The 57,671-nt window shown below is 34.3% G+C and carries 45 protein-coding genes, 3 tRNA genes and 3 pseudogenes (1 of these 51 cut by a window edge); 22 read left to right on the top strand and 29 right to left on the bottom strand.

The annotated features are described in order from the left end of the window. Positions 1–186 precede the first annotated feature (186 nt). Together hflX and hfq are read right to left on the bottom strand one after the other, a co-directional pair. The gene (gene hflX / locus B11cv2_RS02625) at positions 187–1,533 is read right to left on the bottom strand and encodes a GTPase HflX (protein WP_100693187.1); all 1,347 of its coding nucleotides are present in this window, start codon (positions 1,531–1,533) and stop codon (positions 187–189) included. A 47-nt stretch (positions 1,534–1,580) separates the two neighbouring features. After that, the gene (gene hfq / locus B11cv2_RS02620) at positions 1,581–1,820 is read right to left on the bottom strand and encodes an RNA chaperone Hfq (protein WP_100693186.1); all 240 of its coding nucleotides are present in this window, start codon (positions 1,818–1,820) and stop codon (positions 1,581–1,583) included. A gap of 825 nt (positions 1,821–2,645) precedes the next feature. Between hfq and B11cv2_RS02615 the strand changes: the two genes are divergently transcribed. The 8 genes from B11cv2_RS02615 (at position 2,646) to mazG (ending at position 15,717) form a co-directional block, all read left to right on the top strand. Beyond that, on the top strand, positions 2,646–7,235 hold the full coding sequence (locus B11cv2_RS02615; RefSeq protein WP_100693185.1) for a hypothetical protein: 4,590 nt from the start codon (positions 2,646–2,648) through the stop codon (positions 7,233–7,235). Between the two features lie 328 nt (positions 7,236–7,563). Continuing rightward, positions 7,564–9,918: an NADP-dependent malic enzyme gene (locus tag B11cv2_RS02610; RefSeq protein WP_100693184.1), complete on the top strand. Its 2,355-nt coding sequence runs from the start codon at positions 7,564–7,566 to the stop codon at positions 9,916–9,918. Positions 9,919–10,092: 174 nt separating this feature from the next. After that, positions 10,093–10,377: an acyl carrier protein gene (locus B11cv2_RS02605; protein ID WP_035005956.1), complete on the top strand. Its 285-nt coding sequence runs from the start codon at positions 10,093–10,095 to the stop codon at positions 10,375–10,377. Between the two features lie 9 nt (positions 10,378–10,386). Then, complete coding sequence (locus tag B11cv2_RS02600) at positions 10,387–11,562, top strand: beta-ketoacyl-ACP synthase (protein WP_100693183.1); 1,176 nt, start codon at positions 10,387–10,389, stop codon at positions 11,560–11,562. A gap of 15 nt (positions 11,563–11,577) precedes the next feature. Beyond that, the gene (locus B11cv2_RS02595) at positions 11,578–12,852 is read left to right on the top strand and encodes a beta-ketoacyl-ACP synthase (protein WP_100693938.1); all 1,275 of its coding nucleotides are present in this window, start codon (positions 11,578–11,580) and stop codon (positions 12,850–12,852) included. A gap of 56 nt (positions 12,853–12,908) precedes the next feature. Further along, positions 12,909–13,937: a zinc-binding dehydrogenase gene (locus B11cv2_RS02590; protein WP_100693182.1), complete on the top strand. Its 1,029-nt coding sequence runs from the start codon at positions 12,909–12,911 to the stop codon at positions 13,935–13,937. Positions 13,938–13,939: 2 nt separating this feature from the next. Next, a complete protein-coding gene (locus B11cv2_RS02585) occupies positions 13,940–14,872 on the top strand; it encodes a lipid A biosynthesis lauroyl acyltransferase (RefSeq protein WP_245406992.1) in 933 nt (310 codons plus the stop codon). Between the two features lie 23 nt (positions 14,873–14,895). Further along, positions 14,896–15,717 carry a nucleoside triphosphate pyrophosphohydrolase gene (mazG, locus tag B11cv2_RS02580; protein WP_100693181.1) on the top strand — a complete coding sequence of 274 codons (822 nt, stop codon included), beginning with the start codon at positions 14,896–14,898 and terminating at the stop codon, positions 15,715–15,717. A gap of 64 nt (positions 15,718–15,781) precedes the next feature. Here mazG and B11cv2_RS02575 read toward each other — a convergent pair whose 3' ends face one another. Next, positions 15,782–16,159 (bottom strand): iron-sulfur cluster assembly accessory protein, encoded by a 378-nt coding sequence (locus tag B11cv2_RS02575; protein ID WP_035005961.1) that lies wholly within the window; start codon positions 16,157–16,159, stop codon positions 15,782–15,784. A gap of 549 nt (positions 16,160–16,708) precedes the next feature. Here B11cv2_RS02575 and B11cv2_RS02570 point away from each other — a divergent pair. After that, positions 16,709–16,785 (top strand) — tRNA-Pro (locus B11cv2_RS02570). 188 nt (positions 16,786–16,973) lie between these two features. On the opposite strand, the gene B11cv2_RS02565 is transcribed toward B11cv2_RS02570, so the two are convergent. Then, on the bottom strand, positions 16,974–17,480 hold the full coding sequence (locus B11cv2_RS02565; protein ID WP_100693180.1) for an Hsp20 family protein: 507 nt from the start codon (positions 17,478–17,480) through the stop codon (positions 16,974–16,976). A gap of 261 nt (positions 17,481–17,741) precedes the next feature. On the opposite strand from B11cv2_RS02565, the gene B11cv2_RS02560 reads away from it, so the two are divergent. From B11cv2_RS02560 to B11cv2_RS02550, 3 genes are all read left to right on the top strand, one after another. After that, positions 17,742–18,650 (top strand): serine aminopeptidase domain-containing protein, encoded by a 909-nt coding sequence (locus B11cv2_RS02560; protein ID WP_245406991.1) that lies wholly within the window; start codon positions 17,742–17,744, stop codon positions 18,648–18,650. A gap of 397 nt (positions 18,651–19,047) precedes the next feature. Next, positions 19,048–19,410, top strand: coding sequence for a cell cycle two-component system response regulator CpdR (cpdR, locus tag B11cv2_RS02555; protein ID WP_035006684.1), 363 nt, complete (start codon positions 19,048–19,050; stop codon positions 19,408–19,410). A gap of 95 nt (positions 19,411–19,505) precedes the next feature. Beyond that, a tRNA-Val gene (locus B11cv2_RS02550) sits at positions 19,506–19,580 on the top strand. A 357-nt stretch (positions 19,581–19,937) separates the two neighbouring features. On the opposite strand, the gene B11cv2_RS07130 is transcribed toward B11cv2_RS02550, so the two are convergent. Continuing rightward, the gene (locus B11cv2_RS07130; RefSeq protein ID WP_158521541.1) at positions 19,938–20,102 is read right to left on the bottom strand and encodes a hypothetical protein; all 165 of its coding nucleotides are present in this window, start codon (positions 20,100–20,102) and stop codon (positions 19,938–19,940) included. A 92-nt stretch (positions 20,103–20,194) separates the two neighbouring features. Beyond that, positions 20,195–20,332, bottom strand: coding sequence for a hypothetical protein (locus tag B11cv2_RS07605; RefSeq protein WP_371410319.1), 138 nt, complete (start codon positions 20,330–20,332; stop codon positions 20,195–20,197). Between the two features lie 580 nt (positions 20,333–20,912). Between B11cv2_RS07605 and B11cv2_RS02530 the strand changes: the two genes are divergently transcribed. After that, positions 20,913–22,103 carry a multidrug effflux MFS transporter gene (locus B11cv2_RS02530; RefSeq protein ID WP_100693178.1) on the top strand — a complete coding sequence of 397 codons (1,191 nt, stop codon included), beginning with the start codon at positions 20,913–20,915 and terminating at the stop codon, positions 22,101–22,103. 245 nt (positions 22,104–22,348) lie between these two features. Here the strand turns inward: B11cv2_RS02530 and B11cv2_RS02525 are convergent, their stop codons facing one another. The 3 genes and pseudogenes from B11cv2_RS02525 to B11cv2_RS02515 all read right to left on the bottom strand — a co-directional run bounded on the left by B11cv2_RS02525 (position 22,349) and on the right by B11cv2_RS02515 (position 24,944). Then, positions 22,349–23,740 (bottom strand): amino acid permease, encoded by a 1,392-nt coding sequence (locus tag B11cv2_RS02525; RefSeq protein ID WP_100693177.1) that lies wholly within the window; start codon positions 23,738–23,740, stop codon positions 22,349–22,351. A 509-nt stretch (positions 23,741–24,249) separates the two neighbouring features. After that, positions 24,250–24,819, bottom strand: a pseudogene (locus B11cv2_RS02520) (aromatic amino acid lyase); the annotation flags it as partial. 48 nt (positions 24,820–24,867) lie between these two features. Next, positions 24,868–24,944, bottom strand: a tRNA-Arg gene (locus B11cv2_RS02515). Between the two features lie 262 nt (positions 24,945–25,206). Here B11cv2_RS02515 and B11cv2_RS02510 point away from each other — a divergent pair. Beyond that, positions 25,207–25,980, top strand: coding sequence for an NAD kinase (locus B11cv2_RS02510; RefSeq protein WP_100693176.1), 774 nt, complete (start codon positions 25,207–25,209; stop codon positions 25,978–25,980). A gap of 150 nt (positions 25,981–26,130) precedes the next feature. Beyond that, positions 26,131–27,540, top strand: coding sequence for a DEAD/DEAH box helicase (locus tag B11cv2_RS02505; RefSeq protein ID WP_100693175.1), 1,410 nt, complete (start codon positions 26,131–26,133; stop codon positions 27,538–27,540). A gap of 39 nt (positions 27,541–27,579) precedes the next feature. On the opposite strand, the gene gltX (B11cv2_RS02500) is transcribed toward B11cv2_RS02505, so the two are convergent. The 7 genes from gltX (B11cv2_RS02500) to rpiA form a co-directional block, all read right to left on the bottom strand. Next, a complete protein-coding gene (gene gltX, locus B11cv2_RS02500; RefSeq protein ID WP_100693174.1) occupies positions 27,580–28,968 on the bottom strand; it encodes a glutamate--tRNA ligase in 1,389 nt (462 codons plus the stop codon). 11 nt (positions 28,969–28,979) lie between these two features. After that, positions 28,980–30,656 (bottom strand): NAD+ synthase, encoded by a 1,677-nt coding sequence (locus tag B11cv2_RS02495; protein ID WP_100693173.1) that lies wholly within the window; start codon positions 30,654–30,656, stop codon positions 28,980–28,982. A 635-nt stretch (positions 30,657–31,291) separates the two neighbouring features. Further along, positions 31,292–31,477: a 3-deoxy-7-phosphoheptulonate synthase gene (locus B11cv2_RS07495; RefSeq protein ID WP_245406990.1), complete on the bottom strand. Its 186-nt coding sequence runs from the start codon at positions 31,475–31,477 to the stop codon at positions 31,292–31,294. 13 nt (positions 31,478–31,490) lie between these two features. After that, entirely contained in the window at positions 31,491–31,793 is a 303-nt protein-coding gene (locus tag B11cv2_RS07490; protein ID WP_245406989.1) for a 3-deoxy-7-phosphoheptulonate synthase, read from the bottom strand. A 330-nt stretch (positions 31,794–32,123) separates the two neighbouring features. Beyond that, positions 32,124–33,506, bottom strand: a complete 1,383-nt coding sequence (gene gorA, locus B11cv2_RS02485) for a glutathione-disulfide reductase (RefSeq protein WP_199570352.1) — start codon at positions 33,504–33,506, stop codon at positions 32,124–32,126. Positions 33,507–33,693: 187 nt separating this feature from the next. After that, complete coding sequence (locus B11cv2_RS02480; protein ID WP_100693171.1) at positions 33,694–34,251, bottom strand: DUF2059 domain-containing protein; 558 nt, start codon at positions 34,249–34,251, stop codon at positions 33,694–33,696. 64 nt (positions 34,252–34,315) lie between these two features. Next, positions 34,316–35,020 (bottom strand): ribose-5-phosphate isomerase RpiA, encoded by a 705-nt coding sequence (rpiA, locus tag B11cv2_RS02475; protein WP_100693170.1) that lies wholly within the window; start codon positions 35,018–35,020, stop codon positions 34,316–34,318. 480 nt (positions 35,021–35,500) lie between these two features. On the opposite strand from rpiA, the gene bfr reads away from it, so the two are divergent. Beyond that, positions 35,501–35,986, top strand: coding sequence for a bacterioferritin (gene bfr / locus B11cv2_RS02470; protein WP_100693169.1), 486 nt, complete (start codon positions 35,501–35,503; stop codon positions 35,984–35,986). 71 nt (positions 35,987–36,057) lie between these two features. On the opposite strand, the gene B11cv2_RS02465 is transcribed toward bfr, so the two are convergent. Next, a complete protein-coding gene (locus B11cv2_RS02465; RefSeq protein WP_100693168.1) occupies positions 36,058–38,322 on the bottom strand; it encodes a ComEC/Rec2 family competence protein in 2,265 nt (754 codons plus the stop codon). A 113-nt stretch (positions 38,323–38,435) separates the two neighbouring features. On the opposite strand from B11cv2_RS02465, the gene gltX (B11cv2_RS02460) reads away from it, so the two are divergent. The 6 genes and pseudogenes from gltX (B11cv2_RS02460) to B11cv2_RS02435 all read left to right on the top strand — a co-directional run bounded on the left by gltX (B11cv2_RS02460) (position 38,436) and on the right by B11cv2_RS02435 (position 45,250). Then, positions 38,436–39,851: a glutamate--tRNA ligase gene (gene gltX, locus B11cv2_RS02460; protein WP_100693935.1), complete on the top strand. Its 1,416-nt coding sequence runs from the start codon at positions 38,436–38,438 to the stop codon at positions 39,849–39,851. Positions 39,852–40,113: 262 nt separating this feature from the next. Next, complete coding sequence (gene gltA / locus B11cv2_RS02455) at positions 40,114–41,418, top strand: citrate synthase (RefSeq protein ID WP_100693167.1); 1,305 nt, start codon at positions 40,114–40,116, stop codon at positions 41,416–41,418. Between the two features lie 713 nt (positions 41,419–42,131). Continuing rightward, entirely contained in the window at positions 42,132–42,884 is a 753-nt protein-coding gene (locus tag B11cv2_RS02450) for a transporter substrate-binding domain-containing protein (RefSeq protein ID WP_100693166.1), read from the top strand. A gap of 79 nt (positions 42,885–42,963) precedes the next feature. Continuing rightward, a pseudogene (locus tag B11cv2_RS02445) lies at positions 42,964–43,678 on the top strand (ABC transporter permease). A gap of 4 nt (positions 43,679–43,682) precedes the next feature. Then, positions 43,683–44,390 (top strand): ABC transporter permease, encoded by a 708-nt coding sequence (locus B11cv2_RS02440; RefSeq protein ID WP_100693164.1) that lies wholly within the window; start codon positions 43,683–43,685, stop codon positions 44,388–44,390. 80 nt (positions 44,391–44,470) lie between these two features. Beyond that, entirely contained in the window at positions 44,471–45,250 is a 780-nt protein-coding gene (locus B11cv2_RS02435; RefSeq protein ID WP_100693163.1) for an amino acid ABC transporter ATP-binding protein, read from the top strand. A 9-nt stretch (positions 45,251–45,259) separates the two neighbouring features. On the opposite strand, the gene lpxB is transcribed toward B11cv2_RS02435, so the two are convergent. The 12 genes and pseudogenes from lpxB to rpsB form a co-directional block, all read right to left on the bottom strand. Continuing rightward, positions 45,260–46,453: a lipid-A-disaccharide synthase gene (gene lpxB, locus B11cv2_RS02430; protein WP_100693162.1), complete on the bottom strand. Its 1,194-nt coding sequence runs from the start codon at positions 46,451–46,453 to the stop codon at positions 45,260–45,262. Next, on the bottom strand, positions 46,446–47,318 hold the full coding sequence (locus B11cv2_RS02425; protein ID WP_100693161.1) for an LpxI family protein: 873 nt from the start codon (positions 47,316–47,318) through the stop codon (positions 46,446–46,448). The genes lpxB and B11cv2_RS02425 overlap by 8 nt, the downstream gene beginning before the upstream one ends. Positions 47,319–47,327: 9 nt before the next feature. Beyond that, positions 47,328–48,143: an acyl-ACP--UDP-N-acetylglucosamine O-acyltransferase gene (lpxA, locus tag B11cv2_RS02420; RefSeq protein WP_100693160.1), complete on the bottom strand. Its 816-nt coding sequence runs from the start codon at positions 48,141–48,143 to the stop codon at positions 47,328–47,330. A gap of 22 nt (positions 48,144–48,165) precedes the next feature. Next, on the bottom strand, positions 48,166–48,633 hold the full coding sequence (gene fabZ / locus B11cv2_RS02415) for a 3-hydroxyacyl-ACP dehydratase FabZ (protein WP_100693159.1): 468 nt from the start codon (positions 48,631–48,633) through the stop codon (positions 48,166–48,168). Between the two features lies 1 nt (position 48,634). After that, positions 48,635–49,681, bottom strand: a complete 1,047-nt coding sequence (gene lpxD / locus B11cv2_RS02410; RefSeq protein WP_100693158.1) for a UDP-3-O-(3-hydroxymyristoyl)glucosamine N-acyltransferase — start codon at positions 49,679–49,681, stop codon at positions 48,635–48,637. Between the two features lie 67 nt (positions 49,682–49,748). After that, positions 49,749–52,145, bottom strand: coding sequence for an outer membrane protein assembly factor BamA (gene bamA / locus B11cv2_RS02405; protein WP_100693157.1), 2,397 nt, complete (start codon positions 52,143–52,145; stop codon positions 49,749–49,751). A gap of 207 nt (positions 52,146–52,352) precedes the next feature. After that, positions 52,353–53,470 (bottom strand): annotated as a pseudogene (locus tag B11cv2_RS02400) (RIP metalloprotease). A 38-nt stretch (positions 53,471–53,508) separates the two neighbouring features. Next, entirely contained in the window at positions 53,509–54,318 is an 810-nt protein-coding gene (locus B11cv2_RS02395) for a phosphatidate cytidylyltransferase (protein ID WP_100693934.1), read from the bottom strand. A gap of 462 nt (positions 54,319–54,780) precedes the next feature. Next, positions 54,781–55,341 (bottom strand): ribosome recycling factor, encoded by a 561-nt coding sequence (frr, locus tag B11cv2_RS02390; protein WP_100693156.1) that lies wholly within the window; start codon positions 55,339–55,341, stop codon positions 54,781–54,783. Positions 55,342–55,380: 39 nt separating this feature from the next. Beyond that, complete coding sequence (pyrH, locus tag B11cv2_RS02385; protein WP_100693155.1) at positions 55,381–56,100, bottom strand: UMP kinase; 720 nt, start codon at positions 56,098–56,100, stop codon at positions 55,381–55,383. Between the two features lie 145 nt (positions 56,101–56,245). After that, on the bottom strand, positions 56,246–57,169 hold the full coding sequence (tsf, locus tag B11cv2_RS02380; protein WP_100693154.1) for a translation elongation factor Ts: 924 nt from the start codon (positions 57,167–57,169) through the stop codon (positions 56,246–56,248). Between the two features lie 103 nt (positions 57,170–57,272). Beyond that, on the bottom strand, positions 57,273–57,671 hold the end of the coding sequence (rpsB, locus tag B11cv2_RS02375; RefSeq protein ID WP_035005998.1) for a 30S ribosomal protein S2. It continues 402 nt past the right edge of the window; the window shows 399 of its 801 coding nt (coding positions 403–801); the start codon falls outside the window, past its right edge — the gene reads right to left on this strand; it ends in the stop codon at positions 57,273–57,275.

The raw sequence follows: 57,671 nt of genomic DNA, 5'->3' as shown, positions 1-57,671 counted from the left end.
AGCAATGAGAGTTTTTCGCTACATTATGCGTACTAACTTTTTATCGTATTTAAAGATTCATTTTTATTTTAACCAGAAAAATATATTACTCTCTTTTATTTAAGAGATAATAGGAACACTCCTCTTAACTACAGCTTATATTCATTAAAGATAAGAAAATATAAAAACTTTTTATTTACGATAACTTTAGTACATATTTTGTTTTATATAATTCAATCGTTTTCTTGCCTCAGCAGTAAGCATTGCTTTAATAGTAATAGAGCCATCATCGTTGCTTTTTTTTTCTATTTGACCAGAGTTCTTATAGAGCCAATCAATAATCCTCATTTCATCAGGCTTTAAAATCAACTCAACACTCTGTATATCCCCAAAAATCTTCTTTTCAATAAGTGCTAATAATTGACTTAAACCTTTACCAGTAAGGGCTGATATCATCAGTGCAGAATTTAACATTTTTTTTGAATTTGTCTGCAAAACGCCCAATGCGTGTTGATCCAACGTATCAATTTTATTCCAAATTTCCACGATATGATCCGTGTCATTAATATCAACACCAAGATCTGAAAGTATTTCAAAAACATCTTGAGCGTGAGCGTAATGATCAGGATCGGATACATCTCTTACATGAAGAATTAAATCAGCTTCTATCACTTCTTCAAGGGTTGCTCTAAAAGCTGCAATTAAATGTGTTGGTAAATTAGATATAAAACCCACAGTATCGGATAAAAGAACTGTTTGCCCATGAGGTAGAACAATTTTACGTAAAGTGGGATCAAGAGTTGCAAATAGCATATCCTCTGCCAATACATTAGAATCACTTAAACGGTTAAAAAGTGTTGACTTCCCCGCATTTGTGTATCCTACCAAAGCAATAACAGGATGAGGTATCCTTTTTCTTTTAGCTCTGTGAAGAGCACGTGTTTTAACAACAGTTTCTAATTCGCGACGAATACTAATAATTTTATTTTGCAAAAGACGTCTATCTGCTTCAATTTGAGTTTCACCAGGCCCCCCCAAAAAGCCAGTACCACCACGTTGCCTCTCCAAATGTGTCCAACTACGAACAAGCCTACTTTTTTGATAAGATAAATGAGCCAATTCTACTTGTAGAACCCCTTCCTTTGTTCGTGCCCGATCACCAAAAATTTCAAGAATCAAAGCTGTTCTATCGATAACCTTACAATTCCATAATTTTTCCAAATTACGCTGCTGCACTGGTGTTAGAAAATGATCAACAATCGAAAGCATAATATGATGCTCATTTATATAATGAGCAAATTCATTCGCCTTACCTATCCTAAAAAAAGTTGAAGAACATGGCTTAGCAATATTGATAATTTCATAATGAACAACATTCAATTTAATAGCACGTGCTAACCCTAATGCTTCTCTTACTCGAGAATCTACTGAGTGTTCATTGAAAGTCTTTTTCTGCTTGTATCCATCAGAACAGATCGGTACAAAAATAACAACACGCATCTGCTGCTCAATCTGTGAAATAAACTTCCCAGATTTCTTATTTTTACATATCATGACAACTTAAAAATTATAAAAAGGATAAAAGATATACTATAGGCTGTTTACTGATCATCTTCATTTTCGAACAGCTGTACAGATTGCCCAGGCATAATTGTAGAAATAGCATGTTTATAGACTAACTGCACATGCCCATCACGGCGTAGAAGGATACAAAAGCTGTCAAATGATGCAACAATACCTGTCAGCTTAACACCATTTACAAGAAAAATTGTAAGAGAAATTTTTTGCTTACAAACTGTATCTAAAAAAATATCTTGCAGGTGTTGTGATCGTTCTGCCATTATTTTTACACCTTGTGTTGTGAAATGCATAAATATTTATCACAGTTTTTTTAATATATATTGACTGAAAGTACTAACTTGTCAATGTATCCGTACTAAAAATTTTATAAGATATTATCTTATATTAAATTGAATATAATATTTATGAATTATGAGCATAAAAATTAGCAAATTCAGATACAAAGTATGATAACTTTTTAGCGTTTACTTGGCGTTAATAAATATTATTTAAAGATTCACTTTACTATTTTTCAATAAAATTTTCAGTAAAAATACGATATTTTTTAACTGAAAGAATAATAATCATATTTATTTTATAAGGAATAAATGATTAGAGTATCTAATTTAGAAATATAGTACTTTGATAAAGTAAACTTGTATTCAAACGCAATTTTTAATATTATGTCTTCTTATTATAAAAGAAATTAATGTGACACAGCAATTTATCCTCAAGACAAATATCGCATTGTAATATTATTTTTTGTATATCGACATACTCATTACATTTTGCAATAATCTCTAGAGCATTATTTTAAATATAATTTCTATTAAATTTCTTCCATTAAATGCACTAAATTCATAATATTTTCTATCAATTTGAGTTATCTATAGATAATTCCATTATAGTTATAATTTTATATGATATTGTTTTTAATATGTTTTTTATTGTTTTTGATCGTAAAACAAAAGTTGCGTTAACTTTATCTTGATAAGTTTTTAAATTTTTCCTTAAACATATTCCTTTCTAAACAATTAACAGTTAATATATAGAAATATCTGGATAAGGGCGTATTCCTTTTCCATCTGTAAGAGTATGAGGCGAGTATGGCACGCAGAACCAAATTGCAAACATTTGAAATCGAAGTCGAAGAAGCTCTCGAAAAAGCAATGAACTTTGACTTTGATAACGCAGAGATTGAAGAAATAATATCAAGTGACTCTGAAAATCTAATTAATGTAGATGATTTGATTCAAAAAATTGCAACTTCAGAAGAAGAAATTCTTTCTGAAAATGAAACTTCAGTTCTCACCTCATCTAATATTCATGATAATGCTGTTGTTGATGAATCAGTTGCTGAATTACTTTTTGGTCAAAAACCAATTCATGAACTTTCAGGTGGAACTGTACGTGATACACTATTACCTACACAACCTCTCCCTGCTAATGATGATATAACAGTACCTTTCAATTTCAAATCATTAAAACAAAATGGTGCTTCTCGGATTTATTGGAGCACGACAGCTCTCAGTGCTCTATGGGCAACAGGTGGTGCTTTTATTGCTCATAAACTAGCTCCTTCTGGACTAAGCTCTTTAGCAAATATAATTACTTTTGTTACATCTCCCCTCGGATTAGCTGTAGCGGCAGGAACTACAATTCCTATCCTTATGTCTTGGGGAGTTACCCAACTTATAAAACGTTCAAATGAATTGCGTAATATTGCCATTCTTATGACCAATGCTGCACAACGACTTAGCGAACCACAGAACATTTCTGAAAAGCAAGCAATTGCTATAGGTCAAACTCTTCGTAAAGAAGTAGCTGCAATGAATGAAGGAATCGAACGCACCCTCGGCCGTGCTGTTGAACTCGAAGCTATCATTCAAAGCGAAGTTCATAATCTTGAACGAGCCTATTCTGAAAATGAATCACGTATTTATACCTTAATTAAGGAGTTAAATAATGAACGTACAGCAATCTTGAATCATGCTGATCGCGTACAAACAGTAATCAAAGGAACACAAGAGCAACTGAGTGATGAATTTGACTTAGCTACTTCCAAAATTGCAACCAATGTTGAGAAACTTGCGCAAACTCTTACCCAAACCTTACAACAACAAGGGGAAGATCTTGTTAAAAAGCTTTCTTACGCAGGTGATGGTGTAACAAATCAACTCTTTGAACAATTTAATGAAACAACATTACAAGTTCAGCAGAAAAATACAGAACTTTTTCATGTATTAGGAAAAACTTTTGATACTTTTGCAGAACGTTTTGACAATAATGAAAAACAATTAGAAAAAACTTTCGATGAAACCGCCGCTAAAGCTGAATTGCATATTGCTAAGCTTGCAACACGTATACAAGATGCAACCAACCAAACTTTATATAGTGTTGATGAGAAATTTAAAACATTAGATGAAGCGATTATTGACCGTAATAACCAATCATTACAAGATTTCGACGAAAAAATTAAGCAGCTTGATCAACAAGCATATAAACTCTCTTCTAAATTTGATAATATCACCTCAGAGGCAATTGAAGCGTTTGAAAATCGTTTAGTAAACGTTGACTTATCTCTTAAAGAACACAGCGATACCATTATCGAGTCCTTTGTTGCGCGTAGTAAAGAATTAGAAAACAACGCTGAAAAGCTTGGTAACTTTCTGGAAGCTCATGCCTCTCAAATCAGCGTAAATCTTAAAGAAATAACTACTGATATTAGTAATGTATTTACAAGCGGACATGATCAGATTTTTTCTGCAGTTGATGCAAGTAAAAAAGTTTTACAAGAAGAAATCAAAAATGTTGATAATGCAATTATAGACATAATAAATGAGCGCTCGCAAGACTTCAAAATACAAATCGCTAATCAAAGAGATGTCATGGCGAGCATGTTGGACAGCGAAAACAATAAAATTGCTGACACATTAAAAGATCAAATTGATGTATTGGCCCAAAATGTTTCAGATGTTGAAAAGATGTTGAGTCAGAATATTCAAATTGTTGATGAACATGCTAAAGATCACGCTAATAACATAATTCAGTGTACAGAAAAACTACAAGAATCCATTACACAAAGCTGTGATACAACTAAAAATGCTTTAGAAGAACAAATCAAAAATATTGATATACGTGCCGATGCTCTTCGTGATTCCTTAGCTATCAATAGTTTTGCTCTTAATGAAGTCCTTGCAGATCAAGCGCGCACACTTGAGCAGCGTATGGAAACAATTCATAATATCATCGCTAAAAGCGATATACATGTTGATATGGCATTAAAGCAACAAACAGACTTAGTCGAAAATGCAATTATTAATAATAATAAAATCGTTACAGAAACTTTTCAAAATCATATAAAAAATCTTGAAGGACATACTGATCTTCTTAAGAACACTCTTTCTCAATCAAATGATGTATTTCTTGATACCCTTCAGACACGCATAGGATTATTCGACGAAAATTTGGAAGGCCGTGCACGTCAAGTTTTTGAACGTGCTGCTACATTGGAAGAAACGTTATCCGAAAAACTTGAGAAAGTATGTGAAACCATTGATATGCAAACATCCACTTTTGAAGAACGATCTGATAATCTAAAAAAATCTATTGTCCTTAATAATGAACATAATCAAGTAATCCAGAAAGCACTGGAAGAAAGCGCAGATAACATACGTATCTCATTAGAAAATTCTGTTGATACAGCTGCAAACAACGTACAAGAAAAGTTGACCAATATTTCTGAAAAATTAGTATCAATAATAGCTAATGAAACAGAAAAATCTGAGGCTTCTCTTACCGCTGCTGGTAGTCAATTTATTTCATCTTTCGCTGATATTGCTATCAAAGCAACAAATATTATCTCAGAGTCTAGTAACCGTATTGCATTGAATGTTGAACAAACAGTCAACGAAACTAGTGAGAAAGTCATTTCTGCCCTAACTGAACAGACAGCTCATACTGCAAATGCCTTTACAACAGTAAGCAATAACGCGCAAGCATTGATTAATGAAACAATTCATGCTTCAGCAGAAGCAGTTAATCAATTACTCAATGAACGTTCTAATGTTCTTCATCAATCGATGTTAGATTTTCAAAATAATTTAAGTCATCAATTAGCTAATGTAAACAGTCGCTTAGAAGAGGCAAGAAATGAAACATCTGCAAAAATTTCAGGACATATGGAACAATTAACAGAATTAACAGATTATTTGAATCAAGCAGTATACAATACAACTGAAACGGTTAGTAATTTAACCCAGCAAATTGGTGAACAGCTCTCGCTTTCAACACAAGAAGTTGAACAAAGAATTTATGCACAAAATGAATCCTTAGTGAGTACTCTTACACAAAAAAATTCCGAAACTATTCAAACTATGGCTACTGTGCAAGAAGATCTTATTAAGAATGTTTCAGGAGTCCTCGAGCAATTGAACCAATCCATTTATAATATTCATGAAAACAGTAACATTTTGATCTCAACGGTTCAAAGCCTTGATGGTCAATTGAATGAAACTGCTAATAATTTCTTCCATAATAGCAATCAAGTAACACAATACTTATCAACATCAAATCAAGAGCTCAATAGCAACGTAGAGACTTTACAAGGACTTTCTCAAAATACATTTGAACAAATTAGTCATATAACAAACAATTTTGGCGAGCATGCTAAAACGCTGTCTGAAGCTATTCGCGTTCTTGAACAATCAGAAAACACACTTAATGTCACACTCAAAGAAAAGCAAAACGCACTTTCCATATTAAGCAATGCTCTTGTTTCGAAGTCTGATGAGGTTAATCAGCTTATAAAACATTACGAAAATGTTCTTAGTTTAACATTTGAACGTGCTGATGAAAATACACGTAACTCGACACATTTAATGCAACGAACACTTCATGAATTGATCAATGAAGCTTCAACACGTTTTTCAGACGCTGCAGAAAACATACGCTTTTCAGCCAATGAAATTCGTTCAGAACTTTCAAAAATTAATAATGATTTTGATGAAAGTATTCAAAAATTACCAGAAAAGGCAAAAGAAACAACACAAACAATTCGACATGCCTTAAGTGAACAAATTGTAGCACTAAAAAACTTAACGAATATTGTGCAAAATACTGAAAAAGACCAATCAACACCAACAATGTCCCCATTATTAATGTCAAATAATGCAACTCCTGAAATCAATAAAAAAATAGTACCACCACAACCTATTGTACAATCAGGACAAAACAAAACAAAACAAAACAAATGGGTATCAGATCTTTTAGAAAGAGTCTCACGTGAAGAAATATTATACTCAGAAAAAGATAACGACTTCTCTTCTTCACCAAAACAAGAAAAGTCTGATTCTATGAATGAATCCCTTAACTCATTAGTAAATAGTATTGTTCAAACCATTAATCATAATGCTGCTGTTGAGTTATGGAATCGTTATAAACGTGGACAAAAAAATATCATAGCTGAACATCTTTATACACCAAATGGAAAAATAATATTTGAAACAATTAGAAAAAAATATCTAAATGATATAGATTTTAAAGATTCAGTTAATCAATATATTTCAGAGTTTGAAAAATTATTACGTGATATATCTCGCAATTCTGGAAATACCCATTTAGCCCGCCAATATTTGACATCAGATACTGGAAAAGTTTATACTATGCTTGCTCATGTAAGTGGACGCATTCAATAAATAAAAAGAAAGGTGAAAAAGTTTCTCTTTTTCACCTTTTTTCTTTTTAATTTTATCTATTATATATAATTATATTATACTTTTACTGAAAGAATAATCCATTTAAACTTATAAAAATTATAGAAATTCTGTCAGAATGACAAAATAATACTACTAATATTAGTGAACCTATTAATTAATATACTCTCAGAAAGTGGTTTCGTAATCTGGAAAAATTAACCTACCCTTACCTTGATATAAAAAGAAATCAGAACCTGTAATAGATAAAACTGATTATAAATAGCAACGCTTCTATAAATATATATATACTAACTCGGATATTATCAAAATGTCTAAAAAACAAAATAGCAATACTCGTCTGCAACAAACTGAACTTGAAAGCGCAGCGCTTTTTTATCATCAACATACGAAACCTGGAAAACTAGAGATACAAGCAACAAAACCTTTAGATAATCAACGTGATCTAGCACTTGCTTATTCTCCAGGTGTTGCTGCGCCATGTCTTGCGATTTACGATGATCCAAAACTTGCATCTCAATACACTTCTCGTTCTAACTTAGTCGCTGTTATAACAAATGGAACTGCCGTGCTTGGCTTAGGAAATATTGGTCCACTCGCTTCTAAACCGGTTATGGAAGGAAAAGCTGTTTTATTTAAAAAATTTGCAAATATTGATGTTTTTGATATCGAACTTGATGCACCCGATATCACAAAAATGATAGAAACTGTATCTGCATTAGAACCGACATTTGGTGGAATCAATCTTGAAGATATTAAAGCTCCAGAATGCTTTGAAATTGAAGAGCAACTTCGTGCTAGAATGAATATTCCGGTTTTCCATGATGATCAACATGGAACTGCTATTATTGTTTGTGCAGCGGTATTAAACGCTTTAAGTCTTGCTAACAAAAAAATTGAAAATGCAAAAATAGTTTCCTCAGGTGCAGGCGCAGCTGCCTTGGCTTGTATTAATCTTTTAGTCCGTCTTGGAGCAAAAGTAGAAAATATTTGGCTTAGTGATTTAGATGGTGTCGTGTACAAGGGGCGCAAAACACTTATGGATCGTTGGAAAATTAACTACGCACAAAAAACTGATGCGAGAACTCTAGCCGACATCATCGAGAATGCAGATATTTTTTTAGGGCTTTCAGCAGCCGGAGTTTTGAAACCTGAATATTTAAAAAAGATGGCTTCAAATCCTTTAATTCTAGCACTTGCCAACCCAACACCGGAAATTATGCCAGAAGAAGCAAGTGCAGTACGATCTGATGCAATGATCTGTACAGGACGTTCTGACTATCCTAATCAGGTTAATAATGTTCTTTGTTTTCCTTATATTTTCCGTGGTGCATTAGATGTTGGTGCAACTGCAATCAATGAAGAAATGAAAATGGCCGCAGTTCATGCGATTGCTGCCCTCGCCCGTGAAGAATCTTCAGACGTTGCAGCATGTGCATATTCAAAAAAACCACCTAGTTTTGGACCAGAATACCTCATTCCTTCGCCTTTCGATCCGCGTTTAATACTACGCATTGCCCCTGCTGTTGCCAAAGCAGCAATGGAATCAGGTGTAGCAGTACGGCCGATTGAAAACATGGAGGCCTATAATGATACCCTTAATCGTTTTGTATTCCGTTCTGGCCTTATAATGAAGCCTGTTTTTGCAGCAGCCAAAACAGCAAAATGTAAACGTGTAATTTATGCTGATGGTGAAGATGAACGTGTTCTTCGTGCGGCACAAATTGTTCTTGAAGAACAAACAGCTATTCCTCTTCTTATTGGTCGTCCACATGTGGTAGAGACAAGATTAAAACGCTTTGGTTTAAAAATTCGTCCCGGCATAGATTTTGAAATCACAAACCCAGAAAATGATCCACGTTTTCGTGACTATGTTAATTTATTTCTACATTATACAGGCAGATGTGGAGTTTCACCTGAAGTTGCAAAAACAATCGTAAGAACATCAACTACAGCTATTGCAGCTCTTGCAGTTATGCGTGGTGAAGCTGATGCAATGATTTGCGGCCTAGAAGGACGTTTCGAACGTAATCTTGAATTAATTGAACAAATCATTGGGCTTAATCCAAATGTTAATCATTTTTCTGCCGTTAGTCTCCTTATCTCTACACATGGTACTCTTTTTCTAACGGATACTTACGTTAATGAAAATCCTTCTGCGGAAGAAGTAGCAGAAATGACAATCCTAGCAGCACAAGAAATTGAAGCATTTGGTATAAAACCAAAAGCAGCTTTATTATCACATTCAAATTTTGGTTCCAAAAATACAGCAAGCGCACGCAAAATGCGTCGTGCTACCGAAATCCTTGCTGAATTATATCCAAATTTGGAAGCAGATGGGGAAATGCATGGTGATTCCGCACTTTCCAAAATTCTTCGTGACCGTGTTTTCCCTGCTTCACGCCTTACAAGCGAAGCTAATTTGCTAGTTTTTCCAACACTTGATGCAGCTAATATCACTCTTAATATCGCAAAAAATTTAACAAATGCACTGCATGTAGGCCCTATTTTGATTGGAGCTGCACGTCCCGCACACATTCTAACACCTTCAGTAACTTCACGGGGTGTTGTCAACATGACAGCTCTAGCAGTCCTTGCTGCAAATAGAAAAAATCTCACAATAAAACAAATGAAAATAAAAGATTCTCATATAGATAAAACTTAAAAGCCTCCTATAGAAACACTTTAGAAACCAAGCTAAATTTATTATAAATTCATTTTCAATATTGAAAAGACAATTCTATTTTGGATTAAGCCTTTTTTTTTAAGATAAAAAAGGCTAGATAGAATCGTAATTGAAGTCTTTTATAAAGCTACTAACATAATAAGGAATCATACATTGTCTTATACTTTTGACAAAGTCGCTGATATTATTGCAGAAATCAGTGAAATTGATCGGAGCACGATTACACCCGAAAGCCATACGATTGATGATTTAGGAATTGATAGTCTTGATTTTCTTGATATTGTTTTTGCCATTGATAAAGCCTTCGGAATTAAAATCCCATTAGAACAGTGGACACAAGAAATCAATGAAGGTTCAGTCGCAACTGAAGAGTACTTTGTTCTTAAAAATCTTTGCACAAAAATTGATGAACTCATTGCTTTAAAACAAGCTAACTAATTTTTTGCTATGCAGAATCATGCTGTATTCATTACTGGTATAGGAATTATAAGCTCTTTAGGCGAAGGAGCTGTTCATCATTGGAATCAATTAAATAACCCCGAAATTAAACCGAACCTTGATTGTACAACTTTCGCCCCCTATGCTGTTCATCAATTGACAAAAGTTGATTGGAATCTGCAAATCCCAAAGCGAAGTGACCAACGACAAATGGGAATATGGCAACGCCTTGGTACCTATGCAGCTGGTCTTGCTCTTGATGATGCAGATATGAAAAATAATCAACAGTTAACATCAACAATGGATATGATCGTTGCAGCGAGTGGAGGAGAACGTGACATTGCTGTTGATACGCAAATTCTTGCAAAAGCCCGTACAATCACTCATTATGAGCATATGTTAAATTTAGCCCTTTCGACTGAGCTTCGGCCAACTTTATTTTTATCGCAGCTATCAAATCTTCTAGCTGGAAATATTTCGATTGTTCATAAAATAACCGGTTCTTCTCGTACTTTTATGGGTGAAGAAGGAAGTGGACTTTCTGCTATTCAAATTGCTGCTGCACGTATTCGCTCAGGACAAAGCACACACGTACTGGTAGGTGGCTCTTATAATGCACAAAGCCACGATATGCTGTTAGCTCATGAGCTTGGAGGACTTTTAACACGTGGTGAATGGACACCAGTTTGGTCCCGTAAAAAATGCCCTGGTGGTGGATTAATTACTGGCTCTGGTGGTGTTTTTCTTGTTCTTGAAAATGGTGAACAAGCTCAAAAACGCAATGCGCGTGTTTATGCTGAAATTAGTCAAATTATTACGAATCAAACAAATAGAACAAAAAATTCCCTTAAAGATACAATTACGTCAATGTTAAAAACAGTAAAGGCTGAAGCTTCATTTACAATTTCAGCAGCCTCAGGTTGTCATAATGCCACAAGAGCAGAACAAAGCGCTCTTGACGATGCTAATATATTTTACCGTGGTATTACGACATTATTTGGCTATATGCGAGAAGCGCAATTTCCTTTAGCGCTTGCATTAGCTGCTATTGCTGTTAGGAAAAAACGTAGCTTTCCCTCTTTGAGTTCTCATGAAAAGCTGTTTTCTGAAGAAATACGTGAAGCATTTATTACAACTATTGGTATAAAAAGAGCTGAAGGAATAGTGCACCTTACCGCTGTCTAAAAGAAAGTTTCTATGATGAAATATAATGATCATCTTGGACGTCCACTTGTAGCAATCACTGGAGCAGGAGTTGTAACATCACTAGGACAAGGAAAACAGAAAAATTGGAACAAATTAATTAATGGTGTTAGTGGCATTCATAAAATCACGCGCTTTCCTGTTGAAGGATTAAATACACATATTGCAGGAACGATTGATTTTCTTGAAGAAAGTACAATCGGTGCTGCAGCTCTTTCCGAAAGATTAGCGCATCTTGCTGCAGAAGAGGCTTTAGAACAAGCAAATCTTGACAAAGAAGATTTTAATGGACCATTGTTTTTAGCTGCTCCTCCAGTTGAACTTGAATGGAAAGCACGCTTCGCTCTTGATAAAGAAGTAATATCCAGTCATGAACCTACTTATGCACACCTTCTTGAAGTTTGTAGTAAAAAACCTCATCATGCGCTTTTTGAAGCTACTCAATTTGGAACAATTGCAGAAAAAATTCAAGAAAAATTTGGAACAAAAGGGCTTCCCATTACCCTTTCAACCGCTTGTGCATCGGGTGCAACAGCTATCCAGTTAGGTGTTGAAGCAATTCGACGAGGTGAAACAGATCGTTCTCTCACAATCGCCACGGATGGTTCGGTTTCAGCAGAATCCCTTATCCGTTTTTCACTATTATCTGCTCTTTCCACCAAAAATGATCCAGCAGAAAAAGCAGCAAAACCGTTTAGCCGCGATCGAGATGGTTTTGTGATGGCCGAAGGATCAGGCGCTCTTGTCCTTGAGTCTGTTCAAAGTGCTTTAGCTCGTAAAGTGAAAATTTTAGGAATTTTGGCAGGCTGTGGAGAAACAGCCGATGATTTTCATCGTACCCGTTCAAAGCCCGATGCATCACCTGCAATTGAAGCAGTGCGTAAAGCCTTAGCGGATGCAAAAATCACTATCAATGAAATTGATTATATCAACGCGCATGGAACCTCTACACCTGAAAATGAAAAGATGGAATATCTAGCATTATCAACAGTTTTTGGTGATATTTTAGAGCACATCCCAGTCTCTTCTAATAAATCAATGATTGGCCATACATTAACTGCTGCAGGTGCCATAGAAGCTGTTTTTTCGCTTCTAACCATTCAAACAGGAATACTTCCTCCTACAATTAATTACGATGATCCCGATCCTACAATTCCTTTAGATGTTGTTCCTAATCATAAGCGTAAAGCCTGCATAAATGCAGTTTTATCAAACTCATTTGGTTTTGGAGGTCAAAATACTAGCCTTGTTATTACAGCGTATAAAGGATAATCATTTAAATTAATCTGAAAACTATCAATCTTTATAGAGATCCAAAGAGAATAACGATGCGTGCACTGCAACTAATCAATGAGCGCCAACTTAAAATTACTAATACTCCACCACCACCGCCACCAAATCCCGGTGAAGTCACAGTACGTATAAAGGCTGTTGCTCTCAATCATATTGATGTATGGGGATGGCGCGGTATGGCCTTCGCGAAAAGAAAAATGCCACTTATTATAGGTGCAGAAGCTTCTGGTGAAATTTCTCAATTAGGAGATGGCATTGAAAATTTTCAAGTTGGGCAACTCGTTTCAATTTATGGAGCGCATACTTGTGGTCTATGCCAAGCCTGCTGCGAAGGACGTGATAATCTTTGCGATCAAGTAAAAGGTGTATATGGTTTTCATCTTGATGGATTTGCTTGTGAACTTGTCAATCTTCCAGCACATCTACTAGTGCCAGCGCCTTTAAAATGTGATGAAATAAAAGCAGCTGTGGCCCCTATTACCTTTGGAACCGTAGAGCATATGCTGTTTGATAATGCAAAATTACAAGTTGGAGAAACAATTCTAATACATGCTGGTGGTTCTGGTATTGGATCAGCAGCTATTCAAATTGCAAAAAACATGGGATGTACAGTTATCACTACAGTGGGTTCAGACAGCAAAATTGAAAAAGCACAATCTCTTGGAGCAGATCATGTTATTAATTACCGTAAAGAACGTTTCGAAGGTATTGTTCGTAAATTAACGCAAAAAAAAGGTGTTGATGTTGTTTTTGAGCATGTAGGAGCTGATACATGGGCAGGTTCTATGCTGAGTATGAAACGCGGAGCACGTTTGGTAACTTGTGGTTCTACTTCTGGTATTGCAACATCTATGAATTTAATGCAATTATTTCAGCAACAACTAAAAATATTTGGTTCATTTGGTTGTCGTATGGAAAATATGGCAAATGCTATGGAGAAAATGGCGCAAGGAATTATATATCCTGTCATTGATACAATTATTAACTTTGATCAAATTGATATAGCTTTAAAACGCATGGAAAGTCGTGATGTTTTCGGAAAAATCATCCTGAAGATCAATTAATTATGTTAAAGTATTATATTAAAATTTTTATGTATCGTATTAAAATTAATATAAAAAATTATTTTAATTTTCTATGGGCAAACTTATTAATCGGTTTTTTAGCCATTCTACGATATCTTCCTGCTAATATTGGTTTTTCTTTTTTTTCCTGGTTAGCAAAAACATTCGGTCCTCTTGTACCTCGTCATAAAATTGCACTTTCTAATCTTAAAGCTGCATATCCAGAAAAAACAGAACAAGAATTGCGTAAAATTGCAATAAAAATGTGGGAAAATATGGGGCGACTTCTAGCCGAATATATTTTTCTTGATAAAATTTTTGACTTCGATCCTAATGCTGATAAGCGAGGATTGGTTGAAGTCAACGGTATTGAAATATTTCAACGATTAAAGAACGAAAAAAAACCACATATTTTTTTCACAGCCCATACTGGAAATTTTGAACTTCTTCCTATATGCGCTCAAAGTTTTGATCTTAACGTCACAGTATTATTTAGGCCACCCAACAATCCCTATATTGCAAAAAAAGTTCTTAAAGCGCGCAAAACTTCTATGGGACATCTTGTACCATCCAAAGCCGGTGCAGTCTGGATACTAGCTGCTAAACTAGCAAAAGGTGAAAATACAGGCGTTCTTGTCGATCAAAAGTTCCGTCGAGGTATTCCTGGAACATTTTTTAACCGACCAGTTAAAACAAATCCCTTAATTATAAAACTCGCTCGGCAATATAATTGTGATATTTATCCAGCACGTTGTATCCGATTAACTGGAGGACGTTACCGTCTAGATTTATATGAACGTGTAGACCTACCACTTGATGAAAAAAATGAAATTAACATACCTGCTGCCACACAAAAACTAAATGATATTGTTGAATCTTGGGTACGTGAATATCCTGAACAATGGATGTGGTTTCATAGACGCTGGGACCTATAATTATATTATATTAAGAGACATTAATGCTAGCATCAAAAGATATCAATGACCTTATTTCAATTGTAGCAGCATTACGAAACCGTGAGAGTGGTTGCACTTGGAACATAAAACAAACTTTTGAGTCCATTATACCTTATATGCTTGAAGAAGCTTACGAAGTTATTGACGCCATTGAACGAGGTAATCGAACAGATCTTTGTGAAGAACTCGGTGATCTTCTTTTACAGGTAGTATATCACGCTATGATTGCTACAGAAGAAAGAAGCTTTACTTTTGAAGATGTTGTTTATGCAATTACGGCAAAAATGATTCGCCGTCATCCTCATATTTTTGGAAATGCCGAGCAAAAAAGCCGTGGTTTTGTAGAAGGAATGTGGGAGCATATCAAGAAAATAGAAAAAGCCGAACAGAAAAAACAATATGAAGAAATAAGTGTACCAGATAATGAATTAGCAAGTTATCTTATCCAAGTAAAATCAGCTCAACCAACAGATAAAGAAGCACTCGCATTACAAAAAACAGCTGCAGAAGTTGGTTTTGAGTCGTATGATAGTGATAAAATTTTTGCAAAAATCAAAGAAGAGCTCAATACACTCAAAGAAGCAATAAAAATTAAAAAAAAATCCGATATAGAAATAGAATTCGGCGATCTTTATTTCACTCTATTGAATCTCGCTCGTCACTTGAATATTGATCCACAAAAAGCACTTAAAAAAACTAATATAAAATTTCGAAATCGCTTTGCGAATATTGAAGAAAATCTGCTAGCTCAATCTAAAATGCTAACCGATGTCTCTTCAAAAGAAATGAAAGATCTTTGGAAGAAAGCCAAAAATGCAGAATAAAAAAAATTATTTTTACATCTTAATAGATATAATTAGAAAAATTATATAAAAATTTGTTATTTAACTAAATTTTCTTGTATATTTCATTTATCTTATTTTGCGAAACAGGACGAATCTCTACCGATTCACCGCATCCACAAGATGAAATTTGGTTAGGATTATTGAATATAAAACCTGAGCGTAATGTTGTTACCTCATAATCCATCTGCGTTCCTAATAAAAATAATACTGCATCGCGTGCGACAAAAACACGAGCACCGTTAACTTCAACAACATCAGCATCGTGCATTTCTTCTGTTACAAGAGTTATGGTATATTCCATACCTGCACAACCACCTTTCTTGATACCAACAAGAATACCATATGCATTTTTTGTCTTCATAATAGTTTTAACGCGATCTATGGCAGCTTCTGTCAAATTTATTACTGAAAAACGGCTCATCGTTTATTATTCTTTCACTGAACAAAGATTTTAGCTGCAATAATGTCATTTTTGATATTAAAACAAGCATCGGATTAAGCAAATAAAATTATGTATACATTTCTTTAGATTTTAATTCCTCTTACAATCTCTTTAAAGTAATTTAAGAGTTCTTTTCGTTTTATTTAATCTATCATTATGTTAATATAATTGATTTATCCTCAAAACAGATTTTCAATATACACGGAAATATGAAAGAGATATCCTTGCTTTTCCACTAATGCTGCAATTAAAAATAAATTTATTTAAAATCATAAAAACTATTCACTTTCTTCATCATCATACTATTAATAATCCTTAAGCTCTGCATACAGCAGCTGCTAAAAATTAGTAAATAAAAAACTTAGTGATCAGATTACTTATCGCAAATAAATTATAAATACTGGACTACAAAATCTTTCTTTCATCATCTTAGTGGTTCTTTCTTGTCACAAAAGAATACTCTGATAGATTTTATGTTGTTTTTCTCTTGCCTTTAAAGAAACAGTTGTTTAGTCGTGCTAAATAGTTCGGAGCGTAGCGCAGCCTGGTAGCGCACTTGACTGGGGGTCAAGGGGTCGTGGGTTCAAATCCCGCCGCTCCGACCATCCTTCAAAATTAAGAAAAAAGGATGCTTTCCTAAAGAGAAAATTTCTTCATATATAATTTCAAACATCTATTCTGCTTTTTCAATTATTTATAGCTATTTTTATACAAAGAATCTTTAGACTTTCTCTTCAAGACAATATAAAAAACACGGGACTTTTATCCCGTGCTATTCAAATAACTTAGAAAATTATAATTGTTCTTTTGCCTTAAGTTTTAAATTTTCTGTAGATGTATTATGATTATTGCTATTTTTAGTAGCAGACGTCGCTGCTTGCACAGCTATTTTTCTTGGTTTCAATTCAGCTGGCGTTTCTCTTTGAAGTTGAATATGAAGAAGACCATCACTTAGTTCAGCTCCAATAACTTTAACATGATCAGCTAAATGGAAACGACGCTCAAAAGCACGTGAAGCAATTCCTCGATAAAGAAACTCACGCCCTGCACCGTCATTTTCTGGCATTTTCTCACCCTTAATGGTTAGCTGATTACAATGTATTTCAATATCTATTTCATTTTGCGAAAAGCCAGCAACAGCCATAGAAATTCTATAAGAATCCTCACTTAAACGCTCAATATTATACGGTGGATAAGAAGAAGAAATATCATCTAATTGTGTCCTAGAATCAAACCAGTTAAGAAGATGGTCAAAACCTACTGTTGAACGATAAAATGGTGAAAAGTCTACTTGACGCATAAATTTGCCCTCCTTTAGAGCGACTATAATTGATCCTTCAAGTCTCCAAATGGCAGATATATTTGCAGACCAACAGTCCCAGTACGGCAACTGTAATATTTATTTGGGAACAAATCTTTTTTATTTCAACTCCTTTGTATTTTAATTTACAAAAATACATATAAATAAAATAAATGTTTTTTAACTTTCCATCAGCATTACAAGTAACAGATTTTTTTATCTTACACCAACTTGTGCACGTACATCAACAAAGGATGCCAATTGAAAACACCTCTTTATTCTCCGGGCCATAATTCTTCTTTTTCTAATATGCATAGTAGCTATTTCAAAACAGCTAACAACCATGAGATTCGTTTTGCAATAACAAATTCTGAAATAAAAAAAATTAAAGGAACGGTTGTTATTCTCAAAAACTATACAGATACTCTAGAAGAATATTTTTTACCAATGAATGAAATCTCTCAACGCGGTTTTTATACCACAATATTTGATTGGTTTGGTCAAGAAGGGAACCAACCGAACAAACAAAAATGGTATCGACATAATTATTTTAATATTAATAATTATATCAATTACTTATCTGAATTTCTTAAAATAATTGTTTATACTGATTGCCCTCCACCTTATTACATGCTTACTTATGGTATGGGAGGACTAATAGCACTTAACGGGCTAAGCCTTATCACTCATCAATTTAACAGAATGCTTTGCGTTTCTCCTCTTTTTGCTCCACTAGGTAATAAAACAAACAGTTTTCAACATAAGTTAACACAATTTTTTTCCGATATAGGCCTTGGCTTTTTACCTGTTAAAGATAGAAAAAAATTAAAACAGAAAAACACACAATCTAATTTTTCTAATTTTTCTTTTAATCCAATAACGGCCCAGTGGCTATCCTCAACGCTCAATGCAATCGATGCAATGAAAACAAATATACTTCATGGGAATTTACAAATCCCAACACTGTTTATCCTTGCTAATCAAAATAATATTGCGAATAATATTGAAGCGCGACAATTATGTCGATTAACACATTTGACAGACAGTATTACAATTATAGGAGCTGATCTTGATACGATTATGCGTGAAAAATACTTTTATAAACAATTTTGGTCTGCATTTGACTGCTTTATTTCTAACAACCATCAAAAACACAAAATTGTTCAATAAATAGGTTTTCTATGATCAAAGGCATTCCCTGATTATATAAACTTTCGATATAAAAAATAATTAATAATCTTCTAATTTTTCAATATTAGCAACTCCTAAAACTGATATAATCATAAAATGTATATAATCAATCTGATAAGAATCAGCAAAAGTGAAAAAATAGAATCTGCAATTAAGTGAGCTAAAACCTTCAAAATATCGGATTCTTAACCCAAATTTATGTACGTAACGAATTCAAAAAGTAAAAATAATAATGTGAATTCTGGATAACAGCTAAGAAATTAACCATTTCGCCATTCATTTTCATTATAAATGTTTTATAGCTTTTTCTATAAACGCTCTACAATGTATAAATCAATATGATAAATTCTGATAAATAAAGCAACTGGACATAATGATGAAACGAATCTTGCTTGCAGAAGATGATAATGATATGCGCCGCTTTTTAGCAAAAGCACTCGAACGTGCAGGCTATGAAGTTACTGATTTTGATAACGGTGTGAGCGCATATGAATGTTTACAAGAAGAGCCATTTTCTCTTCTACTTACTGATATTGTAATGCCAGAAATGGATGGAATCGAATTAGCACGACGTGCAACTGAAATTGATCCTGATTTACGAGTAATGTTTATTACAGGCTTTGCAGCAGTCGCATTAAATTCAAATCATGATGCTCCTCCTGATGCTAAAGTGCTTTCTAAGCCATTTCATTTACGTGAATTGGTTAGTGAAATCGAAAAAATACTTATAGCTGCTTGAAAAAGATATTTTTTTTAATTATTCGTATTTTATTATAAAAATTCAATCAAACATTAACGTTTATAGTTTTATACGTGATGCTACTATTATATAATGGGCGTGTAGCTCAGCGGGAGAGCACTACGTTGACATCGTAGGGGTCACAGGTTCAATCCCTGTCACGCCCACCAAGCGTTTTATACATAAATATAACTTATCGTTTTTATTTATCTTTTTTAAAGGTGAGTGATACCAAAGTAAAAGTGAGGGAACAGGATTTTAGATTTTTCTCTAAAATCTATGACAAATTAATCTCGTTTTTTGGTCTCTTTATCTTTGTGTTTTAACTTTTTTGACCTGTTTCCATCCACACAACTGTTCACCATATTTGTTATGCTTCAAGATTTGTTTGGACAAGTTGATACTGATGACAGTGAGATCTTTCTGATCTAAATACAGGGGAGACTAACCGATACAAGAAAAGCTTCTACTTCCGCACCCACTGAGAAAGATCAGAACGCACATTGGCATCACTTTGCTTATTAACTTCATTGTCTATTTCCAGTTTGGTTATGGCTCTCTTGATCAGCGTCTCTGTTTATTGTTGCCGTTTTACAACCATGACCGCCCCACGTACTATGGCCACCATGACCAACTTTACCATTGGAATAACTACCGCCACCGCCGCCGCCAACATAAACACTTATCTCCATCTTTATCCCCTTTACCATCTTCGACACCTATTTTTCAGAGCTTCCAGACGTTCATCGGTTGCTTTTTGGTGTTCCTTAAAGCGCTTAAAAAATCATGCTGAACATCCTTTTTGATCAAAACGATGATCTCTTTTTAAAGGCGCATGAACCATTCTATGACTCGCATAAAAAAGAACGCGAATTTGCTCCGCATCAGCAATATCATCAATAGCAGATGGATTATTGAGCATTGTAAAACTTTATGATTTTATGGTGTAAACGACCGTTGCATTCACAGGACGGGTTTCTGTTTCACCGGTTGAAGAAAGATTGATATTATGGGTATGGAACCAGATGAGTTTATTGTTCCTACTTTATAGGGTTGCTTCTGCTAAAACTGCATTTTTTACCTTTTGGGCATTTTTTCGTTAACATATTTATAAACAAACACAGTATTTTACTTCACTCGATTATCTTTAGCTGTTCATACTAAAGCTCTCAGTCCAGTCACTAATATCTTTGCATGGATAGTGCTGTCCTGTACTTAATTAGTTTCTGTTACTGTAACTGTTTTCTCTTATTGCTATGAAAAATATTTTAAATTTTATTGCTTCTTTTCTAGAAGCTCTACTCTTGCTCATTTTAATTAAATATTTATATAAAATTTTTTACAAATATAAAAATATAAACCTCTAAATAAATCTATTTTGTAGTAGTAAAAAATAAATAATTATAAAAAATATGCACATGTTTTGTTGGATATAATATAATTATACTTGTAAAAGTTCCAATTATATTTATTATATCTATTGTGTTAAAGGGGGAGAAGATATGTATTATAAACATACACCATTGTTTATGGTAATTATAATATGTTTATCAGTAGGAGGTTTAATTTCTACTGATATTTTCTTACCGGCGCTTGGAGATATGCGCCAATACTACCAAGTTACAGAATCGCAAATTCAACATGCAGTGGCAATTTTTTTATCTGCAGTAGCTATTGGACAACTCATTTACGGACCACTTAGTGATAATTTTGGGCGTAAAAAAACACTTCTTTTTGGCTTGTTTTTATGGCTGTTTGCAACATTAGGTATTATTTATACAATCAATATCCAAGCCTTTTTAACACTACGCTTTTTACAAGGCCTTGGAGCCTGTTCAGGGATTGTTTTAAGTCGCGCTATTATTAACGATTTAATGGACAAAGAAGCTGCAGGAAAATTTTATTTGGTTATTTTCCCTTTTGTCGGAACATCACCAGCACTTGCACCGTTAATTGGCCAACTTTTATTACAATTTTTTAATTGGCAATCCATTTTTATCTTTTTAAGCCTTTTTATACTTTTATCCATTTTCCTTTGTCTCTTTGTATTAACAGAAACTCTCCCTCTTACAAAACGTCAATCTTTTACTCCTGTAGGAATTATTAAGAACAGCTTGGAAGTTCTTAGAAATAAACAGTTTATTTTTTACGCATTGATTCCATGTTTTGCCTATGCAGCCTACTTTGCTTATATCGTAGAATCTCCTTTTTTTCTTACAAACTTAGGTTTATCAACTCTATACATTGGTTATAGCTACATTGGTGTTTCTTTAACCTATGTCTTGGGGAATTTGGTAGCGCGAAGCTTTCTTAAGCGAGAGTCTATGGAACGTACTATTCAACGTGGATATGTTATTTTTGTTATGGGTGGCATATTATTTGCTATACAAATGTATGTAAGTCCGTGGCCGCTTCTAACGAGTTTAATAGCCATTTCTATTCTTACTTTTGGCAATGGTTTTTTGTTGCCATTAGGAACAGCATTGGCTATTTCATCACACCCAAAAGCCGCTGGAGCAGCATCTGGAGTTATGGGAGCATTACAATTAGGGAGTGCTGCATTCAGTGCAATAATGATTGGAACAATATCTAGACATAATCCATGGTTTTTTGCCATTTTATTGGCACTATGCTGCATAGTAGGTTTTGTAATTTATAGTCGAAAAGCAAATTATTTTATGACTTTGAAGTAAATTAAATAATCAATTAGGGAGGGAATTATGCTTAAAAATCTTGATGTTACTTTGCGAGATGGGGGTTATAGAAATCAATTTTCTTTTTCACTAAATAAAGCAATATAAGTATAAAAATCTTAAAAAAGACTACCCTCTCTTCTTAAAATAGCGACGTTATCTTAAAATCATATCGCTCAATCATTTTTTTACATTCCAAAGCCCCCTTAAATATAGATAATTATATAAATTACACTTTTTTGATTTTAAATCTTTTTCTCTTCTTGATAGACTTTTCTTTTCTTTAAATTATAAAGTTTAAGTGCATAAAAACAAACAACAAGAAAAGAAAGCCAAACAACACCTATCATCAACACCGATCTCGTATTATCAAAAAACCATAACAAAACAAAAATAAAGATCATAAATAAAGTAGCAAAAATGGATCCTATTGGCCAAAATGGTATTGGAAACTTTAGATCACGGAGTTCTTCTGTAGACATTTTAAGCCGCATAAAAATTTGCGAAAGCAAAATCATTACCCACACAAAAACTGTAGCGAATGTCGCCATTGCTGCAATAAGAAAAAAAAGCTGATTATGATAATAATAATTAAGAATAACACCAAAAATAAAGATGCTAAATACGAGTAAAATAACAAAAATCGGTATACCGTTTTTTGATAAATATTGGAATTTTTTAAATGCATAACCTTCCTGCGACAAACCATGGATCATGCGAACCGCACCATACATTTCACTATTAATCGCAGAAACCACAGCTGTAATAACAACAATATTAAGAATATGAGCTGCTGATGAAATACCAAATTTTTCAAAAATTGTAACAAAAGGACTACTAATAAGGCGAATTTCATTCCAAGGATAAAGCGACATTAAAACTGCTAAAGTCATAACATAAAAGAGCACAATTCGAATTGGAATAGAATTAATTGCTCTTGAAATTGTCTTATCAGGATCCTGTACTTCCATTGCAGCCATTCCAATAATCTCTACTCCTCCAAAAGCAAAAACAACAACACTAAAGCAAGCTAAAAAACCAAATAAACCATTTGGAAATACTCCACCATTTTGCCATAAATTATGAATCCCAATGGTAGAAAATGTATTTGTATTCCAATTAAAAAAAATAATTGCTATTCCTAAAATAATCATAGCGATAATGGCAATAATTTTTACGGAAGAAAGCCAAAATTCTAGCTCACCATACACTTTCACTGCTGCTAGGTTAATACCAGTAATGATAAGAGTAATACTCAATGTCCATATCCAAGAAGGAACATCAGGATACCAAAAACTCATATAAGTTGCAAAAACTGTAATATCAGCTAAACCAACAAGCACTACTTCAAAAACATATGTCCATCCTGTTAAAAAACCAGCTAATGGTGATATATAATTTGTAGCATAACGTGCAAAAGAACCAGACAGTGGATTATGAATAATCATCTCTCCTAAAGCACGCATAACTATAAAAATAGCTAAACCTGCAATACAATAGGCAATTAAAACACTTGGACCAGCAAGATTAATCGCCTGTGCCGATCCATAAAAAAGCCCTGTTCCAATAGCAGAACCAAGAGCTAAAAATATAACCTGACGCTGATTTATACCTCGTTTAAGTTCATTTGTTGTCATTTCTATCCTTCTTCAAACATCATCCTAACTTTTACAGAAGCAAAATTGGCAGATTAATAAGAACCGAAACCGATTGAAATGTAAAAAACTCTAAAAGATCTGAAGGGCTTGAATTTTTATTTTCTATATTTTCATACAAGAATACAATTTACAACGGCTAAGATGCATAATTTCATTTTATATGGTGATGCGACATATACCGTTTACAACAAAAAAACTGCATTCTTCCTTTCCCTTCAGCTTTAAGGAAATGTAGATAATAGGGTAATTGTATTATGACAACACGCACTACTCTTTCACTTAAACTAAGTAGCTCTCCAATTTATCAAAAAAAAATCTGATGGGCAAGCATCATAAAAAAACGAGTCTCTAGACTCTTTCTTTATAATGTTCTGATCGTAGTTTAAAATTAATTTACTTATGGCTACAATAGAAGTCCACCATACAGTGCATACATAATAACCATGGAAAAAAACTGCAAGAACGAGTGCGGTTGATGTTTGAATCTATTGATCATAGGCTAACCCTTCTTTTGCCTCTAAAATAATGGCAGATAATCCTGATTTTTCTAGTGCAACCTTCTCACTCATACAAAATTTTGAAAAAACGCTTCCCCTTCTCCTATCATCATAGAAGCTATATGTGCAAGCGGAACAAGATTACCTAATGCACCTACTGAGCCTTTTTCAGGAAAAACAGAAATAACTCTACTTGCAAGCATATTCTCTAGTAAATACAATAATTCCAAACCAACACTTAAAGTCCATCGTCCCAAACGAGAAATAAGATTCAAAGTCATCATCAATCATAAAACACTTTCAGGTGAAGACATTCCTATTCTACAATTAATGTGATAAAATAAGATTTCTTTATAAAATGGATAAATTATCTATATCAGTTTTAATCGAGGCTAATTTGCCAAATCCAATATTAATTCTATGAACTTATTCATTGCCAGCAGCAATACACATTGCTTCTCTTTTAATAGCCAAATGTGTGTCATGATGAAGCTTGCTCGTTTTACCATCCCAATAAACAGATTCAAGTTCATTCAAAGTAGCTTTATCTAGATTTAATATTTAAAACAGTTTTTATAAGATAAGAAATATACAGCAAAGTGGAAAATTTGGTGCACCCGACAGAATTCGAATCTGTGACCTCTGCCTTCGGAGGGCAGCGCTCTATCCAGCTGAGCTACGGGTGCTTAAATGATGATTAAAACTGCTATACTTCTTTAGCTGATCATGCTCCCAGCTTCAATGAGGAATCACTCCTTTTAAAAACTTAATAAAGAATATATGCTTATTCTTGGTAAAATTATATTATTTTTTAATGCTATTTTGCATACATATTCCTTTGTTTTAATAAATTACTTTTCATACAAAATTCTTTCTTTTATCAAAACAATCCTTATATAAAGTTTTTAAATTCTAAAAAATAAGTCGTGAATATCAGGACAATTTTTAATGACTACACTACCAAGCCGCTTTCATTTCATTTCTGCAGAAACTGAAGAAGCTATCAAGGCCACCAATAAATTAATATCTATTTATGGTCACTCTTCTCTTGAAGAAGCCGATATCATTGTTGCACTTGGTGGAGATGGAACAATGTTGCAAACAGTACGGGATGTCATGAATACTGGTAAACCTATTTATGGTATGAATCGAGGCTCAGTAGGTTTTCTAATGAATGAGTTTCATGAAAAAAAATTACCAGCTCGTATTGCTGCTGCACATAAAAAAGAAATTCATCCCTTACGCATGATCGCAAATGCACAAACTCAAGGACATATTGAAGCACTCGCAATCAATGAAGTATCCTTATTTCGTCAATCATATCAGGCTGCTAAAATTCGTATCAGTATTGATAACCAAGTTCGCATGGAAGAATTAATTTGCGATGGTATTCTTGTTGCTACACCAGCGGGATCTACTGCATATAACTTATCAGCCCAAGGACCTATTCTACCTCTCATGGCGCCCCTTATGATCCTTACTCCCGTTAGCCCTTTTCGTCCTCGAGCTTGGCATGGAGCCTTACTTCCAAATACCGCCACAGTGCGCTTTGATATGCTTGAATATAACAAACGTCCCGTCAATGCAGCTGCTGATAATATTGAAGTGAAATCTGTCCATTCAGTTACTATTTCATCAGCAACAGAAATAACAGTCTCTATCCTTTTTGATCCTGACCATTCTTGGGATGAACGAATCTTATCAGAACAATTTCGTTATTAATTTTCTATCGTTCTTTTTACGGATATATAGTAGTTATAGTTGACTTTTTTTAAAATGCATCTTAACCCGTCTTTAAGAAAATGGAATGTTGACTTAGCCAATATCCTTAGACAATCGTTAAAATTGCAAAATAATCAGCAAAAAGAAAGAATGACACTAGCTTTGGACAATTTCGATAATTTAGGCCTTTCAAAAAAGGTTATTAAAGCTATAAAATCAGCAGGATATACAATCCCGACGCCTATTCAAAGTAGGACGATCCCTTATATTCTTCAAAAAAAAGATGTTTTAGGAATTGCTCAGACAGGTACTGGTAAAACAGCCTCCTTCGTCCTTCCTATGCTTACCTTACTTGAAAAAGGACGTGCAAGAGCAAGAATTCCCCGTACCCTCATATTAGAACCAACACGAGAGCTTGCTGCCCAAGTTAAAGAAAATTTTGATAAATATGGTGTTAATCATAATTTAAACGTTGCATTATTAATTGGTGGTGTCTCTTTCGAACACCAAGATCGTAAACTTGAACGAGGCGCTGATGTTTTGATCGCAACACCAGGACGTCTTCTAGATCACTTTGAGCGTGGTAAATTACTCTTGGTAGGTGTTGAAATTCTAGTCATTGACGAAGCTGACCGCATGCTAAATATGGGTTTTATCCCTGATGTTGAGCGTATTTGTAAAGTGACTCCTTTTACACGCCAAACTTTATTCTTTTCAGCAACAATGGCACCAGAAATTACACAATTAACAAAGCAATTTTTACATTCTCCTGTATATATCGAAATTACAGAAGCGTCTTCAACAGCGAAAACAATCACGCAACGACTAGTTAAGTCTGAAAGTAAACCATGTGATAAAAAAGCTGTTTTAAAAGAACTTATTCAGAATGAAGGTGATGAACTTAAAAACGCTATCATTTTTTGTAATCGAAAAAAAGATATTTCTGAACTTTTTCAATATCTTATTAAACATAATTTCAGTGTAGGTACACTTCATGGTGATATGGATCAACATTCACGAACAAACACATTAGCTAGCTTCAAAAACAATAAATTTATACTTCTTATTGCTTCTGATGTCGCTGCTCGTGGTCTAGATATCCCAGCAGTCAGTCATGTTTTCAACTATGATGTACCGACACATGCGGAAGATTATATTCATCGCATCGGCCGCACAGGACGTGCAAAACGCAGCGGTAAAGCTTTTACCATTGTTACAAAAGCTGATGAAAAATACATCTGTGCCATTGAAGAAATAAGCAAAGAAAAAATTGAGTGGCTTAATGGTGATCTTTCTACTTTAATAGCTCATGATGAAGAAAACAATACTGTTTCAAAAACAAAACCCACAAAATCGCAACAGAAAACTGCTCAAAAAGAGCGTAAAACTCAAACGAAAAAAATACCAGAAAAAGAGAAGTCAGCTTACATTGAAACTAAAGATAACAAAGAGAAATCATCAAACAAATGTCATGAAAAAAACAAAAGTCCTATTCCAATTGGATTTGGCGCTGATATTCCAGCATTCATGCTTATAAAAAACAATACTGAAGCTCTCTAATTTGATTACTGAAAAATAATAGTGAATATTTTACCTAGTTTAGAGTTTTCCGCTACCTACCATAGTTAATCTTTTTATTATCTTTTCACGCCCTAAAAGTAGTAAAATTTTTCCCATTTCAGGTCCATGCGTTATCCCCGTAAGAGCTTGACGCAACGGCATAAACAAAGCTTTTCCTTTACGACCCGTTTTTTCTTGTAACGCCGTCGTCCAAATTTTCCAACTTTCATCATTCAATCCCCCCTCAGGTAATAAATGAACAGACTGTTGCACATAAACACGATCTTCAGGAGAGGTTACATCAAAGCTCTCATCGGTGTGAATAATTTTCCACCATAAAACTGTATCATTCAGCTTAGTAATATTGTTTTTTACCGTATTCCAAAAATATTCTGCTTGTTCTCCATGAATAGAAAATTTTTCAAGTCGTGTTTTGATGTCTTCATAAGTCAATTCGTGAACAAAATGACTATTCAATATAAGAAGATCAGTTACATCAAATTTTGCTGCTGATTTTGATGTATCCTCGAGATAAAAATGCTTTAAAAGAATATCTTGATTAGGATATGCTTGTACATTTTGCGACGTCCCAATTAACACTGCAAGACACTGAACAGCCATAGACTCAAAGCCATCTTCGCGCAAAGAACGAACGGAAAGATCACTATTCCGTTTTGAAAGCCCCTCTCCTGAAGTTGTTGTTAATAAATTAATATGACCAAAAATTGGAGACACTGCATCGAGAGCCTTAAAGAGAGCAATCTGCGCAGCAGTATTAGCAATGTGATCACCGCCACGAATAATATGTGTAATAGCCATATCTATATCATCAACGACAGAAGGTAGAGTGTAAAGATAGCTCCCATCTTCACGAATTAAGACAGGATCTGACATAGAAGCCAAATCTATCGTCTGCCTACCTTTTACGATATCATCCCAATAAACTTCTGTTCGTTTAGTTTGAAATGGATTACTTTCAAAATTAGGCAAAAGAAACCGCCAATGAGGTTTACGACCTTGATCCTCAAAAGCTTTTTTATCTTCTAATGTCAATTTTAATGCATCACGATTATAAACAGGGGGTAATTTACGTGAAAGTTGTATTTTACGACGTCGATCCAATTCCTCCGCTGTTTCATAACAAGGATAAAGAAGGCCACGTTGTTTTAAAACTTCTGCAACTTCATCATATCGATTAAAGCGTTTAGACTGATAATAAACTTCATCTGGTTGAATACTAAGCCATTCGAGATCAACCATAAGAGCGTCAATATATTCTTGTTTGGACCGCTTAGCATCTGTATCATCATAACGTAAAATAAATGTACCGTTATGCGCTTTCGCATACAGCCAATTAAACAATGCAATACGAGTATTTCCTATATGAATATAACCTGTTGGAGATGGGGCAAAACGAACTTTTATCATCAAAATAATGCTCAACTTTTATCGCGAAAATGATTGGTAATAGGGTAACGACGATCACGCCCGAAGTTTTTATAACTAATTTTTACACCCAGTGCAGATTGCCGTCTTTTATACTCAGCCAAATAAAGCAAATGTTCTACTTTCTCAACTGTTTGCCGTGAGTGTCCACGCTTAAGAATATCACAAACACTCATGTCATCTTCTACAAGAGATTGCAAGATATCATCTAAAATAGGATAAGGAGGAAGAGAATCCTCATCTTTTTGATTGTCCCGAAGCTCTGCAGAAGGTGCTTTTGTTATAATATTATTTGGAATGACAATTCTTTTCGGTCCCAATAAATTCTGCAAATAATTTTTATTGCGCCACTCAGCTAATTTATAAACCTGCGTTTTATAAATATCTTTAATGGGATTAAAACCACCATTCATATCGCCATAAAGAGTCGCATACCCAACGGCCATTTCCGATTTATTACCTGTTGTTATTACCATCGAATCAAATTTATTTGAAAGAGCCATTAAAACGCTTCCACGTATACGGCTTTGAAGATTTTCCTCTGTAACATCAGTTTTTAACCCTGAAAAAATAGGGGCCATTATGCTCAAAAAACTCTCAACAAGTTTAAAAATAGGTATTATTTCATAACGACATCCTAAAAGACGGGCACAATCTTTAGCATCCTTTAATGATTCCTGTGATGTATAATAATAAGGCATCATCACAGCACAAACCCTTTCAGCTCCCAAAGCATCGACCGCAATTGCAGCACAAAGCGCTGAGTCAATTCCTCCTGAAAAGCCAAGAAGAACATCTTTAAAACGGTTCTTATTGACATAATCCTTTAAACCTAAAACACAGGCGTGATAATCAGCAGCTACTCCATCTAAAAGTTTTTCATCTGGACCAGAAATACATTGCCACCCAATAGATTTTCTTTGCCAATGACTCAAAGTAATCTGACTTTCAAAATGCTTCATTTGAAATGCTATTTGACCGTGTTCATCCAGTGCAAAAGACCCCCCATCAAATACTAATTCATCTTGGCCTCCAACTTGATTAGCATAAATAATTGGTACACATGATTGAACAGCTCGCGAGCGAACAATGTCTAAACGTTTTTGTGTTTTATTACGGTGATAAGGAGACCCATTAGAAACAAGAATAATCTCAGCTCCTTTATGGCTAAGATTAGCACAAATAGAAGGATCATTCCAAATATCTTCGCAAATCAAAACTCCTAACGTTATCCCACGGTACACAATAGGCTCAGGACGTGGACCAGAAGCAAATACGCGCTTTTCATCAAATTCACAATAATTAGGTAAATCATACTTAAAACATTCCGCAATCACCTGCCCATCATCAAGAATCATGATACCATTATAAAGGTTGTTATTACGTTTTAAAGGAACGCCAATAATAATTCCAGGCCCTTCTTTCGTGAGCTGCGCTAACTTTCTAACAGCATCTTCACATGCTTCTGTAAAAGAAGATTTAAGAACAAGATCTTCAGGGGGATAAGCACTTATGAAAAGCTCAGTCAACAAAACAAGATCAGCACCCTGTTCGTAAGCTTTTTGATATGCCATTTTCGCAAGAGTAAAATTTCCCCCAATATCACCAATAACAGGATTTAATTGAGCAATTACAATCCGAAAATCATCTTTTATAAGTTTTTGTTTCATTGTATCAACTTAACGTGACCATCAATCAGTTTCAACCATCAAAGGAATTTTTACTAAAAGTGCTTACTTCCATAAAAATTGAAAATAAACAACAGGATAGGATTATTATCTAAATCTTCTCTCCTAAATAACTGAAGAAGCATCACGACTTTTTTCAAACGTTCATCAACAAAAAAAGCTAACTTAAGCGACTGTTTCGCGTTTGAACTCATATCACAATAAAATATTATAATGATCAGAAATGGTTTTCGCATTGCCTGTACATTTAGTGACATTGCATCCTATCATTTCAATATGCACACCTCCTAGATAAGCACTCTCTTCCTAATGAACTAAAAAATTATCAAATTCTTTTAAAACATAATCAAAAGAACGTATTTATAATCATTAGCCGTAATCGTATTACCATGCAAACGCACAATAAGGATATAAGTCACCCTGATTCGCTTACAGGATTGAGAATATCAATCATCAATTTCAAAAGCTCATCAGAATTAATAGAAGAATTACATTGTAATCCGATAGAATTTTTAATACTATGATAATTTTATACATGCGCATGATCAAGATAACACACATAGTCACCAATCTACAATATATGGTCAGATACTGCATACAAATTGTCAAAAGTTGAATCAATTCCTGTCAAAACCTCGCAAAAACGCTTCGTGGCTTGTATAAGGAGATGTTTCACGTAATGAGAGATTTATTTTAGCTTTACCTCCTATTAAATGTATAAAATTGATTGCTTTAGAAATACGCTTTGCTAATAATTCGTAACGTTTACATTGTAGACTATTAAAATAAAATATAACATCCATTTATGGACATTTTCTAAATTAGCATACCCGCCCTATAAAAAAGCATACAATAACTAATATTGCCATTAACTGACGATAAACTATGAACATTCATTATAGATATAGACCAAGATAGATATAGACCAAGAGTACAAACAGTTTTATTAAATTCAATCCCATTGATGATATCCTCTCTATAAAAGAACAACTTTTTATCTTCTTTTCTTTCCATATCAAAGAAGCGTAGTTTTGAAAATTCACTAACAGTACAACCAATTTTAACAACTGGCTTAAAGCTCCCAAAAGTTAAAATGATTGCCCTTTGCAAAAAATACACGAAAAAAATCGTGGATATGATCAATCTTATGCTTATAGCAAAATTTTCTGCACAATTTTCTCTGTTATAAAAAGCTTAACCTTCTGCAACCACTGCTAACTCACTCTTTAAACTGGTACACTTCATCAAAAAAAACAAAGGAATATATTTGCTCAATTCTTATTTAATTTCTGCTAATACAGATTTAGTGGAACAAGTTAAAATTTGTTTAATTAATTTTTTTCCAAGATTTCAGAGGGCTATTTTTTATCACCGTATTCTCTCTAAAACTTACCTAATCAGCGTATATGCAGTATGCAAATCTTTATAATTTTCTATAACATCCACTATTTAACTTTCTAATTTCTTCCCATTTTCATATATATAACTCGGTTTATACATCGTTACCAACTCTTCTGCTGCTGTTGGATGAATTGCCATAGTTTCATCAAATATATCTTTTGTCAGCTTTCCTTTTAGAGCGACTCCAACAAGCTGAGCCATTTCACCAGCACCTTCTCCCAAAATATGAGCACCAATAACAATACGGCTCTCACCATCAACAATCAATTTCATAAACATCTTTTCTGCATTACCAGAAAGAGTATTACGCAAAGAACGAAATTGTATACGATAAATTTCAACACGCTTATAATAACGAATGGCATCTTCCTCTGAAAGACCAACAGTTCCAATCTCTGGCTGCGAAAAAACGGCTGTCGCAATTAAATTATAATCCGGTATCGTTGGAGTATCTTCAAAAACAGTTTTAATAAAACACATTGCTTCGTGTATAGCAACAGGTGTTAACTGAACATGACCTGTTACATCACCAACAGCCCAAATGTGAGGTATATTTGTTGTCATTTTTTCATCAACAATAATAGCGCCATCCTCATTAAGTTTAACACCTGCCCTCTGAAGTTCTAAGCCTTTTGTATTTGGCACACGTCCCGTAGCCAACATAACCTGATCAGTAGTAATAATTTGTCCATTCGATAAAACAACGTTATAGTGGCTATTTTGGGCTTCAACCTGGGCAACTGTAGCCCCATAGATAATAGAAATTCCCTTTTCAATCATCGCATCACTTAATAACCGCCGTAAATCATAATCAAAATTACGAAGAATTAAATCACCACGATGAACCAATGTTGTTTTCACACCCAATTCGTGAAAAATACCAGCAAATTCAAGACCAATATAACCACCACCAACAATAACTATTGATTTTGGTAATTTTTCAAGATCGAAAATTTCATTAGAAGTAAGACATAACTCACTGCCTTTTATTGCAAAATTTGGAGAAATCGTTGCCCCTGTCGCAATCAAAATCTTTTCTGCTTTTACTCGCTCACCTGTTGCAGAAAGTTCTAATGTATGTTCATCAATAAAAACAGCGCGACTCTTATAAATTTGAACATTGTTATTTTTTAATCCCTTACAATAAAGCTCCTCTAACCTAGATAATTCTTTATTTTTAGCTTCAATCAACTTGCTCCAATTAAAAACTGGATTAACATATTCCCAGCCAAAACCAATGCTATCCTTAAATTCGCGTGCATATTGCGATGCATAAACAAACAATTTTTTAGGAACACAACCGCGAATAACACAAGTTCCTCCCACACGATGTTCTTCTGCTATAGCGACACGCTTTCCAAGTTGTCCAGCAAGACGAGCAGCACGCACTCCACCCGATCCTCCTCCAATAACGAACAAATCAAAAAGCATCATAAAATATCCTTTCCCATACGCTTTCACTGTACAGGTACTACTTCTTGTCATCAAATAAAAGCTTCTTCTTTTTTCTGATTTTTTTGTACAAAGATAATACTCTCAGAGCACTCTATTTTCCTTAAAGTAGTATCTAGCTGCTGCTTTTAAATAAAATGCCTATGACACCTATGAAACTAATGAATTACATTGGAGATTGTGAAGAAGTGGATTCCATAGGAGTAATAGAATTATTTAAGTTAAGTGTTTGGGACATTTCTTTTTCTACATTTTCTATAAGATCCTGTATTACAGTAGCAGACCATGCATCAAATGCAGAATAAGCATCGCGCGCAACATCTGGAACTGTCATCAAAAATTTTTTACCAACATCAGAACTGTAAAATGCTGAAATTTTATCAAGTTCTTCCTGACTAAAATGCTTTGCGTATACATAGGCCACCTCTTTCTCTAAATCAGCACGCCGTTTAGTTAAAGTAAGCGCTTCTTTATCAACAATTGCAGAAATATTTTTTTCTAAGTTTGGATCATTACTTATTAATTTTTCTTTAATATCACGTGCTGCCATTGGCAAAAAACTATCAAACTGATCAGTTGCACGAATAGCACTAATCACCTTTTTAGCTGAATCTAAATGTTTATCACTCACATCTTGCGCATAAGTTATTTGAATATTCACAATTAAAATAGCAACTGCACTAAGTAATATTATAAATTTCTGAAAAAAAACTGTTATTCTCATAATAATGATGACTCCATAGAAATATTATAGTTTAAATTTATTATTTTAAATTTTTAACAAGTTTTCAGTTACTAGATGATTCTAAAAATTTTATTGTACCATCTGCCATGGCTACAATTGCACGAGAAGCAAAACCTAAAAAAAGACCATGTTCAACAACACCAGGAACTCCCAATAACGCATCTGATAATTCTTTTGGATTTAGAATAGATCCTAAAAATGCATCAACAATAAAATGACCGCCATCAGTCTCAAAGGGAATATCTCCATTCATACGTAATTTAATTTCTCCTGAAAATCCTAAATTACTCACTACCTTTTCAATCGCCTTGCATGTAGCATTCATCCCAAATGGATTAACTTCTATTGGCACCCCAGAAGCACCAAGCGTTTTTACCATCTTTGTTTCATCAGCAATAATAAGCATCTCATCAGATGCAGATGCTACAATTTTTTCATGCAACAATGCTCCACCCCTTCCTTTGATCAAGACCATCTGAGGATCGATTTCATCAGCTCCATCAATACAAAGATCAAGCTTAGATATTTTATCTAAAGTAGTAATAGGCACTCCAAACTGACGACATAAATGCTCAGAATGATATGAAGTAGCAACACCAGTTATCCTTAAACCATTTGTAATGCACTCACCAAGAAGACGAATAAATTCATTTACTGTAGAACCAGTGCCTATACCAAGACGCATATAATCTTGCACAGATTCAAGTGCTTTAGCAGCAGCCATTTTTTTTAATTTTTGAATATCCATACATTACCTTCCTTTATATCAATTCAATGAGCAATATTTATTATGAATTATAAAAAACGATTTATCGCTCTAAGCAGCTATAACTTTATTTGTTAGCTTATTGGAAATAAGACTTGTTACATAGAATACAGTAATTAACTATTCTGTTTTTTAATAAAAGACTTATAATTTATAAAATAATTATTTAAAAATTCTAATACAAAGTATGCTCCTATAGGCTTATAAAGCATGTAAATATCAAGAAAATGCCTACTTTAAAAAAATGATTATTAACTATTGATTCTTTCTAATTAATTTATAAATTAATGGAACGATGTAGTAAAATGTGGTAGTTTATTTTCCTCATGTTATTGGATCATTCACATTAAGGATAAAGAGGACTAGCCCAACACTTAATCAAGGCAATATATAATATATTAAGTATCATTTCTTGTATTAGTCGTATCTAGTACTAAAAACAAAATAGGACAATAGAATACTATGAAAGGTCATTCACAAGTTATCGAGCAACTCAATAAAGCTCTTTCTCTTGAGCTTAGTGCTGTTAATCAATATTTGTTGCATTCTTCTCTTATAGAAAACTGGGGCTATATCAAATTAGCTAAAATAGAGCGCAAAGAATCTATAGAAGAAATGGAACATGTAGATAAACTCATTAAGCGTATTACTTTTCTTGAAGGACATCCAAATATTCAAACTTCTGAGCCTTTACGTATTGGAAAAAACCTTAAGGATATTTTAGAATGTGATCTTGCAAGTGAATATGAAGCTCGAGAATTTTATTTAAAATCACGTGAAATTTGTGCTAAGCTTTCTGATCATGTTTCAAAGAAATTATTTGATGAATTGCTTGAAGATGAAGAAAATCATATTGATTTTCTTGAAACTCAGCTTCAACTTTTTAAAACAATGGGAGAAGAGAAATATAGTCAGCTCAATGCAAGCTCTGCTGAATGTGAATGTTAGAAAAACTATTATCTCATTTGTGAAATGAAGTTATTATAAAATTTATATAGAGGCTATAAACTAGCTAGCCTTTATAAATTTTTTCTATGAGTATTCCATGGTCTATAAAAACCTGCAGAAGACCAAAGGATGTTTTTGTTTTTAGTAAGTATAACGCTTCCTCGCGATAATAGTTGTTGAGATGTAAATGTTATTGCATTTATTGAATCGCACGTTTCATTGCTTGTTGCATGTTTTTTAATTATGATATCTGCTTTTACGCAATGATCTGTCTCTCCATATAAAATAGCAATTTTAAATCCATTTTCTAATAAAGTTGTACAGATCTTATCATCACAAATAAATTGTCCTTTGAGAGATGGACCAATCTTTGTTGGTTTAATGGTTTTATTTATGCGAAACGATTTTTCCCATAAAGATATTGTAAATTTAGAAGGATGATAACGATCAACATATAATATCTTGTCATTCAAAACACCTACAATTTTCATATTATCTGCTATGATTAACTGTACAGGTGACTGCATCATACAAACTAAAATACCTCCCAAAATAAAAAAACCAAAGAAGAGTCTAATAGCCGTTTTTAAAAAAGTGAGCCCAACTAAACCGATACTTAATAAAATCAATGCAGATAGCGGGATAAATCCAGGATTTAAAACAGGAGAAATAGCCTGTATTGCATAAGCAATTTTTATCATAAGGTTCGTACCAAATCCCATAATCTGTAAAGGCCACCATTCAAGCCCAAAAAACATTGAAAAAGCTGAAAGTAGTCCAAATGGCATGATGAAAATTGATACTATAGGCAAAGCCAAAGCATTACTGATAACACCTAAAAGAGCTACATTAGAAAAATGATAAGCTGCATAAATCCCACTTGCAGAACCAGCTACCAATGAAGACATGCAAGTTGAAACAACGGATAAAAAGACAAAACGAAGCACCTTTCCTCCAATATAAGAAGGTGCTGTATTTCCTTTACAAGAGCAATACCCCTCACTCCACCAAGAAAAAGCAGCAATCAAAGCTACGGTTGCAGAAAATGACATTTGAAAACTAGGCTCTAATATTTCATGCGGACTTATAGCTACAGTTACTAAACCAGCAATAGCAAAATTACGCATTGTTACAGCAGAACGATTACATAATATAGCAACCAACATAACAGCTACCATCAAAAAACTTCTTTGTGCAGCAATATTTGCACCAGACAATATCAAATAAAAAGCTGTAACTATTAATGCAGCAATGGCAGCAAATTTTTTAACTGAGTAATAAGATGAAAAGACTGGAAAAAATGCAAAAAAGCTCCGTATAATAATAAAAACCATACCACTCAGTAAAGCCATATGCAGACCTGATATTGATAAAATATGTGCCAATCCGGCTATACGTAATGCTTCACTGGTATTATGTGAAATCCCCCCTCTCTGTCCTGTTATTAAAGCAGCAGAAACTTTCCCTCCTTCTCCACCAACCGTTTTAATAACTTTTTCAGTCATTTGCATGCGCAAATTTTCAATTTTTTGTAAAACTTTTCCTAGCATCATATCAGGCTGAAAAACTGATATCTTTTTGGGTTTTCCTAAATAAAATCCTTGTGCACCAATTCTTTTAAAATAATTATGAAAACTAAAATCATAACTTCCTGGACGTATCGCTCCAGATAAAGCACGAAGCTTTACTTTCCCATATAAGCCATCTCCAGGAGTTAACCCATATGGTAAAGACTTTGCGACTAAATGCACCCGATTGAGATTACAATATAAAGTAGGTCTTTCTGTCTTCAAAACATCTACTTTTAAACGAAATCCCCCTTTCCCTAAAGACTTAATAGAAACAATTCGTCCTGTTAATATGGTAACAACATCGCGACTCAACATTGGCGTAGACATATGCCATGTTTCTATTTTTGCCGCCAAAGCGCCTAATACAATACAAAATAAAAATCCAGTTATAAACCATATCTTCCGATAACACCGTAAAACATATAACAAGCTAGAGAATATAATAATCAATATAACAAATTGTTTCCAACTTGGTTCTTGCTCTAAGCTGAAATAAAAAATAATGCCCGTAGAAAAAAAGACAAAAACTAATAAGAAAAGCAGTCCGACAGAAATTTCTCTGTTTATGCAATCTATCAGCCACTTCCAGAAAAAAACTACTTTTTCCTTAAAAAAGGAAAATAAAAAGTCCTCTTTCCCATTATAGGTAGCATTGCTTGCACCATCAATAACAGACCGATCACCCTTCTGTATCAAAACAAGACTTTTTCTCTTTGAGAAAAAATCTCTTGGTAGATCATCTTTAACTTTATTTTGATCTAACATCCGCAAATCCCCACTTTACTTGCAATGCGGCTATTGCACACCCTAATACCTATGCTAACATAGTTCTTCAATAAAATTCATAAATAACATCTTAATTTTAGAGGATAATGTCTGTGTCTGTTATTACCCGTTTTGCACCATCTCCTACAGGATTTCTTCATATTGGTAGCGCTCGTACCGCACTTTTTAACTGGCTTTATGCAAAACATACTGGAGGAAAAATGCTTTTACGTATTGAAGATACAGATCGAGAACGTTCAACAGAAACTGCAGTTAAAGCTATCATAGATGGTTTGCACTGGATGGGACTCCAGTATGAAGGAGATCCTATTTCACAATTCAAACGAGCAGAGCGTCACCGTCAAGTTGCTGAACAACTGGTAAAAGATGGCAAAGCTTATTATTGCTATGCAACACTTGAAGAATTAGCTGAAATGCGTGAGAATGCTTTTGCAAAAGGTCTCCCACCACGCTATGATGGGCGCTGGCGTGATCGTGATATTTCTAAAGCCCCCAAAGGAATCAAACCTGTCATTCGAATTAAAGCTCCACAAGATGGTGAAACAATTTTGCACGATCGTGTTCAAGGTGATATTCGCTTTCCTAATAAAGATCTAGATGACTTTATAATTTTACGTTCTGATGGCTCTCCAACTTACATGCATGCTGTTGTTGTTGATGATCATGATATGGGGATAACACATATTATTCGTGGTAATGATCATCTTACAAACGCAGCTCGCCAAGCAATTATCTTCAATGCAATGGGATGGGATATCCCTGTAATGGCCCATATTCCGCTCATCCATGGTGAAAACGGTGCAAAATTATCAAAACGGCATGGTGCGCTAGGTATTGATGCTTATCGGAAAATGGGATATCTCCCCATTGCCTTGCTCAATTACCTTGTTCGTCTAGGTTGGAGTCATGGTAATGATGAAATTATTTCAATAGAAGATATGATTGCTTGGTTTGATATTGATGATATTAATAAAAGTGCTGCTCGTTTTGATTTCAAAAAATTAGATGCCATCAACGGACACTATATGCGTCTAAGTAATAATCAAGATCTATGTGATGCTGCTCTTAACATTTTACCAGAAAATGCAAATGAATTAAAAATAACAAAATACCTTGATGAAAAACGTCGGGCTCAATTTCTAGCTGCAATACCAATTCTGAAAGAACGTTCAAAAACGTTGCTTGAGCTTATTAATGACGCATCATTTATCTTCGCACAACGACCGTTACCTCTTGATGAACAAGCAAAAACACTCTTAGATGAAAATGGTCAAACTATTTTAAAAGGAATTTACCCTGTTCTAATGTCATCCCAAAATTGGGATGCAAAAACTTTGGATGAAACCATCCGACATTATGCACAAATACAAAAACTTAAATTTGGAGCTGTTGTTCAACCACTTCGAGCTGCCCTCACAGGACACGTAACATCACCAGGAATTTTTGACCTGCTTATCTTATTAGGAAAAGATGAATCCCTAAACCGCATCAACGACCAAATTACCTGAACAGCATATTAACTTAATATATAAAACTAGAAAATATTAAAGTATAATTCTTGTAATGAAAAATAAATTTGTTTTTTAATTTAAAAAATTGAAACAAATATTAAAAAAAAAGCTATGCTAAAAAATATTTCAGATTGCCTAAACAAAATTTTAGAGCCAATCTATTCTTAAAATAGGTAGGAAAAGCTTTAACTATAAATTGCTATAGCTAAAAAACAGCATATCAATTTAAAAAAATGGAAGCACTGAAAGGAAATATTTAATGTCCGAAAATAAAGCATATATGACTGTCAATGGTAAAAAAATAGAATTACCTGTCCGTAAAGGTACTATTGGCCCTGATGTCATTGAGATTGCATCTCTTTATAAAGAAACTGATACCTTTACTTATGATCCTGGCTTTACCTCAACTGCCTCTTGTGAATCAAAAATCACGTATATCGATGGTGATAAAGGAGTCCTACTTTATCGTGGCTATTCTATTGATCAGCTCGCTGAAAAAGGAGACTTTCTCGAAAGCTGTTATCTTTTGCTTTATGGAGAACTACCAACCAAACAAGAAAAAATTGATTTTGACTACCGTATTATGCAACACACGATGGTGCATGAACAATTTGCAAGATTTTTCCATGGCTTTCGTCGTGATTCTCATCCTATGGCTGTTATGGTTGCTTGCCTTGGAGCAATGTCTGCATTCTATCATGATTCCATTGATATTACAGATTCCCAACAGAGAATGATTGCTTCTATTCGTCTTATTTCCAAAGTGCCAACCCTTGCTGCAATGGCCTATAAATACAGCATTGGGCAACCATTTGTTTATCCCCGTAACGATCTCAGTTACGCTGCAAACTTCCTTCATATGTGCTTTTCTGTTCCTTGCCAAGAATATAAAATTAATCCAGTACTTGCTCGAGCTATGGACCGAATTTTCACCCTTCATGCAGATCATGAGCAAAATGCATCTACATCAACGGTACGTCTTGCTGGTTCATCAGGAGCCAATCCATTTGCCTGTATAGCAGCAGGTGTAGCATGCCTTTGGGGACCAGCGCACGGTGGTGCTAATGAAACATGTCTAAAAATGTTGCAAGAAATAGGCACTGTTCAAAAAATTCCTGAGTTTATCGCGCGTGCAAAAGATAAAAATGATCGTTTTCGTCTTATGGGTTTTGGCCATCGTGTCTATAAAAATTATGATCCACGTGCAAAAATCATGCAACAAACCTGCCATGAAGTCTTAAAAGAACTCAATATTCAAGATGATCCACTTCTTGATATTGCTATGGAACTTGAAAAAATTGCTCTAAATGATGAATACTTTATTGAAAAAAAGCTTTATCCTAATGTTGATTTCTATTCTGGTATTACATTAAAAGCCTTAGGTTTTCCAACTGAAATGTTTACTGTTCTCTTTGCATTAGCACGCAGTGTTGGCTGGGTTGCACAATGGAAAGAAATGATTGAAGATCCAGCACAAAAAATTGGCCGTCCACGTCAACTGTATACAGGTCCTTCAGCACGCGAATATATCCCGATAAACAACCGTACAAATTCAAAAAAATAAAAAATCAATTAATAAAGCCTTAATTTATTGGGGCTTTATTTTTTTTTGGTATTTCTTTCAAATTACCAATCTTATTTTTATCAGATAGAATATATTGATCTTTCTATTTTTAAAAACATAAAGACGTCATATTTAAGTTAAAATAAGATCTTAGATTACATTTAACTCTTCCTAGCCGCGGCTTAACTTGCGTTCTAATAGATCATGCTCTTTAAAGATATGTCATGTCAATAACAAATAAAGAGGCAATAGAAACTACTTCAAACCGTGGAAAATTTAATCATCTTACTAAAAAATAACGTTAAGCTAGTAAATCTATTCTATCACTACTTTTTATCGATACTTTACCATTCTTAAAATTATTTATCATGTTTTCTATGCTTGATATGTTTCTTACTAAATGCGAACTGACGACATTAAAACATGTTTATTGCAACATAATAGAACAGTGCCCAGCCATTCCCAGAATATTAAACTATAGCATCATTAATTTAAAATAATACTTATACAAAGATAATAAAAATACAATTCATATTTCACTTACTTTGAATTTCTGCCTGTACATATATTATATACTTCTAACACGATAAAGAATTGTTATGATTATAACTAAATCAATATCAATAAATTTTTGTATTGCTCTTCATAAAGCTTACAGATTATAAAATATGTCATATCATAGTATCTTTTTGTGCACTTCATAGGAGAGGATAATGAAATTATTGGCTGCAGCTTTCATAATAAGTGCAACACTATTTTCGCAATTCGTTAATGCTAAAACGTTTACAATTGCAACTGAAGGCTCCTATCCTCCATTCAGTTATATTGACTCAAATAATAAACTTCATGGTTTTGATATTGATATAGCTCATGCGCTTTGCAAAAAAATGAAAATTGCATGTGTTATCACTATTCAAGATTTTGATGGAATTATTCTAGGCCTTCTTGCTAAAAAATATGATGCTATTATTGCATCTCTATCCCCTACACAAGAGCGACTTAAAAAAATTGACTTTACAGATGCTTATTACAGCACAGAATCAGCTGCAATTGTTCCCAAAGATTCACAAATTAAAGAAATCTCAGTAGAAGCATTTAAAGGAAAAAATCTTGGTGTACAATTAAACACGACACAAGCTATATATGCAGAAAACCATTATTCATCTAAAGGAGTGAACATTAAATTCTATCCCACAACAAAAGAAGTAATACGTGATTTGTTAAGTAACCGCCTTGATATCGTTATTCTTGATAAATTACAAATATTAGATTGGTTTAAAAACCAAGGAAAAGATTGTTGCCATTTTTTAGGAAGTATTGAAGGAACTGAACTTCCTGTTGCAATTGCTATACGCCAAAACAATGACGATCTTAAAAATCAGTTCAATAAAGCCATAAAAGCAATCCGTGATGATGGAACATATGATAAAATTACTAAAAAATACTTCCAAATTGATACTTATTAAATATAAAATTAATTACAAATTGAGCAAATGATCTATACTTTTGGAAATAACTACTCAAATCTTTATTAGGAGAACGGAGATGATTGACAGTTTATCATTGCTATCATTTAGCAATGGTGGGTGGGGTATGGTAATCCTGAAAAGTGCAGGAATAACATTATCATTAGCTCTATGCTCCATAATTTTAGGTCTTCCTTTAGGGCTTATGAATGCAACAATAATTCAATCCAATATCAGAATACTTAAAGCTATAGCAACTTTATTTTCATCTGTATTTCGGGGACTACCAGAAATTTTAACATTGTTTTTTGTTTATTATGGCTTACAAAACTGTATTCAAGCTATATTTGATTTCTTAAATATTGACATAATATTTAGTATTAATGCTTTTATTGCTGGTGTTCTTGCATTCAGTATGGTTTTTGCAGCTTTTTCTTGTGAAGTTTGGCTTGCGGCATTTAAGATGTTTGATAAAAGCCAATATGAAGCAGCGCAAGTTCTAGGTCTCTCACGCTCAACAACGTTTTTCCGGATTGTTTTTCCTCAACTTCTCCACAATGCGTTACCAGGGCTTTCTAACAATTGGCTTACTCTTCTTAAAGATACATCCCTCGTTTCAACTATCTCACTGCTTGATCTCATGCGACAAACTAATTTAGCTGCTACAGCAACCAATGAACCTATTTTGTTTTATCTTGTAGCATGCTTACTCTATCTATTATTTTCAGCAGTTTCTTCGGCAATTTTACGTTATCTAGATAAAATGCACTCAAGTAGGATATAAAAGGTACTAATCTAATGATTTCTGATGCGCCCTATTTTCTTTTTAATCCTGCACTTTTAAACCGTTATAGCCTAAAATTATTTGATGGCTTTATTGTTACTTTGAAACTTGTTTCTATTTCTTGTTCAATAGGACTTCTTCTTGGTATATTGATCACATTCATACGTTTATCTAATAATAAACCCTTACAATATTTGGCACGTGCTTATATCTACTTTTTTCGCAGTTCTCCTTTATTGGCACAGCTCTTTCTCTTCTACTATGGACTTGGATCGTTGAGTAGCTTCTGGCAACAAATTGGCTTATGGTGGTTTTTTCAAAATGCTTGGTATTGTTGTCTTTTTATTTTTTCGCTTAATTCTGCTGCCTATCAAGCTGAAATCTTTAGAGGCAGCTTATTAGCAGTAGCAGCAGAACAACGAGAAGCATCAAAAGCTTTAGGACTGAATCGCTCTACAATATTTTTCAAAATTATTTTTCCACAAGCGATGGTAGTAGCATTACGCCCCTTAGGAAATGAATTTATTTTAATGACTAAATCTAGTGCTATTGCTTCACTCGTAACTGTCTATGATTTAATGGGTACAACTAAACTAATTTACTCACGTACTTTTGATTTCCAAGTTTATGTTTGGGCTGCTATTATTTATCTTATTATCGTCGAGCTTATTCATCGAATTATTATTTTGATTGAACACTATCTAACCCGATATTTACGATAGATAAAAAATAATTATAAAAGCTTTTTGCCCAATCAAAATGTTAAATTAATCTATTTGTTCATCAATTGAGAAAATGAAAAATGAATCTAGAAAATAAAAATAATCATCCTATTGATAATACAAAAAGTTTGATTATCTCTATCCGCCACTTAAATAAATGGTATGGGGATTTTCAGGTACTGTGTGATATCAACTTAGATATAGAAACTGGCGAACGTATTGTTATTTGTGGTCCGTCAGGATCAGGAAAATCAACTCTAATTCGTTGTATTAATCAATTAGAGCAAGCACAAGAAGGTTCAATCTTAGTCAAAAACGTTGATATTAATACAGCTCCCATACAACAACAAAAAAATATTTTACGTACAATAGGAATGCTTTTTCAAAACTTTAATTTATTTCCTCATATGACTGTTATACAAAATTGTATCTTAGCACCTATAGCCGTTCACAAACTTTCTAAACAACAAGCAACAGAAAAAGCAATCCATTACCTTACACAAGTTGGTGTTGAAAAACACTGTAATAAGTATCCTTTACAACTATCTGGTGGACAAAAACAGCGTGTAGCTATAGCACGTGCTCTTTGTATGGAACCTCAAATAATGCTTTTTGATGAACCAACGTCAGCACTTGATCCAGAAAGCGTTGGAGAAGTCTTAGAGGTTATGGCTCAACTAGCAAATACCGGAATAACAATGCTTTGCGTTACCCATGAAATGGGGTTCGCTCGCAAAGTTTCAGAGAGGATACTCTTTCTAGAAAACGGAAAAATTATTGAAGACACAACATCGAGCACATTTTTTACTCATCCTAAAAGCCAACGTGCTCGTGATTTTCTAGCTAAAATTAAACATTAGCCATAAACATTATGGTATCAGCAATTTTTTATGCTCTATTTTTTCCTTAAGAAAGCTTATAATCGTTTGAGCAGCAATATCTTCTGATGGCACTTCTGTTTTCATTTTCGTCTCTATTATATCAAAGGAATCAAATTGTACATGCCGTAATAAATGGTTATGTAAAAGTTGTTCTATCTGCCTTGCTAACATGCCAGGTCGCAAAAATTCATTAAAATATTCCGACACAACAGGCTTATCAGCAATAATATTTGGAAGAGCAGAACTCCATAGTAATACTTTTGAAAAAAAAAATAATTTAAAAAAATAATCAAGCTTATAGCAAAGAACCATCGGAATTCTTGCCAGCGCTAATTCAAGTGAAACTGTTCCTAACGCTGCAAGTGCAACATCAGCTTCTGCAAAAGCAGACCATTTCTCATCTTCACCAACAACAATCTCAACCTCATTTTTCCAATCTTGCGTTAAAAGATGAATCTCATTTATTAAATACGGTAAAGTTGGTAAAATAATACGTAAATGAGGAATACGTTGTTTAACAATTTCTATTGCTTGTCCAAAAATAGGCATCAAACTGCGTATCTCTGCCCTCCGTGATCCTGGCAAAACGACAATTGTAGGTTGCAATATTGGTTCATTACGTAAACGCTTTTTTTTCGATTGAACAGCTAAAAGTGGGGGATAGTTTAAAAGACGATGCCCAACATAAGTTGTATCCGGTCCATTCAAATCTTTTATAATCTTTTCTTCAAATGGAAAAATAGCCAATATGTGATCCACAAATTTACACATAATTTTAGCACGTTCTGGCCGCCATGCCCAAACAGTTGGGGCAACATATTGAATAATAGGAATAGAAGGTGCTAAAGTGCGTACTCTTTTTGCAACACGATGAGTAAAATCAGGACTGTCAATAATAATTAAACAATCAGGTTGTTCCTGTGCAATGAACTTAGACAAATTACGAATATGCATCAATAGTAATGGCAGTTTATTTAATATTGCTCCTAAACCTATTAAAGCAATATCATTAAAGTCAAAAAAACTTTTCAAGCCTAATGCTTCTAAATGTCTACCTCCAACACCAATCAAATGAATATTGCATCCTGTCTGTTTAGATAAAGAAGAAATCAAGTCTGCTCCAAGTAAATCACCAGATTCTTCACCTGCAATAACAGCAATTTTTAAAGAACTATTATTCATTATCCGTTGTCCTAAATGTTTCTATAAACAAAGAACGTTTATTTGCTTCTTCTATCGTTTTTTCTAAAGATAATATCAAACTTTTCTTTGCTTCCACTGCAATACCAGACAATCCACTTTTAGCAGCATTAATTACTGTTGTAGGTCCAATTGATGGCAAATCTACCCGATAATCTTGTTGTGGTTTTACACATTTCACAAGAACACCGCCTTGCGGGACAATTTTCTGCCTTTCCCGCATTTCCTGAACTCGCCTTAACATATTATCAGTTCCCTTTGAATCTTCTACTGCTACCACTTGGCCATCAACAGCTACAGCTGCTTGTCCAATATCTAATCGACCTAAGCTCCTTGCTGCTTCAGCCGCCAAAATAATATCAGCATTCTGCTTGGAATTAGCACGTTGCACTGTTACATTAAATTCTATTGGAGCGAGTAAATCTGGTACAACTTCATGAGCACCAATAACACAAAAACCATAGTCTTCCAAAATACGGATAAAAGCTCTTAATAATGTGTCATCTCCACTTCTCAATGCCTTAAACAACTTTGATAAAGCCGACAAAGTTGTCCAATCGGGCCGTAATTGCAAAAGAGATGGACGTTTTTTTACACCACCTGCTAAAATAACATTGTGAATTTCAGCCGCTTTTAAAATTTTAAATAATCGCGCTAATTCTACAATTGATAGTTCACAATGCTCATAATCATAAAGTGTCATATCAGCTTCACCACGCAAAAGAACAAGAAAAGGATTTTGTCCACGTTTTTCAAGTTCTTGAGCAACTACAGTAGGTAAAACACCGTTTCCAGCAATTATGGCAGTCCTACCGGAAAGAAAACTTCTGGCATTAGAAGAAGGCACTTTTAGTCCTTATGTATCTATCACGTTATCTTCAAATTTAGGTGTACAATAAAAACGTTTTCCTTTTTCTTGAATAAAATTAATTACATCAATTACAGATTGCGAAGTAGAATAAGAAGAAAAAACATCATTAACACGTTCTTTAAACGGTTTATTCCGATCAAAAAGCATAGAAACTGCATGACGTAAAGCGTGAATCTCTTTACGTGCAAGACCAGCACGCTTCATACCAATAATATTGAGTCCAGCAAGTCTCGCTTGTACACCAACAGCCGTTCCATAAGGAATCAAATCTCCAACCAATGCAGATACACCACCAATAAATGCATGATGTCCGATACGAACAAATTGATGAACAGCTGCACCACCACCAATAATAACATAATCACCAACTATAACATGACCGCCAATCATTGCATTATTTGCGAATGTCACATGATTTCCTACACAACAATCATGTGCAACGTGAGAATAAGAAAAGAATTGACAATTATCACCAACAACTGTTGTTCCTGAGCTTGAATCTGAGCCTCTATGCATCGTAACACCTTCACGAATCATACAGTTTTTACCAATAAAAAGAGTTGTATGCCCCCCTTTATGTTTATTATTCTGTGGCTCTGCACCTAAAACTGCATGAGGAAATATCTTACTATTCGCACCTATCACTGTCTCGCCCATTATGACAACATGACTCATTAAATGACATCCATCATCAATCACAGCTTTTGGACCAATATGACAAAACGGCCCTATTGATACATTTTTGCCAAGTTGCGCTCCTTTTTCTACAAAAGCAGTTGGATGGATTTTTGTATCAGACATTCCCACATTCCTATTACATCATTTACTTTGATTCAACAATCATTGCAGAAACTTCTGCTTCAGCAACGCGAACATCTTCTACTTTTGCAATACATAAAAAACGTCTAATATTTGATCGTTTTTTTAATAATCGGACATGAATTTTCAGTTGATCACCGGGTGTAACTGGTTTACGAAATTTCGCATTATCAACAGTCATAAGATAAACTAAGCCTAATTCCTTATTATTTAAACTTAAAAGTGAAATCGCTCCTGCTGTTTGTGCCATAGCTTCTAAAATCAAAACACCAGGCATAACTGGCTTTTCAGGAAAGTGTCCCATAAAATGGGGTTCATTAATTGTTACATTTTTAATGCCGATAGCTTCTTGATCACCATCAATTTCGATTATACGATCGATCAATAAAAATGGATAACGATGTGGTAATATTGATAACAATTTATCAATATCCATAGATTCTAGACTTTTAGTTTCTTCAGTATCGGTCATATCACCGTTTCTCCCTTTTTACTTTTCCGATACTACGCAATGCTGCCACTTCGCGAAACCATTGTTTAAATGGTCGCGCTGGACTACCTCCCCATTTTTCTCCATCTGGAATATCATTCATAACACCACTACCAGCAGCAATTTGAACACATTCACCTATTGTAATATGATCCGCGATGCCAACACTTCCCCCCAGCTGAGACATATCTCCTATAGATGTGCTTCCAGCGATTCCGCATTGAGCAGCAATAAGGCAATAACGACCAATCTTCACATTATGAGCAATCTGCACCAAATTATCAATTTTGCTCCCCTCGCCAATAATTGTATCATCAAACGTACCACGATCAATCGTTGTGTTTGCACCAATTTCTACACCATCTTGAATGATCACACGACCAAGATGCGGAATTTTTTCAACACCAATAGCACTTCGAACGTAACCAAAACCATCCTGCCCAATACAAACACCAGGATAAATATAAACTCTATTACCGATTAAAGAATATTGAACTGTTACCTTAGGAGCAATATAGCAATCACGTCCAATACGACAATTTTCTCCAATAACAGCTGTTGATGAAATAAGAGTACCCGAACCAATTTCAACGTTTCTACCAATAACAGCTCCTGCCTCAACACACACATCATTTTCAAGTTTAGCACTTGGATGAATATAAGCATGCGGTGAAATTTCTTTTTGACCAAACCAAGGTGTTGGCCTAACAGAAGCAGGAAATAAAATACGTCCTACTTGAGCAAAATCACGTTGCGGAGTAGATGTCACCAAAACTGCAATAGTTTCAGGCACTTTAAAAACAATATCACTCGTACAAAAGACAGCAACGGCAGAGCTCCCTAATAAAGCATCAGAAAACTTTCGATTCTCTATAAAAACAAGAGAGCCCTCCCCAGCACTCTCTACAGAAGAGAGAGTATTTATAACTGTATTAGAAAACTCTGGATTAAGAAGCTTCGCACCTGTCAACTTTACTACGTCAGCAACTGTCAACCGCCGAGACGGCGTAAAAAAAAATGTATCCGCCATCAAAACACTCTCTCTCCCAGTCTAATGTAATTTCCCTTAAAATTTGCTCTCCTAGAGAAAATCCAAATTAAAACTTTGTAGAAATACCAAAGTTCAGACTTTGTACATTATCGCCTTCTTGCTTAGTTAATGGCCAAGCATAATCAAAACGCAGCGGACCAAATGGAGATTCCCACATTAAACTAACACCCGCAGATGTTCGCCATGAACTATGAGAATTTGTAACTGGCGTTTCATCTTTCAAAACAGGCTTATAATTATTACCATAAAGTGTCGCAGCATCCAAAAATACAGCACCACGGAATCCTAAACTATCAGGAACAATAGGTATAGGAAATTGCACTTCAGCAGTTCCATTCATATATGTTGTACCACCTAAGAAATACACTTCACCCAACTGAGAAACCTGACGCGGCCCTATTCCGTTATATTTAAAGCCTCGAATCATATCATTGTTGCTTTTAAACATATCAAAAATACGAAGACCATCATCTCCTATTCCATATATATAACCCGCTCCAACAGAAAATAAACTGACCATATCCATTCGATCAGAGAGTGTCTTGTACATCATTGCTTTACCAGTTGTCTTCAAGAACTGTGCATCTCCACCAAGCCCTGCATATTCCTGAAGAAGACGAGCATATATACCATCATGGGGATTTTTCATATCATCGATGGAATTATAAGTTAAACCATAACTAATAGACGAGCGATGCCAAGGGCTATGCTTAGCAGCTTGAACGATTGCACCAGAATATTTTCCGTACAATTCTTTTACGACTTGATCATCAGTTAAATCATATTGTGCACCAAAATCATATTCTTCTTGTACATAAGAATAAGCTAAATTAGCAGATACTTTATCATTAATTGGTAACCCAAATCGAAGCGAGCCACCTGTTTGCCTTACATCATATGCTTTATCAGCGCGATAAGTACTGCGAAAAATATCAAGACCCGCAGATGAACGGTAACCTAAGAAATGAGGATCAACAAACGATAAATTATAATTACGAGATTTTTCTTGACCAGCCCCTAACCCCAAACGCACATATTGACCACGCCCTCCAAGGTTACGCTCAGTGACAGATACTTCAAGTGACATACCTGGACTCGTACCACCTGTCGTATACCCTCCAGAGAAAGAAAGATCTCCTGTTGGAACTTCTACTACATCTATAACCAATGTAACCTGATCAGGTTGATCGGTCGTAACCATTGAAATATTAACTGCTTTAAAAAAACCTAGAGATTCTAGTCGACGTTTTGCACGCTGCACCATTGTTTGATTGTAAGCATCGCCTTCATTTAAATCAAGTTCACGCCGAATAACATAATCACGAGTCTTTTCATTACCACGTATCTCAATTCGTTGGACATACGCTCGAGGACCTTGCTCAATGTTATACACAATTGAAATTGTATTATTCTTAAAATTACGGTTTCTTCTTGGATCAACTTTAGCAAAAGCATATCCAGAGTCAGCAACTTTATTATTAATAATTGCTACAGACTGCTCAACATGTTCCGCATTATAAACATCACCTGTACGAGTTTTAATAATCTTTTTCAGAGACTGAGTATCAACTCCAGCAATATCACTTTCAATCTGAATATCACCAATTTTATAGCATGCCCCTTCATCAAGAATAAAATGAATTTTATAGGCATTATTTTTTTCATCATAAACTGCCTTAGATGAAATAACGCGAAAATCAGCATAACCACGATTATAATAAAAACGGCGAAGGGCCTCTTCATCTGCAGCTAGACGATCCTCTGTATAAACGTCACCCTTCAACAATAACGAAAATATTCCTGAAGGCTTCGTTAAAATCACATCACGCAAACGACGCACTCCAAATGTGTTATTCCCTTGAAACGTAATATCGGCAATTTTTGTCCTCTGGCCTTCAACGATATTGAAAACCACATTCACACGTCCTTTGCCCAAATTAATAGTTTGAACTGTAACAGAAACATTGTTGCGACCAGCAGTCTTATACGCTTCACGAATCACTTTTATATCAGCTGAAAGCTTATCGGAACTGAAAGTTTCATTTTGTTTCAGAGTAATGAAACGTTTAAGATCAGGATCTTTAAATGTTTTATTCCCTTGAAAGAGTATCTGATTAACAACCTCATACTCTTTAACAGCTACAATAAGCTTATTGCCTATTTGATTTATTTTGATATCATAAAATAATCCTAGCTCAAAAAGATGTTTTACTTCAGCATCAATATCGCCTTCAGAAAAATTTCTTCCAGCTTTAATTCTCATATTATCTCTAATAGTCTGAGCAGCTACATACTTGTTACCACGAACTTCAATAGAATGAACAATTGATGCTTGTGTTTTCTCAACCATTGCAATTGACATAACAGCTGCTGCTGGAACAACTGCAACTATAGCTAGCACCAATGCAGATGTTGCGTTTAAAAATCTCGAATTCGCAGTCATTAGCCTTTTCACCTTAATACTCTCTTTATTCTTAGACACATATCCCTATAAGTTAAGTTACAGTAACTTCTTATTAGGAACTATTTATGCATTTAAATTACCACCCCTAGCTTACTATGCCACAATATCTTGCGAATATAGTAAACAATCTGCTAATCTTCAATTATTCCTCAATTTATACAATACTCTCCATAACTAATAGCCAAATCAACAAAAATAATCATTAAATAGCGCAAAAATCATAAATACGATGATAATAAAAAAACCTATGCGAAAAACAATTTCCTGAATTTTAGCTGGAACTGGCTTACCAATCATAGATTCAGCAATATAAAACAATAAATGTCCACCATCAAGCGGTGGAATAGGAAAAAGATTAATAAGCCCAATACAAATTGAAAAAAAAGCTGTAAAATGCAACATAGATGAAAAACCTGTTTCACTAATTTTCCAAGCAATCTGAACAGTTTTAGAAGGGCCGCTTAATTGGCAATGATCTTTTTATTCATCGATTAAACGACTAAAAAAAGAAATTATTTGGATAATAATCAATGTTATACGCCTTAATGACTCTGTTCTTGATTCCATCCAATTATAATGAATATGTTTCTTATAAACTGGATCTAAACGCTCATGATTATCAAGAACAATAGGAGCTCTCACACCAATCATACCGACCCAAACCTGATTGCCAAATTCATCAGCCCGCTTGATTACTGTAGGTGTAATTACTACCGTTAAAACTTGCCCCACACACTCTATTTTAAATTCTATAAGATCTCCACCATGTAAGGTTACATAAACTACTAAATCTCCAAAACTTTCAATCTGTTTACCATCCATTTCAACAAAACGATCGCCTAGTATTAAACCAGCTTAAATAGCCGGAGAGTCCTTTTCTAGATAACCAACAACCGGTTCAACAACTACACGTCCATAAAAAAAGAAAAAAATATTAAAATAACAATAGTAAAAAAAACATTGAATAAGGGAGCAGAAAAAACAGTCATTGCTCTTTTCCAAACATGAGCACCCATAAATGAACCAAGTGTAAATGAAGATAATTTGGACGATGATATTAATCCATTATTATCTTCAATGAATTTTACATATCCTCCTAATAAAAAAAGCCCTAAACACTACCGTGTACCTCTCTTATCTGTATAACTCAGCAATTCTGGTCCAAATCCAATCGAAAAAACAGACACCTGAATACCACACCATCTTCCAATAAGATAATGTCCCATCTCATGTACAAAAACGATAATTAAAATGGTAAAAATAACATTTAAACCTCTTAAAAAGAGATCACTCACATTAAGTATATGACTTTAAAATTCCAAAGTATCATTTTCCAATAAAATCACATAAAAAAGATTAAAGGAGTATTCATATCAAACATAAACGAGCCAATTATATAAAAAAGAGAAGTAGCACCCACCAACCCGTCCATACGATCCATAAATCCTCCATGTCCAGGTAATAAAAAACCAGAATCTTTAACAGAGAATCGCCTTTTTAGCCATGATTGCCCTAAATCACCTATTTGTGAAATAATGGATAATATTAAAGCAAGGAAGAATATAAAATAATTCACTGCACTGATACCAAAAACATAAATCACAACTACTATGCCACTAGAAAGCCCAGCAAGCGTTCCAACGATTGCCCCTGACCATGTTTTGTTAGGAGAAAATCGTGGTGCTAACTTCGGGCCACCAAATACACGACCACCGAAATACGCAGCGATATCTGTACTCCACACTACTGCAAATAAAAAAATCACTCTCCAAAAACCCAATAAATCATAGCCTCGTAAACAAGACAAAGCCACTACTGGAAAAGATGAGTATATAAATCCTCCAAAAATCCAACCAGCATTCCTAATAGACAGGAGAGCTAACAATACTGCTAGAATCATTAAAACACTGAACACTAATGAAGCAGATGTATTAAAAATCAACAAGAAACCACAAACAAAATAAAAAACACTAGCTAATATTTTTTGTAAGAGGCCCCATTTCTCTTCAGTGATATCAATCCACTCATAAAGAATAAAACCACCAATTCCCCACGTAAACAAAAAAAACAAAGTTCCACCACACCACGTTAGATACAAAGTAATAGCACCCAAAATAATGGCTGTCAGAATGCGAGACATAAGATTAGACAAAACAATCTCCAAACGATAAAAAAGAAGAATCAAGTGAAGAGATAATATCTAAAATTTTCTATGCAATATTTTATATCCGTAGTTTTCTAAGATTTACTAATAATGATAGTAAAATTTGATAAAAAATAACACTTACAAAACTAACCATCATCTATAATTGCTTTAAAATTTTATCTATTAAAATAAAAACAAAAAGAAAAGAGAGTTAAAATATGTTACCTAGTTTTTAAGATTAGAAAACTTCTGCTCATTACTCATGAAAAATCCACGCAAATAATTAAACTTGATATCTATATTCTGTTCACATAAGATATTTTATTATCACAATCGTAAATCATTTACTGAAGAATTAAAAGATTATCAAAAAAAATTGCGAAATAATACATTCTTACCATTCTCTTAATCTATATATAGCAAATGGCAGATAATAAAAATATGATATCCTTGTCCAATGATAGAAATCTAAACCTGCATAATTTCAGTTTCTTTCAAAACCAAAATTTTATCAATCTCAGCTATGGTTGTATCGGTAAGCTTTTGAACTTTCTCAGACAAACTACGTGCTTCATCTTGTCCAATTTTTCCTTCCTTTTCTAACTTCTTTAAATTATCCATACCATCACGACGAACATGGCGAGCAGCAATACGAGCTTGCTCTGTATATTGATATGCAATTTTTACTAATTCCTTTCGACGCTCTTCATTTAACTCAGGTAAAGGAATACGCAAATTCACACCATCAGTAATAGGATTTAAACCAAGACCAGAATCACGAATAGCACGCTCAACAGCACCAACCATCGTTTTATCCCATACAGAGACTGACAGCATTCGCGATTCCGGAACAGAAACATTGGCAACTTGATTTATTGGAACAACAGAGCCATAAGCCTCAACTGTCAAATGTTCCAATAAACTAGCCGATGCTCGCCCAGTCCGCAAACTACCTAATTCATGTTTAAAAGATGAAATAGCACCTTCCATGCGACGTTTCAGATCATCCATAATTAGTGTTATATCCATATTTATATTTCCCTTTTCATTGTATCCTGAAAATTACTTTCATTCTGATACTATCGTAAACTGTCCCTCTCCATTCAACACCTTAGCCAAGCCACCCTTTTCATGAATAGAATATACAATAATAGGTAAATTATTTTCACGTGCTAAAGTCACAGCTGTTGTATCCATAACAGATAACCCCCCTTGTAAAATCTCAATATGCGTTAATTGATCAAAACGCTTAGCCATGGGATCTATTTTAGGGTCTGCAGAATAAATGCCATCCACTTGTGTTCCTTTCAACAACACATCTGCACCTATTTCTGCTGCACGTAAAGTAGCTGCAGAATCAGTGGTAAAAAATGGATTACCTGTACCACCAGCAAAAATAACAACTTTTCCTTGATTCATATAGCTTATTGCTTTGCGCTGCGAAAAACTTTCGCAAATTTGCGGCATAGCAATTGCCGATAAAACAACTGATTCAATCTTTAATTTCGTCAATGATGTCCGTAATGACAGAGAATTAATAGCAGTTGCAAGCATTCCCATATGATCGCCAGTTACACGATCCACACCACGTGAAGCAACAGCAACGCCACGGAAAATATTACCTCCACCTATAACAATAGCAACCTCTACGCCCATTGCTCGGACTTCAGCAATATCAGTAGCAATACGATCTACAACTGAAACATCAATGCCAAAACTTTGTCCTCCCATAAGTGCTTCACCAGACACTTTCAATAAGACACGTTTATATCGAAGAGCTAATGTCATTATAATCTCCCAAAAAGTATTTGTACTTTTTGTCTTCGATACACTAAGGGCACCACCTTGTCACGTAATACCCCTGAAATAATTACAATTTTTAATATTTATTGTGCTATAATTTGATGTTTCTAACAAATAATTCGGAAAATAACTAGCTCTTAACTACAGCTGCAACTTCTGCAGCAAAATCAGACTCTTCTTTCTCTATACCCTCACCCAAAGCAAAACGGATAAAACCTGTGATTTTCGCTGGTGCACCAATGGATTGCTCTGCATTTTTCAAAGCAGCTTCAACAGTAATATCAGGATTCATAACAAAAGCTTGAGAAAGCAAAACCACTTCCTCATAAAATTTGCGCATGCGCCCTTCCACCATCTTTTCAATGATATTTTCAGGTTTTCCAGATTGACGTGCTTGATCTGAAAAAATCGATTTTTCCCGTTCAATAGCACCAGCATCAATATCTTGCGCTGTTAACGCTAACGGGTTAGTTGCAGCAATATGCATAGCAACTTGACGACCAAAAGCAGCAGCAGCTTCTTTATTCCCAGAAGTCTCAACAGCAACTAAAACACCAAGTTTACCAAGACCATCGGCAACAGCATTATGCATATAGGAAGCAACAACACCATCAGTAACAGATAATTTAGCTGAACGACGAAATGTCATATTCTCGCCAATTGTACCAACTGCATCTTTAATAACTGTCTCTACAGTTTCTTTAGAGCCTGGATAAATAGATACAGAAACAGACTCAGCATCTCCTTTCGTATCTAAAGCAGCAATTGCCACATTGCGAACTATTTCCTGAAATGCATCGTTACGAGCAACAAAATCTGTTTCAGAATTAACTTCAACCAAAACAGCACTGAAACCTTTTGATAAAACGCCAATCAACCCCTCAGCTGCTGTACGGCTAGCCTTTTTGTCTGCTTTGGCTATTCCTTTTTTACGAAGCCAATCAACTGCAGCCTCCATATCACCATTGCTTTCTGCTAAAGCTGCTTTACAATCCATCATACCAGCGCCTGATAATTCTCGAAGTTCTTTTACTTGTGCAGCGGTAATACTCATATTTTCCTCTTTAACTTTATAATAATGAAAGCGCGTACAGAGAAATCCAACGCACACTCAAAACCTTTTCTATAAAAAAAGTGCTTTAACAGAAGTTTTCAAATTATTCTTCAGTAACAGTAGCCGAATCTTCTAAAACAGGCTCCACAGGCACATCTAAAACAGGCTCCATAGGCGCATCAACTTGAGCTCCTAAATCAACTCCCATCGTACTTTGCTGACGAGCAATACCATCAAGAGCAGCACGCGCAATAAGATCACAATAGAAAGTAACTGCACGCGAAGCATCATCATTACCCGGAATTGGATAATCAATATTATCAGGATCACAGTTAGTATCAATAACAGCAACAACCGGAATACCTAAACGCTTCGCTTCTTGGATAGCAATATTCTCTTTATTCGTATCAATGATAAACATAAGATCTGGAACAGATCCCATATCTTTAATACCACCAAGCGCACGATTAAGTTTTTCACGATCACGTTCAAGATTTAAACG

Source organism: Bartonella sp. 1-1C (assembly GCF_002810325.1).
Taxonomy (GTDB): domain Bacteria; phylum Pseudomonadota; class Alphaproteobacteria; order Rhizobiales; family Rhizobiaceae; genus Bartonella; species Bartonella rochalimae.
Note: the sequence above shows the minus strand (reverse complement) of the source record. Positions and strands in the feature narration are given on the sequence as shown.

What these genes read in the sequence shown, in the direction of transcription:
- B11cv2_RS02525 (WP_100693177.1), bottom strand. Translation starts at nt 23,740, where the DNA reads ATGACAACAAATGAACTTAAACGAGGTATAAATCAGCGTCAGGTTATA.
- gltX (WP_100693174.1), bottom strand. Translation starts at nt 28,968, where the DNA reads ATGATAAAAGTTCGTTTTGCCCCATCTCCAACAGGTTATATTCATATA.
- hfq (WP_100693186.1), bottom strand. Translation starts at nt 1,820, where the DNA reads ATGGCAGAACGATCACAACACCTGCAAGATATTTTTTTAGATACAGTT.
- B11cv2_RS02530 (WP_100693178.1), top strand. Translation starts at nt 20,913, where the DNA reads ATGTATTATAAACATACACCATTGTTTATGGTAATTATAATATGTTTA.
- B11cv2_RS02610 (WP_100693184.1), top strand. Translation starts at nt 7,564, where the DNA reads ATGTCTAAAAAACAAAATAGCAATACTCGTCTGCAACAAACTGAACTT.
- B11cv2_RS02590 (WP_100693182.1), top strand. Translation starts at nt 12,909, where the DNA reads ATGCGTGCACTGCAACTAATCAATGAGCGCCAACTTAAAATTACTAAT.
- lpxB (WP_100693162.1), bottom strand. Translation starts at nt 46,453, where the DNA reads ATGAATAATAGTTCTTTAAAAATTGCTGTTATTGCAGGTGAAGAATCT.
- gltA (WP_100693167.1), top strand. Translation starts at nt 40,114, where the DNA reads ATGTCCGAAAATAAAGCATATATGACTGTCAATGGTAAAAAAATAGAA.
- gorA (WP_199570352.1), bottom strand. Translation starts at nt 33,506, where the DNA reads ATGCTTTTTGATTTGTTCGTTATTGGAGGAGGATCGGGTGGAGTGCGT.
- B11cv2_RS02600 (WP_100693183.1), top strand. Translation starts at nt 10,387, where the DNA reads ATGCAGAATCATGCTGTATTCATTACTGGTATAGGAATTATAAGCTCT.
- tsf (WP_100693154.1), bottom strand. Translation starts at nt 57,169, where the DNA reads ATGAGTATTACCGCTGCACAAGTAAAAGAACTTCGAGAATTATCAGGC.
- B11cv2_RS02480 (WP_100693171.1), bottom strand. Translation starts at nt 34,251, where the DNA reads ATGAGAATAACAGTTTTTTTTCAGAAATTTATAATATTACTTAGTGCA.
- lpxA (WP_100693160.1), bottom strand. Translation starts at nt 48,143, where the DNA reads ATGTCTGATACAAAAATCCATCCAACTGCTTTTGTAGAAAAAGGAGCG.
- cpdR (WP_035006684.1), top strand. Translation starts at nt 19,048, where the DNA reads ATGAAACGAATCTTGCTTGCAGAAGATGATAATGATATGCGCCGCTTT.
- fabZ (WP_100693159.1), bottom strand. Translation starts at nt 48,633, where the DNA reads ATGACCGATACTGAAGAAACTAAAAGTCTAGAATCTATGGATATTGAT.
- B11cv2_RS02440 (WP_100693164.1), top strand. Translation starts at nt 43,683, where the DNA reads ATGATTTCTGATGCGCCCTATTTTCTTTTTAATCCTGCACTTTTAAAC.
- B11cv2_RS02465 (WP_100693168.1), bottom strand. Translation starts at nt 38,322, where the DNA reads ATGTTAGATCAAAATAAAGTTAAAGATGATCTACCAAGAGATTTTTTC.
- mazG (WP_100693181.1), top strand. Translation starts at nt 14,896, where the DNA reads ATGCTAGCATCAAAAGATATCAATGACCTTATTTCAATTGTAGCAGCA.
- B11cv2_RS02565 (WP_100693180.1), bottom strand. Translation starts at nt 17,480, where the DNA reads ATGCGTCAAGTAGACTTTTCACCATTTTATCGTTCAACAGTAGGTTTT.
- pyrH (WP_100693155.1), bottom strand. Translation starts at nt 56,100, where the DNA reads ATGACATTAGCTCTTCGATATAAACGTGTCTTATTGAAAGTGTCTGGT.
- B11cv2_RS02495 (WP_100693173.1), bottom strand. Translation starts at nt 30,656, where the DNA reads ATGAAACAAAAACTTATAAAAGATGATTTTCGGATTGTAATTGCTCAA.
- rpiA (WP_100693170.1), bottom strand. Translation starts at nt 35,020, where the DNA reads ATGGATATTCAAAAATTAAAAAAAATGGCTGCTGCTAAAGCACTTGAA.
- B11cv2_RS02435 (WP_100693163.1), top strand. Translation starts at nt 44,471, where the DNA reads ATGAATCTAGAAAATAAAAATAATCATCCTATTGATAATACAAAAAGT.
- B11cv2_RS02595 (WP_100693938.1), top strand. Translation starts at nt 11,578, where the DNA reads ATGAAATATAATGATCATCTTGGACGTCCACTTGTAGCAATCACTGGA.
- bamA (WP_100693157.1), bottom strand. Translation starts at nt 52,145, where the DNA reads ATGACTGCGAATTCGAGATTTTTAAACGCAACATCTGCATTGGTGCTA.
- B11cv2_RS02450 (WP_100693166.1), top strand. Translation starts at nt 42,132, where the DNA reads ATGAAATTATTGGCTGCAGCTTTCATAATAAGTGCAACACTATTTTCG.
- frr (WP_100693156.1), bottom strand. Translation starts at nt 55,341, where the DNA reads ATGGATATAACACTAATTATGGATGATCTGAAACGTCGCATGGAAGGT.
- B11cv2_RS02575 (WP_035005961.1), bottom strand. Translation starts at nt 16,159, where the DNA reads ATGAGCCGTTTTTCAGTAATAAATTTGACAGAAGCTGCCATAGATCGC.
- B11cv2_RS02615 (WP_100693185.1), top strand. Translation starts at nt 2,646, where the DNA reads ATGGCACGCAGAACCAAATTGCAAACATTTGAAATCGAAGTCGAAGAA.
- B11cv2_RS02585 (WP_245406992.1), top strand. Translation starts at nt 13,940, where the DNA reads ATGTTAAAGTATTATATTAAAATTTTTATGTATCGTATTAAAATTAAT.
- hflX (WP_100693187.1), bottom strand. Translation starts at nt 1,533, where the DNA reads ATGATATGTAAAAATAAGAAATCTGGGAAGTTTATTTCACAGATTGAG.
- B11cv2_RS07605 (WP_371410319.1), bottom strand. Translation starts at nt 20,332, where the DNA reads ATGCTCAATAATCCATCTGCTATTGATGATATTGCTGATGCGGAGCAA.
- bfr (WP_100693169.1), top strand. Translation starts at nt 35,501, where the DNA reads ATGAAAGGTCATTCACAAGTTATCGAGCAACTCAATAAAGCTCTTTCT.
- lpxD (WP_100693158.1), bottom strand. Translation starts at nt 49,681, where the DNA reads ATGGCGGATACATTTTTTTTTACGCCGTCTCGGCGGTTGACAGTTGCT.
- B11cv2_RS02505 (WP_100693175.1), top strand. Translation starts at nt 26,131, where the DNA reads ATGACACTAGCTTTGGACAATTTCGATAATTTAGGCCTTTCAAAAAAG.
- B11cv2_RS02510 (WP_100693176.1), top strand. Translation starts at nt 25,207, where the DNA reads ATGACTACACTACCAAGCCGCTTTCATTTCATTTCTGCAGAAACTGAA.
- B11cv2_RS07495 (WP_245406990.1), bottom strand. Translation starts at nt 31,477, where the DNA reads ATGGATGTTATATTTTATTTTAATAGTCTACAATGTAAACGTTACGAA.
- B11cv2_RS07130 (WP_158521541.1), bottom strand. Translation starts at nt 20,102, where the DNA reads ATGGAGATAAGTGTTTATGTTGGCGGCGGCGGTGGCGGTAGTTATTCC.